This is a genomic window from Hydrosulfovibrio ferrireducens (assembly GCF_046883345.1).
Classification (GTDB): Bacteria; Desulfobacterota; Desulfobulbia; order Desulfobulbales; family Desulfurivibrionaceae; genus Thiovibrio; species Thiovibrio ferrireducens.
Genome location: NZ_JALKCW010000011.1, coordinates 1 through 57,671, shown reverse-complemented (window position 1 = coordinate 57,671; position 57,671 = coordinate 1). Strand labels below are relative to the sequence as shown.

The following is a 57,671-nucleotide window of genomic DNA, read 5'->3' as shown; positions in this document are numbered from 1 at the left end:
AGCGCAGATTAGGGGCAAAACCGCCCTCGTCGCCAACCGCGGTTTGAAGCCCGGCCTTTTTCAACACTGCTTTCAGACTGTGGAAGGTTTCCACCCCCATGCGCAGAGCCTCGGCAAAGCAGGAAGCCCCGGCGGGCATGACCATGAATTCCTGAATATCCACGTTGTTGTCGGCATGCGCCCCGCCGTTTAAAACATTCATCATCGGCACAGGCAGCACCTTGCCGTTCACCCCGCCCAAATAGGTATAGAGCGGCAGCCCGACCTCCTCGGCGGACGCCTTGGCCACCGCCATGGAAACTCCGAGGATGGCGTTGGCGCCGAGATTTTTCTTGTACTCGGTGCCGTCCAACAGCAGCATGGCCTGATCGACGATCACCTGCTGGGTGGAATCAAGGCCGATGATGCCCGGGCCGATTTTTTCGTTCACATTGGCCACTGCCGTGAGTACCCCTTTGCCGAGATACCGCTTCTTTTTGGTGTCGCGAAGCTCCAACGCCTCGCGGGTGCCGGTGGAGGCGCCGGATGGCACCAGGGCCCGACCGACCACCCCCGAATCGAGAAATACCTCAACCTCAACGGTGGGATTGCCCCGTGAATCCAGAACCTCTCTGCCCAACACACCGATAATCTCTCCCATCTCTTCCTCCAAATCGTATTAAAAAACCAATACAGGATACTCCCTGAAAATCAACCGCCCACAGCTCCAGCCATGCTGAAGATGGGCAGATACATGGCAACAACCAATCCGCCGATCATGCCGCCCAGAAAACACATCATCAACGGCTCGATCGCCGCAGTCAGGTTTTCCACGGCCTGATCAACCTCTTCGTCATAAAAATCCGCAATCTTGGTCAGCATGACATCAAGGGCGCCGGTGGCTTCACCGACATTGATCATCTGCACCACCATGCCCGGAAACACCCCTGTCTCCTCCAGGGGCTCGGCAATGGCCCGTCCTTCGCTGATGCTGTCCGTCACCCGGAATACCGCCATCTCAATAATCTTGTTCCCCGCGGTTCTGGCCACGACATTGAGGGATTCCAGGATCGGCACCCCGCTTTGCAGCATGGTGCCGAGGGTCCGGGTGAACTTGGCCACCGCCACCCTGCGCAGAAGAGTGCCTACAATGGGCATGTTCAGCAGCATCCGGTCCATCTCAATGCGCCCCTTCTCCGTCTTGTATATCTTTTTCACCAGAAAAACCGCGGCAAAGATGGCGCCGATGATGAAATGAAAATTCCCTTTGGCGAATTCACTCATATCGACAACAAACTGCGTCGGACCAGGCAGGGCGCCGCCAAAATCCGCGAACATCTTTTGAAAAACCGGCACCACGAAAACCAGCATCACCGCCATGACCACAAAGGAGATACAGATGCAGATAATGGGGTAGGTCATCGCGCCCTTGACTTTTTTCTTGAGCGCCATGTTTTTTTCCATGAAGGAGGCGAGCCGGTTCAAGATGGTATCCAGAATACCGCCGACCTCGCCGGCCTCAACCATGTTGCAATACAGCGTATCAAAACAGGTGGGGTGCTTCTTCATGGCATCGGCAAAGGTGGTGCCGGTCTCGACATCCGCCCTGATTGCCCGCAACACTTTCTTGAAGCTGGGATTTTCCATCTGCTCCCCCAAAATCTCCAGGCTTTGCACCAGAGGCAACCCTGCGTCGATCATGGTGGACAACTGACGGGTGAAGATGACGACATCCTTGCCGGTTATTTTCGGCTTTAAAAACTCAATATTTTCAAACATGTCCTTGGGGGCTTCTTTCAGCATGGACACCGTTATTCGCATCTTTTTCAGATGCGCTTGCGCCATGGCCTCGCTGGGCATTTCAAGCTTGCCCTTGCGTTTTTCCCCATAGGAGTTGACACCCTTCCAGATATAAAACGGCATATCCCATCCCCTCTGTTGCTGAAATTAAACCGGCATTTATATCTTATATCTTAAGATTTTCTCAAAAACAATAGATAGATAGCGTTATTTATGTCGGCAAAATTCTTGCGTCCCGTCATTTTTATCGGTAGGGGGTCTCTTTCTGCCGCATCGCCGTCCTCTTTTTTTATTGACACTCCACGCTGGATAATTTAAATAAGCTGATTCATTAACGTGATGTTGCGCCGGTTTGCGGCGGCTCTCTGAATACCCCAACAACCAGTACCCGACCAAGGGATGAACGTGAATCCCGATCTGGGTTTCATACGGAGGATGACAATGGCAAAAGCGGCTCCCAAGGACATGACCAGCAAATATACCACCGGCCAGTTTCAACAGATCATTGACAAATGTGAAGGTTGCGAACGTTTGGTTGAGGTCGAGGCAGCAAAGTATTGCTCCACCTACGCCATGCCGGAAGCCAAATGGCGCTTGGGTCTCTGTAATTTTGCAACCCATGTGAAACCAGAGATCAGCGTATCCACACTCAAGATCAATCCCTTGAAGGCTTCAAAACGCGCCGCAACGAAGGGCAAGAAGAAATAACCTTCCTGCTCTTTGCAGAATCTAAAAAAAAGCCCTTCCGGATTCGGAAGGGCTTTTTTTTAGATTACCCATGCGAGATTTACAGGATGGCCTTGGGATACAGAGCACTCAGCAATTTCTCGTCCTCCTTGATTTCCTTGAACCTCTCATAGGCCTCCTGAAAATGGGCAGGTTTGTCCGCATTCCCAGCCACCTTCGCCGCCGCCCGGGCCAAAAGCTCTTCCGAGCAGTCATACACCGCCTGAAAAACCTTATCAACGACCAATTCCGGACTTTTCTCGTAAGGAGGGGGCGATTTGGTGATGGCAATGACCGCCTGCGCCACCGTAGGCTCGGCGATGCACCGAAAAAGATCCGGCACATCATAGATATCGGCAGCTCCCAGCATTTTTTCGATGAGGCTGCCGTTCAATGAATAGAGCAACCCACGAACCCGGGCCAGATTTCCTTCCCCATCCGGAGCCATGAACAGCTTGAGATATGGGGTTACTTCATTCGGGCTCAGAACACCTTTTTTAAAAGCCGACTCAAGCCAGCGCAGTTGCATTTCCGGACTTCTGGCCACAAACGGCAGGTATTTCTCATACCATTTCCGCTTTTTCGCCGCCGCTCTCCCTGCTTCTGTGTTCATGCCTCTCCGTCCTCCCTCCCGAAGGGAACCCCTGGTTCTCATTCCTTTTCTTCAGAAAACTCGCAGGGTATTTCACACCCCTTACCCCCGCCAGCCGCCGCCGGCAAGTTTTTTCGTCCCAGCCCCACATTTTTTAAAATCGCAACAATTCACGATTCCAGCAGGGACCGAAAGCGGCCGGCCGCGGGTATTGCAGCGTATCTTTTTGATTTTATGCTGTAAAACTGCGCCATTCCCCATTTTTTTCACGAATCCTCCATATTTTCATTTGCCCCCAGCGCCAACCGTCCTTATTTTCTTCCCTCAAGGAGGGCGGAAACAGATGAAAAAAATCGCCACCGCAGCGCAGATCATTGCCGAAAAGCCATTCTATCTGGAACAGGCGGAAGAACTGCACATCGCCAAGACAGCATACCACAACGGTCTGCCAATCCTGTTAAAAGGCCCGACCGGTTGCGGCAAAACCCGGTTCATGCAACGGCTGGCCTGGGAACTCACCCGCCCGCTCATCACCGTCTCGTGCCATGACGATCTTTCCACCAGCGACCTCATCGGCCGATTTCTCATCAAGGGCGGAGAAGCGGTTTGGATGGACGGCCCCCTCACCAAGGCGGTCCGGACCGGAGCCATTTGCTATCTCGACGAAATCGTCGAAGCCAGAAAGGACACCACCGTGGTCATCCACCCCCTTGCCGACGACCGGCGGGAGCTGCCCATTGAAAAACTGGGAGAAACCCTGACCGCCCCGCCCGAATTCATGCTGGCCATCTCCTACAATCCCGGCTACCAGAGCGTGCTCAAGGATCTCAAGCAGTCGACCCGCCAGCGTTTCGTTTCCTTTGAATTCAACTATCCCCCTCCCGAACTGGAGGCCCGCATTGTCCGGGAAGAATCCGGCATCGAGCAACCGCTGGCGGAAAAACTTGTCCAGATGGCAACCATGACCCGGAGCCTGAAAGACTCCGGCCTGCAGGAGGGGGCAAGCACCCGGCTCCTGATCCATGCCGGCAAACTCATCAGAAGCGGCATCCAGCCGCGCACTGCCTGCAAGGCCACGATCACCGAAACCCTGACCGATGACCATGAAATGCTGGCAGCCCTTGAGGAGATAACCAGCTCCCTCTTTTAAGCGGAGGCACCCCCCTGGACCCACGCGAACTCAAAACCAGATTTGCCCAGGCAGTCCTGCCGGACATCCTCAACGACTGGGAGATCGAAGAGATAACCGAGCCGCTGCAGGGGTTGCCCGATGCGGCGCTGAACGAAATCTTTCGTCAGATTGCCGCAATCTGGCCGGTGAGTCATGCCCTCTGCAACAGCTTTCTCAAGGCGGTGAAAAAGGGACTTACCTGCCTGCACCACTCCCAGCTTGCCGACTGGGTCAAGACCATCCTTGCGGCCTATGAATCCGGGGGGCTGCATCAGACCCGGCAACTCCTCGAACGGGTGGAGGAAACCTTTCTCTGCACGATCCGGGGAGAAACCGGCATCAGCCTCGCCGAGGTCACCGGCCGGCTGCAGCCCTATGCCACCGGACTGGCCGGACATCCCCTGGAATTGATCCCCGGCCAGGAGGTCTACACGGACACTGCGGCGGTCTATCTCCCCCCCAGGATCGCCGTCTTTCCAAAACAGACCGACAATTTCCTGCTCTACAAACTCATCATCTCCTTTCAGTGGGCCTTTACCGCCATCGGCACCTTTTCACTCCATCTCCCAGAGGGCTCCCCGGCGATTACCGCCGCCACACGACGGCAGCGCACCGCCCCTCCCCCTGCATGCACCGGCCTCAACGATTACTTCAACCTGTTTGCAAAACCAGCCGTTGCGGCCCACCTTTTTCACCTTGGCGAAACCGCCAGGGCCACTACCTTTCTCCGGGAAAGGCTTCCCGGCCTCATGCGGGAAAGCGGCCCCATCTTCCAAGCCCTTGCCCGGACAATCCCCCGGAGCGCGGGGGGCTCCACCGGAGACCTGCAAAGAACCATCCTCCTCCGGGCCGCGCAGGATACCGGCGAAACCCCTTCCGCGCCCCATCCCGTAACCAGCCTTTTTGACGGGTTATTTCGAGAGGATGCAACCAGCCAGGACTCCGCCTGTTTTGCAACGAAGGCGTATGCCCGGTTTCTCGACCAAGCCGGGGAACCGGCTCCCCCCATAATCTTCCAGGGCGTGCTGCGCCCGGCCGAGGTTCTGGCGGTGCAGCGTAAAAAAAGAGCGGCGGCCAAGGAACAATTCATCGAGGCCCTCGCCGCCGTCATCAACGCGCAAACGCCCCAGGATGCCCCAGTCGAAAAAGAGAAAGGCGAAGCCCAGGGCACGGGAGTTCCTGAACTCGAAGGCCAGACCGCCGCGGTTATCCCGCCCGAAGGGGCGGGGAAAGATACTCCGGACACAAAACCGCAAGGAGAGAAAACCCTGGAGTTCATCACCATCGACGACAGCCACATCGATCTTCCGGACACACTCAAAAAACTGGCCAGGGAGATCGTCGAGGATCTCGGCCAGATCCCTTCCCAGTACATCTCAAGCGCCAAACAGGCTGCGGGAAAGGGGCTAGCCCAGGGAAACGCCCCTCCCCCCCAGGAGGGCGAACCCCTTGCCGGAGCCAATCTCTTCATCTTTGACGAGTGGGATTACCGGCGCGCGGGCTTTCGCAAAAACTGGTGCTCCCTTGCCGTCAAAAAAATCATTCCGGTCGCAGGCACTTTTGTCGGCAACACCCTGGAGAGATACCGCGGCCATCTGACCCGGCTCAAGCGGCAGTTCGAAATGATGCGCAACCAAGAACGCTTTGTCCGGCGGCAAAAAGACGGGGACGAAATCGATCTCGACGCCCTCATCGAAACGCTTGCCGACATTAAAGCCGGCCTTTCTCCTTCGGAGGAACTCTATATCCGGCTGGCCCGGGACAAACGCAACATCAGCGCCCTCTTCCTCGTTGACATGTCCTCCTCAACCGAGGGCTGGGTAAACACCGCCCTCAAGGAAGCCCTGATCCTCATGTGCGAAGCCCTTGAAGTTTTGGGCGACACCTACGGCATCTACGGATTTTCCGGCATGCGCCGCACGCGTTCCGAGCTGTTCCGGATCAAGGATCTGGCCGAACCCTACAACGATGAGGTGAAGGGGAGGATTGCCGCCATCGCCCCCCAGGAATACACGCGAATGGGACCGCCCATCCGGCATCTGACCAGGCTCCTTGCCGAAAGCGAGGCGAGAATCAAACTGCTCATCACCCTTTCCGACGGAAAGCCCGAGGATTATGACGATTACAAGGGCGAGTATGCCATTGAGGACACCCGCCATGCCTTGATCGAGGCCAAGGCGCAGGGGGTGCATCCATTCTGCATCACCATTGACAAACAGGCCCACGCCTATCTCCCCCATATGTACGGGGAGGTGAATTACATCTGCATCGACGAGGTCGGAAAACTCCCCAACCGGATTCCAGAAATCTACCGGGGCCTCACCTCCTGACCCTGCACAGAAGCCTGAGCCTTCCACGCGCCATTACCCGGCCCCCCCCTGTCAATGGACAAGCCTCCCCCTATCCTTTGCTCCCCGCACAAAAAAATCCGGCCCGGAATTATCCGGCCGGATTTCTCATCGTCCTGTTTCCAGGAAACTGTGCCTACGAAAACAACCGCAAAAAGCTCACACAGCCGCCGCCGGATTTCTTGGGGGCGTCCCCTGTCTGGCTCGCGCACCCAACAACTCCTGCCAACAGTGCCGCACACAGCAACACGGTGATGGTTTTTGTCCCACGCAACCATAGATTTTTCACATTTCGCATGAATCTTCTCCTCCGGATCACAAATACCTTCTTTATTGCCTTGAGCAAGCCGCCGCCACATGCGAACGGCCTCACAAGGTAACGCAGATCCCCGGAGATATTCAAATCGAAAAAAAAAGCGATTGCCGCCCCGGACAATCGCTTTTTCCTATGACTATGGAGCTACAGCCTAACGGCGATCCCCCAGAAACCGGAGCAGCATGAGGAACAGATTGACAAAGTCGAGATACAGAGCCAAAGCCCCCATGATCGCGCCCTTCCGGATCGCGGCCTGGCCGTTTTCCATGATCCCGCCCGAGCCGAGCCGGGTGATCTTCTGCACGTCATAGGCGGTCAGGCCGGTGAAAACAATCACGCCGATGGCGGAAACCACCCAGGAAACCATGGAGCTGGCCAGAAAGATATTCACCACCGAGGCGATCACTATGCCAATGAGCCCCATGAACAAAAAGGAACCCATGCTGGTGAGGTCTTTTTTGGTCACCGTGCCGTAGATCGCCATGGAAACGAACATGCCGCCCGCGACAAAGAAGGTGGTGGCAACGGAGGCGCCGGTATAGAGGAGAAGGATCGCGGAGATGGTCGCCCCGTTCAAGATGGAATAGGCCAGGAAAAGACCGGTCGCCATCCCGGCGGACATCTGCTCGATCCGGGCGGAGAGATAGATCACCATGCCAAGTTCGCCGAAAATCAGGCCATAGAACACGATCTTGTTGCCGAAGATCGCCTGCTGCAAGGCCGGCGTGCTGACGACCACCAGGGCGGTAATCCCGGTGAGGCCAAGGCCGATGGCCATCCAGTTGAAGACCTTGGCCAGGAAAAGGGTTGCCGCCTGGGAGCGGGACTGGTCGATAACCATTGTTCTGCCGTTGTCACTGCTGTACATAATTTCTCCTTGCGCTATACATTTGAAATTGCGAACCACAGGGTTTCATAATAATCATTCCGCCATAATGCGCCACTCTTCCGCGCAGACCCTCTTTGCCAGGGGCATGGCCTAATCACTCTTCCGTCGCGATAGCACGGGTTGCGATCACAGGACGACGGAAAACCCAACCGCTGAAAGTAAGACCGCGCCCCATGTTTTTTGGTTCCAGATAATTCACCACCACCGGATGAATGGCACATCACGCCCCTGGCCGCCAGGATACGGCGCCAGCCTGGCGGCAATCTCCCGAACCCCATGTTTCGCAAAAGCTGATCCTGCCCCATCCCGGAATCCCTGGTGCTGCCTATCGATCAGAGCTCCAGGCTCTCGCCCGGTTCCGGCAGAAAAACGCCCGGCAAGCCGGATTCGCCCAGAAGACGCCGAAGCGCTCCCGATTCCCGCTCCCGCTCATAATGCGCGATATGCACGATTGCCAACTTTTCGCATCCTGCCTGCCGCGCCACATCGAGGCACTCGGCAAGGCTGCCATGATTGGCGGTCTGTCCTGCAACCCGATACGCCTCATGCACCATAAGCGTGCATCCCTTTGCCAGATTGGCTGATCCTGCGGTGGACCGCCCATCACCACCGTAGAATATCGATTTTCCGTCACCATTCAACCGGAGGGCGAGACAGGGCTGCGAGTGCTCCGTGGCGGCCACCTGCCAGAGAAATCCGGCCCCTTGAAAAGAGTCGCCATCCTCAAGCTCGCGATACTCCAAAGCATACTGCAGTTTCCCTAAAAAAGAAGGGTAGGCCAGATCAAGGGCCATCTCAATCTTTTCCCGCAAGCCATTTGGCCCGGCTAGCAGCAGCGGCTTAACGCGCCCCATCTCCCAGAATCGCAGGAGCAGCAAGGGAACCCCGAAAAAATGATCCCCGTGAAAATGCGAGATCCACAGAGCCTCAAGCTGGTCCGGATCGAAACAATCAGCAAAATATCGATGGGGGGTGGTAAATCCGCAGTCAAGTAGGATATAATGATTTTTGCTCCCGCCCACAACCAGAATCGAGGTGTTGAAGCGTTCGGGGTCACAGGCCTCGCCAACCCCCAAGAAATGGACTTTCATGCACAGCGCCCTTTTTTTATCCTTTACCTACGTGACCGATAGCATACCATGAATAGCCTGATTGTTGCATGTCCAAGCTGTAAGACCAAGAACAAAGTGGTCGCCGTCAAACAGCACCGTAAGCCGCGCTGCGGCAAATGCCAGACCTCTCTGCCCATGGCCGATTACGCCGCGCCGGTCGAGCTTACCGACCAGGATGTTGCGCAGGTAATCCGCGAGGCCGACCTGCCTGTTATGCTCGATTTCTATTCGCCGACCTGCGGTCCCTGCCGAATGCTGGCCCCGGTGATAGAGCGATTGGCCCGCCGTTTTTTCGGGCGGGCGATCATCGCCAAGATCGACACCAGCACAAACCACATCAGCGCCGGTCAATACGGAATCCGGGGCGTCCCAACCCTTATTTTTTTCAAAAACGGCCAGGTTGCCGACCAGATTGTCGGCGCCTTGCCGGAAGACGCCCTTGTCGCCAAACTCGACAGTTTCATTCGGACTTAGGATCGCCCCCCTGCCAATGACCCCCCCGAAAAACAACCAAAGCCCGTGGGCCGCATACCAGTCCCTGGAGCCACAAACCCGCTTCGTTCTGCACGCTTGCGCCTTGACAGGAGAGCCGATCCGGGAGGCCGCCCTGATTTCCTGCCTGTTTCCCTCGGCGGCAGGGCAGAAATGGCCCACGCCCACGGAAGGGCATCTCCTGGCCGGACTGGCCGAGCTTGCGCAAAAAAATCTTCTCGAAAATGACTGCGCCTGCCGCAGGGAGATCCTTGAGCTCGTGGCCCATGACAGCCGGAAACAGCCGTACTTTCCGGCCCTGGCCTCCGCCATCCAGCACGCCTGGCCAACCCCGGCCCCGGAGAAAAGCCCCGACCCGAACTGTCTGTGGCGCCGTTCCCTGCGCGACCTTCGCCTTGCCCTCCTTGCCGCGGACGAAACAGCGTACACCCACAACCTCCTCGCCCTTCTGGCGCTTCAGGAGAAATTCCCGGAACGTTTTCCGGAAAACCCCCTGGTCACTCTCTGCGGCGCCCCCTTTGATCCGCCATGGTTCGCCAAGCTCCCCCTCCATGTCCAACTCTACGCCCTGCATCAGATCTTCCTGAACGGGCTGCTCCACCTTACGGAAATCGTCCTGCCCCAGGAATACCTGCAAGACAAACGCTTCCTCAAGGGTCTCTCCGCGAAAAACCGCGAGCCTTTTTCCTATCTGCTGACCTCCCATCTGCTCATCCAGGGGCAAACCCAGGCCGCCTCCGCCTGGCTGGACAACACCCTGCAACAAGGGGCGCCGCTGGGTGTGCGGGGTTGGCGGCAGTTTCTAGCCGGAGAAACAACCGCAGCCATTCACAGCTACGAAAAAGATCTCGCCAAGATCAGAAAGGCCAACCTGAACGACCAGGCGTATTTCACCGGGGTTGAAGGGCTGTTTTACCTGATGGCCCTGCTTCAGAATGGTGATTACACCGCACACCAGCAGCTCAGGGACATTATCAAGAACATTGAGGATATTCAGCCCCACAACCCCTTTCTGCCCTCCTATTTTCTCCTCCTCGCCCTGGTTGAAGCAAGGGAGAACCGGCTTGACCTGGCCCGCGACCGGTTGACGGCGGTCAGCATCCTTCCCCGGCCACACAGCATCACCACGCTATTCCTCTCCCTTGTCACCTACTGGATCGAAGGAAGGCCCAGCCCGGTCTGCCTGCCGCACCTGAAATCCTTCCGGAAAAAAGCCGCGGCCCACGGCTATCTGTGGCTTGCCCGCGAATACGGCTCCCTGCTGCATCTGGCAGGAGAACAATCAGCCCCTGCGGCCACCACGGACGAACTCGCCCAGGCCTGTTCCCTTGTAAGCGTGATCACCCCGGAAGAACAATGGCAACGCGCCCTGCGCGCCCTCAACTTTAGCTCGGCCCCAGCCCAGAATCTCGCCAAGCCGGAGACCGCATCACGACTGACCTGGATGATCGATTACCGCACCCAGGAGGGCCTCGTCTCCCTGGTGCCGAAGATTCAGAATCTTACCGCCCGCGGCCAATGGACCAAGGGCAGATCCGTGGCCTTACGGAAACTGTTTCGCAAAAACAAGCCCCCGTTCTTGAGCCCGCAGGATCTCCTGGTGTGTGAAACCATTGCCGAGCATAAAGACAGCCGAGGCGTTTTTTTCCGCTTTACCATGCCTGACGCCCTGGTCTCCCTCCTCGGGCACCCCCATGTTTTTCTCGCCGACTCACCGAAAACCCCGGTTGAAATCCTGCAAGGCGAACCGGAATTGCGGGTTGACCAGCAGGGGGAGTCGCTGCTGATTCAGTTCTCCCCGTGGCCCGACAGCACGGAGGCGATAGTCCTCCGGGAAACCCCGGCTCGCTTTCGGATTTATCCCATCACCAAGGACCATCGGCGGGTGGCTGAGATTATCGGCCCCAATGGCTTGAGTGTTCCCCGCGACGGCAAGGACGAACTTTTTGCCACCCTGGGCAACATCTCCTCCTTCATGACCGTCCATTCCACCATCGAAGGAAAATCCGTAGGCGTGGCCGAGGTGCAGCCGGACGCGCGGATCCACATGCAGCTCCTGCCCTACGGAGCCGGGTTCAGGCTGGCCATGCTCGTCAGGCCCCTCCAGCCCGACGGCCCATACCAGAGGCCGGGCGAAGGCCCCAAAACCATCATCGCCCACAGCGGCGGCAAACGCATCCAGACCCAGCGCAACCTGGAACTTGAAGAAGCAAACGCCCGCTTTGTCGAAGAATCATGTCCCATGCTGGCAAAGGGAACCGACCTGGAGCGGGAATGGCTGCTGCAGGATCCGGAGGAATGCTTGCAACTCCTTCTCGAACTGCAGAGCCTCCCGGATAGCGTCCTCATTGAATGGCCCGAGGGGGAACGCCTCACGGTAAGTCCGCCGGCCGAACTCAATCAGTTTCTGCTCACGGTGAAGGAACGCAACAACTGGTTTGAGATGAGCGGAACCCTGAAGCTCAACGAATCGCTGGTTCTCGACATGCGCACCCTGCTTGAGCTGGCCCAGACACACAGCAGCCGCTTCATCCCCTTGGGGCATGGCCATTTTCTCTCCCTCTCCCGGGAGCTGCGCAAACGTCTGGACGAGATCGCCGCCTTTGCCGAGCTCAAAAAAACCACGCTCCGCCTCCACCCTCTTGCCGCCCTGGCCCTGGAGGATTTCACCAACGGGGTGGGAGAGCTGCACACGGATGAACGCTGGCAGGAACAGCAAAACCGGCTCAAGGAAGCGCAGGAATACGAACCTCGGATACCATCCACCTTCAAGGCCGTGCTTCGGGATTATCAACTGGTCGGGTTCAACTGGCTGGCCCGCTTGGCCAACTGGGGAGTGGGGGCCTGCCTGGCGGACGACATGGGCCTCGGCAAAACCATCCAAGCCCTGGCTCTGGCCCTTGCCCGCGCCGAGCAGGGACCGACCCTGGTGGTGGCCCCGACTTCGGTTTGCCCGAACTGGGAGGAGGAGGCAAACCGCTTTGCCCCCACCTTCAGGGTCGTTCTCTTCGGCGGCCGCCAGAGGAAAAAAATGCTCGCCGAGCTCGGCCCCTTCGATCTGCTGATCTGCAGCTACGGCCTGCTCCAGCAGGAATCAGCGCTCCTTGCCACCCGCAACTGGGAGACCATCATTCTGGACGAGGCCCAGGCCATCAAGAACTTCATCACCAAACGCTCGCGGGCAGCCATGCTCTTGCAAGGGAAGTTCAAGATGGTCACCACCGGCACCCCCATTGAAAACCACCTCACCGAACTCTGGAACCTGTTTCAATTCATCAACCCAGGGCTTCTCGGCTCCCTGAACCAGTTCAACCAGCGGTTTGCCATCCCCATCGAGCGCGGCAACGACCCGGAGGCGCGGAAAAAACTCAAAAAACTGATCAACCCCTTTATCCTGCGCCGCCTCAAGTCACAGGTCCTGGAAGAGTTGCCCGAGCGCACCGAGATTCTTTTGCAGGTGGAGATGGAGGAAAAGGAGGCCGCCCTCTACGCGGCGCTGAGGCAGCGGGCCCTGGAAAATCTGCGTCAGACAGGCGGCCCGCCGGGAAAACGCTCGCTCCAGATCCTGGCCGAGATCATGAAACTGCGGAGGGCCTGCTGCAACCCGCGCCTGGTCCTGCCCGAAACCGACATCCCCAGCGCCAAACTCACCCTGTTTGCCAAGCTTGTCGACGAATTGCGGGAAAACGGGCACAAGGCCCTGGTGTTCAGCCAATTTGTCGATCACCTCAGCCTGGTTCGCGAACATCTTGACCAACAGGGCATTCCCTACCGATACCTCGACGGCAGCACCGCCCCCCGGGAACGCCAGCGCCAGGTCCAGGAATTCCAGGCGGGTCATGGCGACCTCTTTCTCATCAGCCTCAAGGCCGGGGGGGTTGGCCTCAACCTCACCGCCGCGGACTACGTTATCCATATGGACCCTTGGTGGAATCCCGCCGTGGAAGATCAGGCCTCGGACCGGGCCCATCGCATCGGCCAAAAACACCCGGTGACCATCTACCGTCTGGTGGCAAAAAATACCATCGAGGAAAAGATCGTCCACCTCCACCACGAAAAAAGAGCCCTGGCGGACAGCCTGCTGGAAGGCACCGATGTCGGACACGCCATGAATCCCGCCGATCTGTTGCGGCTGCTGAAGGAAGCCTGAGCAAGTCCGCCATGTCGTTACCCACCCTGCAGGATGGACTGCTCCACTGGTTTGCCCAAAATGGTCGCGATCTCCCTTGGCGGAAAACCTATCTCCCCTACCACATCTGGATTTCAGAGATCATGCTGCAGCAGACCCAGATGGATCGGGTGGTTGCCTACTTCACCCGCTGGCTCGAATATTTTCCCGACATTGCCGCCCTGGCTGAGGCGAAAGAGCAGGAGGTTCTGCGGCTGTGGGAAGGTTTGGGCTACTACTCCCGGGCCAAGAACCTCCTCAAAACCGCCGAGCTGCTCTGTCTGAGGCACGGCTCCGCCCTGCCGGAAGACCACGCGGCCCTGCTCCAGCTTCCCGGCATTGGCCGCTATACAGCCGGGGCCATCATGAGCCTCGCCTTCAACCGGAGCCACCCCATCGTGGACGCCAATGTGGAGCGCCTTTTTTCCCGGCTTTTCAACCTGACCGTCCCGGTCAAAGAAAAAGAGGCCCACAACTTCATCTGGCAGAAGGCCGCCGAGCTTATCCCCGAGGGCAAGGCGCGGTATTTCAATCAGGCGCTCATGGAACTGGGCGCCTTGGTCTGTCTGCCCCGCTCTCCCCGATGCGATGTCTGCCCGATCCACGCTCACTGCGAGGCCTTTGCTCAAGGAGTAACGAAGGAGAGACCGGTTGCGGGCAAGGCACGGGAGATCATCCCCATCACCATGGCAAGCGGGATACTCCAGCATCAGGGAAAGATTTACATCCAAAAACGCCTGCCCGATGATGTCTGGCCCAATCTTTGGGAATTCCCCGGCGGAGGCATACACGAGGACGAAACGCCGGAACAGGCGCTGGTGCGGGAATATCGGGAGGAAACAGGCTTTGCCATCCAAGGGCTTAAAAAAATCGCCACCATCACCCACAGCTTCACCAAATACCGGGTCACGCTGCACTGCTACCACTGCCGCCTGCGGGGCAATGGTAGCACGCCGGTCCTCCACGCCGCCCAGGAATTCCGCTGGGTAACCCCGGAGGAACTTGAGAATTTCGCCTTTCCCTCCCCCCACCGCCGCTTGATCAATCGCCTGGCGGGAGAACTATGAAAAAACGCCTTGCCTGTACTTTCCAGGCCTTCCTTGTTACTATACTATTACACAGAGGCAGGGGTTGAATCTTTCAGAAAGGGAGGAAACAATGCGCCAACGGATGATCCGCGTGCTGATTTATATGGCCATTCTGCTGCTCATGGCCAACATCAGTCCGGTCATCGATTCCTTCATGCATCCGGAAATCCCCTATTTTGATCCCGAGCATCTCCTGGTCGGGGGGATAACCGCGGGCATCACCGCTCTTTTGCTCAGCCTGCTGATCTCCCACGCCAATCGCATGGCATCCGTCGCCCATGAACTGAGCATCCTCAACAAGAAGCTCCGCGAGCAGTCCAGCCGGGACAGCCTGACCGGCCTGTACAACCACCGATACTTCCAGGAAATGCTTCGCCATGAGTTTCTCCTGGCCCAACGCCACCGGACGGAACTGTCCTGCATGATGCTCGACCTCGACCTTTTCAAGGAGGTCAACGACACCTGCGGCCATCCCTTTGGCGATCTGGTCCTGAAGGCAACGGCGGAACAGATTCTCCACGAAGCCCGCGCCACCGACACCGTGACGCGTTATGGGGGAGAGGAGTTCGCCGTCCTCCTGCCCAACACGGATCTGGAAGGCGCCATGCGCATTGCCGAACGTATCCGCGCCCGGGCTGAGGCCTATACCCATCAGGATAAGGACGTTGCCATGCGGGTCACCATCAGCATCGGCCTGGCTTCGAACCGGGCCCACTCCCCGAAAAAACCGGAAGAACTGCTGGCCTTTGCCGACCAGGCCCTTTACCGGGCCAAGAAGGCAGGCCGCAACAAGGTGGTTGCCTACTCCGAGCTAGCCGCGACAAAGCACTCTGACTCCTGCGGCCTCGCACGGGAGAATTTTACCGAAAAGCCGCAAGCCCCGTAACTTTTCGATATTTCGGTGAAAATCGCACCACTTTTTTGAATAAAGACAAAACATGACACTCCAAAATTCAGATTACAAATCCCCCTGGAAGCGATTTGCCGTCAATATCAGCATGGTGATCCTGCTGTTCATTTCCTCACTCTTCACGGGCATTTACCTCAACCACCAGAAGACCATCGAAAAAGAACTCACGAGCCGAGCCCAGGCGCTTTTCAACAGCCTGGTCATTGCCCGTAAATGGAATGCACTGCACGGCGGCGTTTATGTCGAAAAAGTGCCGGGCATGCAATCCAACCCCTACCTTGAAAACCCGGACATCACAGCCAGCAACGGCAAGACCTACACCAAAAAAAACCCAGCCCTGATGACCAGGGAAATCTCGGAAATCGCCGACCGTGAAGGCGCGTTCCAGTTCCACATCACCAGCCTCAAACCGCTCAATCCCAATAATATTCCAGACCCCTTTGAACTGCAGGCGCTGCTGAGTTTTTCCCAGGGGAAAACCGAGGCCATCGGCAAGGAAAAAATTGGTGAGGCCACCTATTACCGGTACATGGCCCCGCTTTTCGTTGAAAAACCCTGCCTCACCTGCCATGCCGGGCAAGGATATCAGCTTGGCGATGTGCGCGGCGGCATCAGCGTCCGCTTCAACATTAACGACATGATGCGCGCTCAGATGCTGCACAGGCTGCTCCTTGGCCTGCTGTTCACGGGAACACTGATCTCGTTTATGGGGATCGTCCATCGTCTGGTGGGCGCACTCAAAAGAAAGCTGGTGGCCGCGGAAAACCTCATCCGGGAGATGACGATCACCGATGACCTGACCAAACTCAAGAACCGCCGTTTCCTGCATGACCGTCTCAAGGAGGAACTCGAGCGTACCACCCGTTACCGCCATCCCCTTGCCTGTATCTTTTTTGATGCAGACCATTTCAAAATGGTTAATGACAGTTACGGTCATGAAGCTGGCGATGCGGTGCTGAAAACGATCAGCGCCACGGCCCAGGAGCAATGCCGCCAGACCGACACCCTCGGTCGTTACGGCGGAGAAGAATTCCTCATGCTTTTGCCGGAAACCAACTTGGAACAAGCCTGCGCCCTGGCGGAACGCTTACGGCAAGCCATCGAGGGCCAGGTCAGCATCGCTGACCAGCATCATATCCGGATCACCGCCACCTTCGGCGTGGCGTGCTATTCCCCGGAGACCACCGCAGATCAACCCAGCCTGTCCGACTTTATCAAGCAGGCAGACACCGCCATGCTCGAGGCCAAAAAAGCCGGGCGCAATCGCGTCGGCATCGCGTCCTGAATCAATTTGCCAGGAAAAATACAGAGTCCCCCGTATTGCCTGGCCGAACCGTTCGTCGTAAAATCCCTCGAAGATCAATTCGTTCAAGGGATGACACGTTCACCATGAAAAAAACACCCTCCGTTCCCGGCTGGCTGGACATCGGCGCGGGTTATGAATCATCCGCCGCAAGCGAGCGTATCGAGCGGACTCTCGCATGGCTGGTGACGGAACATCTCCCGATCTTTCTTGCCGGCACAGGATACCAGTCCGGGCCCGCCATCCTGATCGGCGCCAACGACCAGGAATTGCTCATCGATAAACCGCGGGATTGGTCCCCATGCCCGAAGATCCGCATTATTTTCAAGGACAAAGCCAGACTCACCAACCATTTTGACGTACGAATCCTGTCGGAATCCCTGGATACTCTGCGATCTTCCCGCCCGAAGGAGATGTTCCGCCTGCAGCGTCGGGCCCGTTACCGGGTCGATGTCCCGCACGGCTGCCATGTTTCCTTCCGCAGCGACAACACGCTGCACACCGGCCTCATCTTGAAAAATATCAGCGCCACGGGCATGCTCTTTTTTTCAAAAAAACCGATGAGTTTGTCGCGAAACACCATCCAGGACATAGCCCTATCGATTCCAGCCCGAGAAGAAGAGAATATCCTCACGGGTTGGCAGCAGAAAAAAATATCCCAGGGAGACGTTGTTCGAACCTACCATGACCGGCAGGGGGGTATTGTTTGTTACGGCGTTGCCTTCCGGAGCAAACGGAAGGAAGAAGATGAATTGACCCGATACATCCGGCAGCGCGAGCGGGAATTGATTCTCAAGGGGTTGCGGGTCTGAGGCAGGTCATTCCTTGCTGCGGCGGAAGCCGATGGTGGCGACGGTACCCTTGCCTTCCTTGCTGTCCAACTGAAATGAACAGCCGGGGTGATCCTCGATAATCCTTTTGGAAATGCAGAGGCCCAGGCCGGTCCCCTGCTCTTTTGTGGTGAAAAAAGGCAGGAATATCCTTTTTTTGAGCTCCTCGGGGATCCCCTCCCCGGTGTCCGTCACCTCAACCTCCACCAGATCCTCCTGCACCCTGGTGCTGACCACGATCTCCCCTCCGGGGGGGGTCGCTTCAATCGCATTCTTCACAAGGTTCACCAGCACCTGTTTCATCTTCTCCCTGTCCACCTCGACCACGACATCGCTGGAGGATGCCAGCCGGATATCAACCCCTTTGCCGCCGGAATAGGAATGCGCCAGGGTAACAACCTCGGTCAGGAGCTCGTTCAGGGAAACTCCGGCAAGATTGAGCTGCGGGGGCCGGTACAACTCTTTCAGCCCGGCAAGCAGGTGTTCCAGGCGGGTGACCTCATCCACGATGATGGTCAATTTGGCCCGGTCTTTCTCCTCGGTTGCTTTTTTCAAAAGCTGCCGGGCAAACCCGCCAATCATGATCAGGGGATTTTTTATTTCATGGTTGATCTCGGCCACGGTCTGCCCCAGCGCGGCCAGCCGCTCATTCTGGGCAAGACGATCCTCCAGAACCTTGGTGTCCGAGAGATCCCTGACCAGCCCGGTAAAATAGCGCTGCCCCTCAATGTTCGCCACGGAAAAAGAGATGGTGGCGGGAAAGGTTTCCCCGTTTTTACGGGCCACCACCAGTTCCGTCTCATGCCCGATCAAGGTTGCCTGCCCGGTGCCGACATACCGGGCCACGGCCAGCTCATGTCCGGCCCTGCACATGGTGGTGAGGATTTTGCCCAGATCGTGACCGACAATCTCCGTCCGGTCATACCCGAACATCCTCTCCGCCGCCCTGTTGAAAAAGATCACCGTGGAGCTTTCATCAATGGTGACGAAAGCCTCGTTGGTGTTTTCAACCGCGTTCTTGAGAATGATAAATTGCTTCTGCGTCTCCGCCGGTGTTTGCTCAGTCATACCCCCACCAGATCATGGCCCACGAAAAGCTTGCCCGATGCTGCCCCTGCCGCATATCAAAATTATGCCACCAGATCAAGGGTAACGCGGAATCCCTGACCTCGATCATGCTCAAAAATTATTCCTTTACCGCTATCCCTTTTTTCTTCAAATCGCTGACAATGGCCCGGATCTGGCTCTCGTTGCAATCATCAATCCGATACACGTTCTTCATCCCATCCAGAAAATAGAGGGTCAACTGATTCCCGCCGCTCAACTCGGCGCTGCGGATGTGATTCGTGTCGAGCCAAGGCTTCAGTTCTTCCATAAAATCATGCAGGCTGCACTGTTTCATCATGATCCTCCTCCCACCAATAGGTTTCAGAAATTACTGGCAATCAAGAGCCACCTTGATCCGGTTGCCCCCGTCCCCCTTGGCCAGATAGAGCGCTCCCTCCGCGGCAGCTATCAGCCCCTGCATATCCGAGCCTCGACACGGCTCGGCGGTTGCAAGGCCAACGCTCAGCGTCAGGGTCTCCCCGGCTGTTTGCGCGGCGCCGTCCCCGCCGTCCAAGGCGGCCATATACGCCATAAACTCATGGACCACGGTCATGGCTCCACCATTTGGGGTATTGGGGAGAATGGCGGCAAACTCCTCCTCGCCATAGCGGACCACGGTGTCCCCGGCCCGCTTGAGAACACAACTCAGGGCATCAGCCACCTTGCGCAGCCATTCATCGCCCTTGTCCCGGCCACGGGTTTCGCTAAATCGTTTAAAATCATCGAGGCCCACCATGAACAGCGAAAGGGGAACCAGCTCCCGCCGGGCGCGATTCCATTCCCTGCCCAGGATTTCATCAAAATAACGACGATTGCCCACCTCGGTGAGACTGTCTCGCGGCACCATGTGCATCAGGCGGCGGTTCAGCAGGTCGAGTTGCGTGGTGAGTTCGACCAGCTCCAGCTCCCGCGCCTTGCGCCGATCGGTTTCATGCTTCAGCTTCAGGGCGGCGCGAACCCGGGCCAGCAGCTCTATCTCCTTTACCGGCTTAATGATATAGTCGGTCGCTCCCATGGCGAAGGCCTGGGCGAGCGCCTCATCGTCATCGCGAACCGTGACCATGATCACCGGAATATCCCGCAGCCCATCCTGCGCCTTTATCCGTTGGCAGGTTTCTATACCATCCATGCCAGGCATCATGACGTCCATGAGGATGAGATCGACTCTTTTCTCCTCGACCGCACCCTTTTCCGTTGCCGCGAGCATTTCCAGGGCTTCCTGACCGCTTCTGACACAATAAATATCCGCATATCCCTCCTGCCGGAGCATCTCCTCGAGCAGCATCAGGTTTACCGGGATATCATCAACAATAAGGATTGCCATTTTCGCCTCTATACTTTAAGCCAAGAACCGCGGACAGCCATCACTGATCCGCGGTTCTTTCCCTGCCTGGAATCATGGTATAGAATCATAGCGGATTTTGAAAGAAACAAATATTTTCCTCAACCTTGCACCTCTCCCCGACCACAGGACGGACATGCCCTACACCCCCATCATCGGCACCCTTGGCTACATTCTTTCTCCGGACCGGACCCAAACCCTTCTTGTCCACCGCAATGCCCGCCCAACTGATGCCCATTTGGGCAAATACAACGGCCTGGGCGGCAAAATGCGGCCCGACGAGGATGTCCTCACCTGCATCACGAGAGAGATCAAGGAAGAAGCCGGGATCGACTGCGAGGAAATCCTGTTGCGCGGGACCATCAACTGGCCCGGCTTCGGACCGCACGGGGAAGATTGGCTGGGATTTATCTTCCGGATCGACCGCTTCCACGGCACCCCCTTCCCGGAAAATGAAGAAGGGGCGCTTGCCTGGCACCCCATCGATCATCTGCATCTCCTGCCGATGTGGGAAGGAGACCGGTATTTTCTACCCCTGGTGTTTGATTCCGACCCCCGCATCTTTCATGGCCACCTTCCATATAAAAACGGCCGGCCGCTGAGCTGGAACTTCACCAGGGTCTGACGGTATCGCTCCCGGACCGGGAGCAGTCTGAGCTTATCAGCCACAGCTTTTGTTGGAGCGGGGATCCCAAGTGTCATATGCCTTGCTGTACAGGTAATCGTTGATAGCCAACAACTCTTTCTGCGATAACTTGGCCCAAGAGCCATCCTTGGCGCATTGCACATTTTTCTTGTAAAAAACCGTATTCCATCCCCGCATGGTCCTGGAATCAGTATCCAGGAACCTGGCGCCCTTGTCATTGCCCCTAAAATGGCAACTCTTGCAGTTGCTTTGATAGAGCTTATACCCTTCCCAGGTGTTCTTGAACTCCATGGCCCGGCTGGACTGGGTCACAGGGTCAAAACGGTAGGTTGTTTCTCCGGCAAAAACCACTCCCTGCGACAACAACACCAGGCATACCGCCATCGTCGCCATGACCACGCTCTTTCGCTGCTGCATCCCACCACCTCCTGCGTTTGGCTTGAAACAACCCGGACAACACGCGATGCCATGTATTCATCGCCCTGCCCCTTGATCAACCATTATCTTGAATGGCCGACCACATACCATGCAAAAAATTATACCGCAATGTGGCACAATCCGCTAAAAAATATTTTTCCGCCCGCCACCTCTTTGCCACTGCCTTTCCCCTTTTACAGCTTCCGTGAGCTAAAAATCCCATTAACCCGCTGATAAAACACGACAAAGATATTGTTTTTGCCTTGTTTTTCATGTTTATAGTAAATGAATCATATCTGTCCTCTTCCAGACCACGAAACACAAGGCCGATATCCATGCCGCCACGCACAGGCTCGATGCATTGATGCTCACCCGACTCATGCTGGGGCTTTGCCTCCAGGGCTTCGCTTTTTTCTGCCTTTTGGCATCCCCGGCAACTGTTTGGGCCATGCCTGCTCCGGTGGTTATCACTCCGGAACACGGCTCGTACTTCCTGGCGAAACATCTCGAACTCCTGGAAGATCCCACCACACATCTCACCATCACCGACATTATCTCCCGGCAAAACGAACCCCGTTTCACCCCATCTTCCACCGAAACCCCCAGCTTCGGCTTTACCACTTCCGCGGTCTGGGCTCGTTTTACCGTAAAAAACAGCCTGCCCCGCACGGTGGAGTATTTTCTCGAAATAAAATACCCCCTGCTTGACCAGATAGATTTGTATATCCCCTCCGGACCGGAGACCTTCACCGTTTTTAAGGCAGGCGACAGCTTGCCCTTCAAAGACAGGGCCATCCAACACAAAAATACCATCTTCCCGGTCATGCTGGCTTCCGGCGAAGAGAAAACCCTGTACCTGCGCTGTGAAACGACAAGCTCCCTGAATTTGCCCATCGTACTGCATTCCCCAGCCTGCCTGGCCGAGGAAATCACCAGGGAACAGACGCTGCTGGGCATCTATTACGGCATCCTGCTGGTCATGATGATCTACAACTTTTTCATCTATCTCGGCCTCAAGGACAGCACCTATCTCTACTACGTTCTTTTTGTCTTCACCTACATGCTCTTCCAGTTGAGCGTCAACGGCATGGCTTTTCAGTATTTCTGGCCCAATCGGATCTGGTGGGCCAACAACTGCACACCCTTGTTTATTTTTCTCGCCTATATCTTCGCCACCCAGTTCACCAGAAACATTCTCGACACGGCAAAAAACGTCCCCCGGATTGACGCCATTCTCCGGGCAGGTCTCGTTCTTTCCGCGCTCGGCAGCGTTCTTACCCTTTTTGTCGGCTACAATCTGAGCATCCGTTTGGCGACGCTGATGAGCCTGACCGTGGTTGCCCTGATCGTTGCCGGATTTACCTGCATGATCAAAGGCTACCGTCCGGCCCGCTATTATTTTCTGGCCTGGTCCGTTTCCATGCTGGGGGTAACGGTGTATGCCCTGAAAACCTTCGGCATCCTGCCCCACATCTTCATTACCCACTGGGGAATCCAGCTCGGCTCGGCCTGGGAGGTCATCCTGTTGTCCATGGGGCTTGCCGACCGATTCCAGCTCATGAAACAGGAAAAGGAGCAGATGCAGACCGTTTACGCCCGGGAGCTTGAGGAAGCCCACGGCGAGCTGGAAAAATCCTTCCGGGATATGGAACAGTTCAAAAACTCCCTGGAGACTCTGCTTGAAGCGCGAACAGCAGACCTGAGCCGGGTCAACGAAAACCTCGCCAGAGAGGCCGAGGACCGGCAAAAAGCCGAAGCCCGGGCGGAAGCGGCCAGCAAGGCAAAGTCCCAGTTCCTTGCCTCCATGAGCCACGAAATCCGCACCCCGATGAACGCCATCCTCGGCATGGCAAACATGGCGTCAAAATTAGCCGAAACAGAAAAACTCCGGCAATACCTCGCCGTTATCCAGGACTCGGGAAAAACGCTGCTTGCCCTGATCAACGACATCCTTGATTTCTCGAAAATAGAAGCGGGGCGCCTTGACCTTGAGTGCGCCAATTTCGACCTGCGGGAAACCTTGGAGAGTCTTGCGGATCTATTCGGCAAGCAGGCCGCGGACAAAGGCCTTGAATTGCTCATCAACGTGCGCGGCAACACCCCCTGCGCCTTGAAGGGCGACGCCCTCCGCCTGCGGCAGATTCTGATCAACCTTGTCAACAACGCCATCAAGTTCACCCAAACAGGCGAGGTCGCCGTCACGGCCCACGGCGAAAGACTGACCGATAATGCGGCAATCCTCTCCTTTTCCGTCCGGGATACAGGCAGCGGCATCAACCATGCCCAAATCAGACAACTCTTCAGCGAATACACCCAGGCAGACAGCTCAACCTCCAGACTGTATGGAGGAACCGGGCTTGGCCTTGCCATCAGCAAACAACTGGTCACCCTCATGGGGGGCGAAATCAGCGCCGAAAGCGAGCCGGGCAGAGGAAGCACCTTCCGTTTTACCGTCAGCGTAGAGCTTCAACCCCAAGAGGCCCAGCACGCCCTTGTCCTTCCCACCTCGATTTCCGGAGCCAGGGTTCTGGTGGCGACACGCCACCCGGCCTTGCGGGAAACCTTGCTGGAGATGCTCGCGGGTTTTGCTTGCAGGCCGGAAATCCTCCAGCCCTTTGCCGCAGGCGCTATCACCCAAAACACCTCGGAACACGCACTCTTTGTTCTCGACAGCTCCCTGCCCGAACTCGATCTCCCGCATTTTCTGGCAAACCGGGCGGCCAGCCACCCGGACGAGTCCCTGACTCCGGCCATAATTCTCACCCAACCCGATTCCGGGCCACCCCTTGAAAACCTCCAGGGGTGCCCCCGGGTTGTCGTCCTGACCAAGCCGCTTAAGCAATCCTATCTGTTCGAAGCAATCGTCACCTGTCTCGAAACGGCAGATGCCACACCGGCCTGCACCTCTCTCCCGCCTCGGGAAAACGACAAAAAACAATTCACGACCCTGAAGGGAAAACAGGTGCTTGTGGTCGAGGACGACCCGGTAAACCAGATGGTGACAAGTCAACTCTTGACAAGAGCCGGCATTCTGGTTGATATAGCGGGCAACGGTCATGAGGCGCTGGCGGCCCTGCAAGAAAAAACCTATGATGCGGTGTTGATGGATGTCATCATGCCGAAAATGGACGGATTGACCACCACCAAGGCCATCCGCCAGAGCCTGGGGCTCGATCTGCCCATCATCGCCCTCACCGCCAACGCCATTAAGGGCGACCGGGAAAAATGCCTTGCAGCCGGCATGGACGCGTATCTGACCAAACCCGTGGAAATACAAAGCATGTACCAGATTCTGGAAAAATTTACCGCCGTGCGCCCATGATCGCCACCGCCATAACGACACTGAATCTGCTGCTGGAGGAAAGTTCCCTCTCCTTCAAAAACCTGCCCGCAACAGGCCTCGCCTTTCAGCCGCCCTTGCACTACGGGGAGTTCCGCCAAAAAGCCCTGGAAATCGCGGCCCTGCTCAAGGAACAAGGCATCAAAAAAGGCGACCGGGTGGCGATTCTCGCCGACAATTCCCCCCAGTGGGGCATGGCGTATTTCGGCATTGTCCGGCTTGGGGCGATCGCGGTTCCGATCCTTCCTGATTTTCCGGAGGCCGACGTCAAGCACATTTTGAAGGAAGCCGGAGCAAGCATTCTCTTCACCACCCAGCGCCAGCTTGAAAAGCTCTACGAGCTTCCGGGCAACACACTCAAGGTTGTGATCACCCTGGATGACGCCATCGACCCGAACAACCTCTTGACCACCCTGCCCTTCAGCCGTTTTCTCCTTACCGCCAGGGATCTTCCGGAAAAGAAAAAAGCCATCGCCGCGGATCTGGCCGGTCCGGACGACACCGCCTCGATCATCTATACCTCCGGCACCTCCGGCCATGCCAAGGCGGTGATGCTGAGCCATAAAAACTTCATCAGCAATGTTCGCTCCACCCTGTCCATCTTTCCCGATGAACCGGTGCAGGGCTGGACCTTTCTTTCGATTCTGCCCATGTCCCATGCCTATGAATTCACCATCAGCTTCCTGGTGCCGCTGGCCACGGGCTCCCGCATCGTCTATGCAGGCAAGACCCCGACGCCCACTGTTCTTGAACGGATCTGCAAACACGAACACCCCTCCATCATGTGCATGGTGCCCATGGTCATGGAGAAGATTTACAAAAAAAAGGTGCTGCCGGTCATCAGCGCCAATGTTTTCATGCGGGCAGCCATGAAGCTGCCCCTCGTCCGCCGCAAGATCCTGCAAAAAATCGGTCGGAAACTGCAACTATTTTTCGGAGGCACGCTGAAGTTTGTCGCCATCGGCGGCGCATCGCTCAACATCGAAGTGGAACAATTCCTGGCCGAAGCCGACTTTCCATATATTGTCGGCTACGGCTTGACCGAAGCCTCCCCCCTGGTCAGCGCCGGGCCATACGGCGATTCGAGCATCGCCCTGGGTTCGGCAGGAAAACCGGTGCAGAATGTGGAGGTCCGGATCAGCAAAGCAAACTCTGAAACGGGCCTGGGTGAAATCCTGGTCCGGGGCCCCAATGTGATGCAAGGGTATCGCGCCAATCTTGAGGCGACAAGGGAAGTCCTTGCTCCCGACGGCTGGCTTTCCACCGGCGATCTCGGCTATCTCGACCCGCAGGGCAATCTCTTTATCAAGGGCCGTTCCAAAAGCGTGATCGTCCTTTCCCACGGCGAGAACATCTATCCTGAAGCGATCGAGGAGAAGATCAACGCCTTCCAGCATGTGGTGGAATCGTTGGTGCGCGAACGCGACAACCGATTGGAAGCCCTGGTCTATCTCGATTACGAGCTGATCGATGCCGAAACCCGAGGCAAGGACCAGGCCCGACAGAGGGACCATATCGCCGGGATTCTGGCTGAAATCAAAAAACAGGTGAACCAGCAACTGCCCCCGTATGGGCAGCTTACCCAGGCAAGCGAACACCGCGAGCCGTTCACCAAAACCGCGACCCATAAAATAAAGCGCTATCTGTACACCAGTTCCGCCTGCTCTGATATGAACGGAAAAAAAGGAGAGAGGAGATGAAAAAAAGAATCGCTGTTGTCGCCCTGGCCGGAATACTGGCCGCCGGCCCCGCCTTTGCCTCGGGCTATCGCATCCCGGAGCAATCCACAAACTCAGTGGCGCTCAGTAACGCCTATGTGGCCAACACTCCGGGCGCAGACGCCAGTTATTACAACCCGGCCAACATGAGCTGGCTGGAGGAGGGCTGGCATTCCGAGTTCAGCCTCACCTACATTAATCTGGCGAGCATTGAGTATACCGACAACAACTCCTCCGCCAGAAGCGGCGGCTCCAGAACAGAAAATTTTGCCCTCCCCGAGTTTCACCTTGTCTCGCCCCAGTACAACAACTTTCGCTTCGGCCTTTCGCTGGTCTATCCCTACGGCCTGTCCAAACGATGGGAGGCCTCGTATCCTCGCATGACCTCGGAAGAATTCACTCTGAAAACCTATGAGCTCAACCCCAATCTTTCGTATCAGGTAACCGACACCTTTTCCGTTGCCGCAGGAGTGCGGGCAATTTACAGCGAAGGCAAGGTAAAAAGCACCGATACCCTCGGCACCCTCGGCCTGGCGCGACGGGATCTCGAAGGCTCCGCCACGGACTACGGGTACAACCTCGCCGCCACCTATAAGCCGGTCAGCAACCTCTCGCTTGCCGCAACCTACCGCTCCAAGGTCGACTTGGAGATTGAGGGAGACGCAACGCTTGGCATTGGCGGCGCCACTGTTTACAACAACCGGTACGCAGAGGTCATGGTGCCTGCCCCGGCGGTGCTCACCTTGGCCGCTGCCTACACCTTTGCTGCGACCACGGTGGAGTTCACCTATGACAAGACCTACTGGAGCGCCTACGACAAGCTGGATTTCAATTACGATGTTTCACTGCTGACCATCAACCCCACCCTCTACGCCCTTTTCGATGCCCCTGGCGCAAAAAACTGGAGCAACACCGATGCCTTCCGCATTGGCCTAACCCACAAGCTGAACACCCATTGGACCGTCATGGCCGGATTCGCCATCGATAAAAACCCGGTCCCGGACCAAACCCTGGGATTTGAGCTGCCGGATTCCGACGCCAAAATATATTCCATCGGCGCGCGATACCAGATCACCGACACACTTCAAGTTGGCGCGGCCTATCTCTACGACGACAAAGAAAGCAGAACCGTTGCCAGTTCCGCTCCTAAACCAAACGGCACCTTCGACAATTCCGCGGCCCATCTCCTCAACATCGGGCTGCAATACCGCTTTTAATATGACACACAAACATGATTGAAACCACGGCGGAGTCCGCCTCCAATTATCCCCCGGATGTCCATTGCCTGAAGCTGGGCAACCGGGAAATCTTCCTCATCGGCACGGCCCATATCTCCAAGGAGTCCGTGGATCTGGTGCGCCAGGTCATTGCCAAGGAAAGGCCGGACTGCGTCTGCGTGGAGCTTGACGAAAAACGCTACGAGGCCCTTGCCAAGCGCAAGACCTGGGAGCTTCTCGACCTGCGGGAAATCATCCGCAAGAAACAGCTCTCCACCCTGCTGATCAACATGGTTCTTGCCTCGTATCAAAAACGCCTCGGCGACCAGATGGGGGTCAAGCCGGGCACCGAACTGCTGGAAGCGGTACAGGAGGCGGAGAAATACGGAATTCCCGTGGCGCTCTGCGATCGGGATGTGCGGGTCACCCTGCGCCGGGCCTGGCAATCCACCTCGTTTTGGCGCAAAAATTATCTGCTGGCCAGCATTCTCACCAGCATGTTCGAGGAAACAGAGATCACCGAGGACAAGCTGCGGGAATTGAAGGAGAGCGATGTTCTCTCCGAGCTGCTCAGTGAACTGGGCCAGGCCATGCCCGAGCTCAAGCAGGTGCTCATCGACGAGCGGGACACCTTTCTGGCGGAAAAGATCAAGGGGGCCGAAGGCAAGAGGCTGGTGGCCGTGGTGGGGGCCGGGCATGTGGCCGGGATCAAAACGGCCCTTGGCGAAGACCGCAGCGGCCAGATGGAAGGGATCAACATAATTCCACCGGTTTCCCCGGTCTGGAAGGTTGTCGGTTGGGCTATCCCCGCCATCATCGTGCTGGCTCTGGTTGCGATCGCCGTCACCAAGGGCGCGGAGGTGGCCGGCGACAATGTGCTGTTCTGGATTCTGGCCACCGGCCTTCCCGCCGCTTTCGGGGCCATCCTGGCGCTAGCCCATCCCTTTACCATCCTCGGCGCCTTTGTCGGAGCGCCCATCACCACCCTGCTGCCCGTGCTCGGCGTCGGACATCTCACGGCATTCATTCAGGTCATGGCCCAACCGCCGCTGGTGATTGAGTTTGAAACCGTCCTTCAGGACATGGCAAGCGTCCGCGGCTGGTGGCGCAACCGGTTGTTGCGGCTTTTTCTGGCCTTTATGCTGCCGAGCATGGGGGCTGTGGCCGGCATGTGGGTCGGCGGCTCCAGAATCATCTCAAACCTCTTTTAGGCTCCGTTACGAAACGACCTCGCCACTCGTGAGCATTTCGTTGCGGCTTCGCATGCCGTCTCTGATATCCGGACGACGACAGCACCTTAAATACAACGGCTTTAGGCAAAAAACATGAACAAAAAATTGTATCTTGCGGGCAAAGAGGCCCGCCACCTGCGCGGTCTGGGACACCACCTTTCCCCTCTGGTCATGATCGGCAAGGATGGCGTTACCGACAATCTCACTGCCGCGCTGGAAGCAGTGCTTACCGCACACGAGCTGGTCAAGGTCAAGATCCAGGACGGTTGCCCTTTTGCCCGGGAAGAAGCCGCCGAGCTGCTGGCCCAAAAAACCAAAAGCCGGATCGCCCAGATCATCGGCAAAACCTTCCTGCTCTTCCGCGAAAACAAGGAGCAGAAAGAAGACAAGAAAATCAAGCTGCCGAAGGGCAAATAGCTGTCGCCTCAGACCCGGCCATGCGCGATTATCTTGACCTGCTGAAAACCGCCGACAAAGACGCCATCCGCGCCCGGCGGACAGAGACGGCCGCTCGGCTGGCCCAGCCCAAAAAAGGCTTTTTGCGCTTCCGCGAGCCCTATGAGGCCTTGCATCACCTGCAGGCACGATTCACCGATTTCAGCAAGGATGCGGTGACCATTGGCCGGGCCGATGAGTTGGGCGAAACGGACCTGTGCCTGGTGCGGGAGACCATGCGGGCCTTCATGCCTTGGCGCAAGGGACCATTCGATGTGTTCGGGGTTGAAATCGATGCCGAGTGGCAAAGCTGGCGCAAGTGGAATCGGCTGCTGCCCGCCCTGCCCGACCTCACCGGCAAGGTGGTGGCCGATATCGGCTGCAACAACGGCTACTACATGTTTCGCATGCTGGAGCATAAGCCGCGCTACGTTATCGGGCTGGAGCCCTTTCTCCAGCATTATTACTGCTTCAAGACCCTCCGCCGGATGGCCGGGGCCGACGAGCTGTTCATCGAGTTGATGGGAGTGGAGGACATCCCCCTCTTCCCCACCTGTTTTGATGTGGTGTTTCTGATGGGCATCATCTACCACCGCATCTCGCCGGTGGAGATGCTGCGGGAAATCCGGGCAGCCATGCGCCCCGGCGGGGTTTTAATTTTAGAGTCCCAGGCCATCCCCGGCGAGGAACCGGTGGCCCTTTTTCCCGAGGAGCGTTATGCTAAGGTGCCAGGCACCTATTTCGTGCCCACGGCCAGTTGCTTGCGCAACTGGCTCATCCGCACCGGCTATACCGAGGTGGAAATCTTTTGCAGCCACCCCATGAGCAGCGAAGAACAACGGAAAACAGCATGGATGACCTTTGAATCCTACGAGGATTTTCTTGACCCCGGCAACCCTACCCTGACCGTGGAAGGCTACCCGGCACCCTTGCGGGTGTATCTTCGGGCGAATAGCCCCTGAATGGTCTGCAGATCAACCCTTTACCCAAAAATGGTGGCGACTTGGCAAAGCCTAACTATCAGTACGAAAAACGGCAGCGAGAACTGGCAAAGAAAAAGAAAAAGGAAGAAAAAAAGCAGAGCCTGTTGGAAAAAAAGGAAATCCCCTCCGAGTCCGAGCCTGATCAACTTTCAGACACGAATACGGATTGAAGCGGTTCTTGGCAGGAGACTGGCCTTTCCGGAACATTGGCGACGCCAATACTGCGCATCTCCCCAAGTTCACGAATTAATTTACGGCCTCCTCCTTGACTTCCTCCAGCGTATCCGCATAATATACGATATACAAGGAGGTCTGCCATGGCCATTACGATCAACAGCAACAGCAGCGCACTGGCCGTTAGCCAACTGGAGCGCAGCCAGAAAAACCTTGCCCCTTCCCTGGAAAAAATCGCTTCCGAACGGCGCACCAGCAAAGGTTCGGATGATGCCGCAGGCATGGTCATCGCCGATAGCCTGACCACGCAGGCACGAGGAACGGGCCAGGCCCTGCGCAGCACCAACGATGCCGTTTCCATGGCTCAGGTGGCGGACAGCGCCTTGGGTCAGTCAACAACCTTGGTGCAGTCCATCCGCAAAAAAGCGATCCAGGCGGCAGCCAGCCAAAGCACGGAGACCCGCCAGGCTCTCCAGAAAGAGATCAACACTTCCTTGGCCCAACTCGACAAAATCGCCGAGGACACTACCTACAACGGGCAGCAGTTGCTTTCCGGCTCTTTTACCGGCAAAGAGATCCAAGTGGGAGCCAACAACGGCGAAACCATGAGGCTGTCCATCCCCTCGGCAAGAACAAACACACTCGGCAGCCCGACCGTGGGCACGCTCTCCGAGGTCACTGTTCTGAGCCAGGAAAGCGCCCAGGATGCCAGCAAGATTGCCGATGCGGCTCTGGCACAGATCAACGCCGCCCGGGCAGACATCGGTTCCACCCAAAAGCAGCTTTCTACGGCGATCAACAATCTGACCACCTCCGGCAGCAACCTGCTGGCCGCCGCCTCAAGCACCGCCGACGTTGATATGGCGGAAGAAACCATCAACTTCACCACCATGAAGGTTCTCACCGAGGCGAAATCCTTTGCCCTGGCCCAGACCAAAAACTTGAACAAACAAAACGTGTTGAGCCTGCTGCAAGGTTGAACCGCGGTCTCCTGCGGCCACATTCTAAACAAAAAAACCGAATCGCTTGATGGCGATTCGGTTTTTTTGTCAACAGCCGGTTTCTTTCTTCCTAGCGCTGATAATCAGTGCCGGGCCGAAAATTAGCCTGCCCCTTTTCAGCGGGAATCCGCCCCCTTTGCAAACGAAAGCGCCTTGGTAGGACAATTCACCACACAGTTCCCGCAGCGCATGCAATCGGCGCTTCTGACATTTCCGATGCTCCGCATGCTGCCGGGGTTGGTCTCAATGGGGCAGACCTTCTCGCACAGGCCGCACTCACGGCATCCGTCTCCAACCTGCAACCGATAGGCTCGCAACCCAAGAAATCCCTGAAAAAGACCCATGGGACAGATGCTGCACCATGATCTCGGTTTCCAGAGCAGACCAAGCCATATGCCCATGCCTGTGGAGATGGTCCACATCATCACGAAAGCAGCCCCGATTTTTTTGGGATCCCCATCGGCCAGGATCAGCCGGGATAAGAGCAAGCCCATCATCAGGACAAAAATAAGCCAGCGAAACCATGGCGCCTTGAAAACCGGCAGCATCTTCTTCTTGCGGCTGAACAATGCGAGCAGCCGCTCGTGAAAAGAACCCATGGCGCAAAACCAGCCGCAATAATAACGGCCGCGAAACAGCGAAAGGATGAGCATGAACAGCAGCATGGCGATGGCGATATAGCCGAGATAGGGCCAAAAATACCCGCCGATCACCACAAGGGGCACGAGGGGCGCAAGCCCGATCTGCCAATATTTACGATTCTTCTTTTCTTTCATCCCCCTCACCTTTCGGACCGCAAAACGCTTGTTTTCATCACGTTACCCACCGAAGGCTCCCCTACAATGCCACCAACACAAAAAGATTAAGAATATAATTAATAAATTTATTTACTAAATAAGAAAAACCTTAACCTTTGTCAAGCTGAAATATCCTCTCTCCATCGCCCGAAAACTCCCGGACACCAACAAGAGTGGAGGCGGTACGCTCTGTTGGCACGAAACACATCATGGCACCAGCGTACCAGAAAAACGCACACCGAAGAGAGGCAAGTTTTTTTGCTGTGCCCAACACAACCGGGAAGAAATTTGCAGAACAACAGAGAGGGGGGGGCATGACGCCAACGGATTCGGCTGATTGACTCACGCTCCGGGTTTCAACCCGGCCTCAAGCCGCAGAAGCATCTGAGCGAGTTTTTGGTTATCCGTGACCTGTTCGACCATATTCGCTTTGAAATTTTCCCTGGCAAAATGGGCAGCGGTCCTGCCGTCTTCCGAAACAAGTCGAGGATCAGCCCCCCGGTCAAGGAGCAGATGAACCACCTCGATTCGCCCATTTTTTGCCGCAGCCATGAGGGGAGTGAGCCTGCTTTTTCCCACCCGGCAGTTCGGATCCGCCTTGTAATCAAGAAGCAAGGCGGCGATCCGTGCATCCTCCTTGTGCGCAGCCAGCCAGAGGGGGGTTCTGCCGTCATGGTCGGCGACATTCGGTTGGGCGCCGAATGCCAACAGTTTGGAAACAATGGCCGGATTGCCGGGAGCAATGGCGCAGTGCAGGGCGGTGGTGCCGTCATCCGTGGCGGAATTGACCGCTTCGACGCTGGCTTTGACCAGAACATGATCGACCCCGTCCACAAACCCCTGGGCAACGGCCTGCATGAGAATGGTCTTGCCGGTTCCATCGACCACAAAAAAATCATCCCGGCGCCGGAACCTTGTAAAAATCCCGGGCTTGCCGTCATCCTCCTCCTCACGCAAAGCAAGGGATCGGCTCACCCGGATCAAAAAAAAGCTGATGATTACCACAAGGGCAAAAAGAGCGAAGATGGCGGTATATCCATCGGGCATGGCTTGCAACTCCCTCTTTCTCCATGATCGGGGCACGGAAAAAAACCTGTCACCGGCACGGGTGACGCACTGCTGTTTGCGTGCGCAGCTTCGACGTTTTCACAAAAAGCACGGTGAGCTTATCCTATATACCATAGCATCGAAAGCTACGAGGACAAAGGGCAAAGCCCGCCAGGCGGGAAAGGATATTTTTTTATTGCTCTTTTGGTGACAATGGCCGATAGTGCCGTTTGCTGAAAATAAAGGAATAAACGGTATGAATTCCCCCCCCGATGAAATCCCCGGCAAAAAATTAACCGCGCTGTCGCTTGCGGCCCTGGGCGTTGTTTTTGGCGACATCGGCACCAGCCCTCTGTACGCCATGCGGGAGTGTTTCCACGGCCAATACGCCATCACGGCTTCCGCCGGCAATATCCTCGGCGTATTGTCCCTCATCTTCTGGGCTCTGCTGCTCATTGTCAGCATCAAATATCTCGGTTTCATCCTCCGGGCCGATAACGAAGGCGAAGGCGGGGTTCTGGCCCTGACCGCCCTGATCAAACCGAAAAACATCAAGCCCCGCACCCCCCAATGGGCCCTGGTGGGGCTGGGCGTTTTTGCCGCCTGCCTGATGTACGGCGATGGCATGATCACCCCGGCCATCTCGGTGCTGAGCGCCGTAGAAGGGGTAAAGAACATCACCCCGCTGCTCGAAGCCTACATCATCCCGACCACCATCATCATCCTCGGCGGGCTGTTTCTGCTGCAAAAGCGGGGCACCGCCAGGGTGGGCCGCCTGTTCGGGCCGATCATGCTCCTCTGGTTCTGCACCCTTGCCGGCCTCGGCATTGCCCAGATCGTCAACTACCCCGAGGTTCTGGCCGCAGTGTTTCCCTGGCACGGGATCAGTTTTCTACTCGAAAACAGGCTGCACGGCTTCATCGTCTTGGGCGCGGTCTTCCTGGCGGTTACCGGGGCCGAGGCGATCTATGCCGACATGGGCCATTTCGGCAAACGGCCCATCCAACTGGTCTGGTTCCTGGTCGCCTTTCCGGCCCTGGTCCTGAACTATTTCGGTCAGGGCGCCCTCCTGCTTGTCCGGCCGGAAGAAGCGTACCATCCCTTCTACGCCCTGGTTCCGGACTGGGCCATGATCCCCATGGTGATCCTGGCCACGTGCGCCACGATCATCGCCTCCCAAGCCGTGATCACCGGCTCCTTTTCCCTCACCCGCCAGGCGATTCAACTGGGATACCTTCCCCGGCTGCGGGTCACCCACACCTCGTCCTCGCACATGGGGCAGATCTATGTGGGACCGGTGAACTGGGCCCTGATGCTCTGCACCATCGGCCTGGTCCTGGGCTTTCAATCCTCAAGCAAGCTGGCCGCCGCCTATGGCGTGGCAGTGAGCGCCACCATGCTGATCACCACCACCCTCTTTTTTGTGGTGGCCAGCAAGCGCTGGAGTTGGAGCCGGCTGACCGCCGGATTGCTCACCGCCCTTTTCTTTGCCGTGGACCTTCCCTTTTTCGCAGCGAACATGAGCAAACTCTTCCATGGCGCCTGGTTTGCCCTTGCCATTGGCGGATTCTTTTTCCTCATCATGCTGACCTGGGAGCAAGGCCGAGAGATCCTTGGCAACAAGATGCGGAGCCTGACCCCGAGACTGGAAACATTCAAGAAAATGCTGGCAGCCAACCCGCCGCAGCGAATCAGCGGCCAAGCCGTGTTCCTGACCCGGGGGCATGACATTGTGCCCGCCGCGCTGATGCACAACCTGAAACACAACAAGATCCTGCACTCGGAGGTTATTTTTCTCAACATCCGCACCGAGGAAATACCCAGGGTGCCGAACTTCGAAAAAATCGAGGCCGAAAAACTGGGCGCTGGCCTTTACCGCATCATTGCCCACTACGGTTTCATGGAAGAGCCGAACATTGACACCATTTTCGCCCTGTCCCGCAGCAAGGGGGTGAACCTGGAGATGAAAGAAGCCAGCTTTTTCCTGGGGAGGGAAAAACTCTCCATCAGCGAACACCCGGAAATGTGGCGCTGGCGCTCGCACCTTTTCCTCTTCCTGGCGCGCAACGCCATGGATGCCGCGGCATTTTTCGACATCCCCTCGGACCAGGTCATTGAGGTCGGCGTTCAGCTAGAGCTGTAACCTCACCGGCTTGCTGCGGCAACATTTCCTCCTCCGTTCAACCACCCAGTTGGTCAAGTCTGCGGTTCCGGAAGTACAGGAGAATATCTCCAAACACCATGATTCCGTTCAGGATATACAACCCTATCACCACATCGGGGCTGAAAAATATTTTATGCAGAATGCCGGAGACATATCCCAGAAAAACCACCCCCAGGAAAAAAAGGCTCTTGCCGGCATTGGTCCGGGAGCGGTACGAGCGGCAGAGGGAAAAAGGCCAGGCCGCCCCAAAGCACACCAACATGACAATCTCAAAAATACTCATAGTTCTTCCAATCGCCTGTCTGCATGATTGTTTTTTCCTTCACCGGGAACACTACAGGGACTCAAACGTGCCGCAGCACCCGTAGCGCACGCATCCATTTTTTTGTGCAAGACCATCCATCTTGCATCGGCTGAAAAAGCACGGTACTATTTCAGGACAAGAGGGCGGGCAATGACGCAAATCGCGCCACCGTGCGCCTAACCCGGCGTTAACGAGCCGTTTTCCCTCTCAACAGAGAACGTTCCCATGGCAAAAAAAACTTTTCACCTCGCACTGATCATCTGTACAGGCCTGCTTCTGATTTTTACTCCTGCTCACCAGGCCCTTGCCCTGACCAAAAAAGTCATATTCCGGGGAGGACCGGCTGGCGGAACCTTTCAACGGGTGGCAGACGCCATCGAATCCTACCCAGGGGTCAAAGGCATATCGACCGTGAGCGTCACGGCCCAGCCGTCCGCCGGCTCCATGGAAAACCTCGCGGAAGTCCATGCCGGCCAAGCCGATTTCGGCCTGGTCTACTCCGGCCATGCCTATCTCGGCCGCAACGGCCTGCTGCAAGACGACGGCAAGCGCTATGACAAGGTTCTGGCCGTGGCCTCCCTCTATGGCGCGCCGGCTCAGCTCGTGGTCCGCAAAGGTTCCGGCATACGCAGGGTCAAGGATCTCAAGGGTAAAAGGGTGGGGGTCGGCAGCCCCGGTTCAGGAGCCTTTGCCAATTGCGAGCTTTTCTTCAGACACCTGGGAATCTGGGACGCCATCATCCCCAGCCATATCGGCTACAATGAGGTTGCCATAGCCTTTGCCAATAAACAGCTCGATGCGTTCTGGCTGTTTACCGCTTTCCCGAGCAGCGCCGTCACCTTGGCCGCTCGCACCGGCAAGATCGACCTTCTCAATCTCGATGCCGAAGCCAGGGCCAGCGGCTTTTACAAAAAATACCCCTACTTCACCGCCCGCACCGTACCCAAGGGAACCTATAGAGGGGTAAGCCACAACACCCCGTCCTTCCAGGATTCCACCCTCTGGGTGGCCAATGCCGAGGTGCCGGACGAAGTGGTCTACCGCCTGCTCTCCAACATCTACAACAAAAAGGGGTTGCGCCACATGGGGAAATACAGCCCCGCCCTGAAAAGCATGACCCTGCGTTCCGGAGCCAAGGGGATCATCATCCCCATGCATCCAGGCGCCATCAAATTCTGGAAGGAAAAAGGGTACCTCTGAGCGTGCGCTCCCGAATCACCGGGGCACAAGGGGGAGATATCCGGGCTGCCAGCCCATCATCTCCACCAGACGCTGCAACCGTTCCCGCTTGTAATCATGCTGATAGGTGCTGTACACGCAGGGGCGGGCCACTCCCCGGTTGATGGCCGCCTCGCCCACGGCCAGGGCCACGGCGAGGCTCACTTCGCGCAGCATGGCCACCGAGGGGAGCAGGATGCCCTTTTTGAGATCCGCGGCCGACACCTGTCCGGCCACCGCCTGGGCCGCGGCGGTAAAAAACTGGGGCAGCACCTCCTGCGCTCCCGAGGCCAAGACTCCCAGACCCACCCCGGGAAAGATAAACACATTGTTGCACTGCCCCACCCTGACCGGCAACCCTCCGGCGACCACCGGCTCAAAGGGACTGCCCGTGGCGACCAAAGCACTGCCGGAGGTCCACTTATGGATGTCGGCGGGATGCGCCTCCGCCTGGGCTGTTGGATTGCTGAGCGGCAGAATGACGGGCCGCCGGGCATTGCCCTGCATGGCCTGAACAATATACCTGCTGAAGGCGCCAGGCTGGCCCGAGGTGCCGATCAGCACCGTAACCCGCGCCTTCTGGATCACGTTCAACAGATTGCCGTCCGTTTTGGCGAGGTACCAATCCAGCGCGGCCGGATCCTTGGCAAACTTCTGTTTGTATGGTTCAAGCTCCCGCTCCGTGGTGACCAGTCCCTTGCTGTCCACGGTGAAAATCCTGGCCCTCGCCTCTTCCCGGCCGAGCCCTGCCTCAACAAGCGCGGTCTCGATCTGTTCGGCAATACCGACCCCGCCCGCGCCCGCGCCATACACCAGATAGACCTGTTTGGTGAGCGGTTCCTTCTTGATGTGCATGGCGTTGAGCAAGGCCGCCAGGGTTACGGCCCCGGTGCCCTGGATATCGTCATTAAACGAGACCAGATCATGCAGATAGGTGTCGCGGATGGCAAAGGCCTTCTGCTTGGAAAAATCCTCCCACTGGCAGAGGGCATGGGGGAATACCGCCTTGAAGGCCTTGGCAAAGCTTCGGACAAAAGCGAGATACTCCTCCCCCACCAAACGGGGATGCCACCAGCCGAGATAGTTCGGATCGTTCAAGAGCGCGGCGTTGTCCGTGCCCACATCAAGGGAAATAGGCAGACAATGCCAGGGGGCAACTCCGGCTCCCTGGGTGTAGAGCATGAGCTTGCCGAGACAGATGGAGATCCCGCCCACCCCCTGATCGCCGATGCCGAGAATGCCCTGATTGTCGGTGACAACCGCCACCCGGATCTGCCGGGATTTGAAGCGGCGCAGGATTTCCTCGGCCCGGTCGATGTTGCCGGGGAAAAAATGCAGCCCGTTTGCCTTGCGAAACATGGAAGAATACTGCTTGCAGGCCTCGCCCACGGTGGGCGTGTAGATTATCGGCATGAACCGCTCGATATCGCTGGCGATAACGGCATGGGCCAGGGTCACATTCCGGTCGTAGAGGGAGCGCAGATAGACAAACTGCTCCAGATCACCGGTTTTCCGCGCAAGCGTTTCCAGACAATTGTCCACCTGCTGCTCCAGGGTGCGGACGCTGGGCGGCAGGGTCCCTTCCAACTGAAGCTGCTCCCGCTCATCCCGGGTAAAGGCGGTGCCCTTGTTGGTGAACTGGTTGTCATACACTCCGAGCCAGCGGCTGAAGACTTCGATCGCCTTGGTGTTGCCATAGGGATCGTACTGAAAACGGAAGCTGTTTTGCGGCATGGATGCGCTACCTGAGCTGAGATTGGAACACAGTACAGTCAAGAAACATGATCATCTTTTTCCGGCGCCAAAACTAACCCAATTTCATACCATTTTCGCCTCCACCCTGACCAGTACTTTTCTCTTTTTCGATTTTTTTTACCGCGGTCCTTCCGCACGCGGAGGCAATATAGCTTGAAACGCGTATCTCTTTGCGGTAAAGGGCCAGTATGGCTCCGCCCGATCTTGAGCAAACCGCTCTCACACCATAAATTCGTTTTTGGGTGAAAAACCGGCACAATGAGCCGGCGGGGCGGCAACGGCCGCAAAACAACGCACAACGCCGGGTGCTTCTTGGCAGCTCCCAGCCTTGCCATGCTGCCTCTCCCCTTTTCTCGACCGGATTGCGACAATGACACACTGGCAAAACCTGCTGGCCCGTAGCATAACCACCCCGGAGCAATTGGGCCGGCATTTCGACCTCGATTTTTCCGCCCTAAGGGGTGTGAGCGAACAGTTTCCCATGCGGATCAACCCCTACTACCTCGGGCTGATCAAAACCCCGGGTGATCCTCTGTGGCGGCAGGCCGTGCCCGACCCGCGGGAACTTGAGGACACCATCTGCCTTACCGATCCCCTGGATGAGGAAAACCGCTCGCCGGTGGAAAATCTGGTCCACACCTATCCGGATCGCGTCCTCTTTCTGGTGACAAACCAGTGCGCCATGTACTGCCGGTTCTGCACCAGAAAAAGAAAGGTGGGCACCAGCCGCATGCTCGTCAGCCGGCAGACAATGGAGTCCGCCTTTGCCTATCTGCGCAAAAACAAACAGATCCGCGATGTGCTCATTTCCGGCGGCGACCCGCTGCTCCTGAGCGACGAAACCCTGGCCTGGCTGCTGGACAACCTGCGGGCCATCCCCTCGATCCAGATCATCCGCATCGGCAGCCGGGTTCCCTGCACCCTGCCCATGCGGATCACCACCCGGTTGGCCGGTATCCTCAAGCGATATCACCCGCTCTATCTCAACACCCACTTTAACCACCCCGACGAAGTAACCCCCGAAGCGGCCAAGGCGTGCGCCCGCCTGGCCGGCGCCGGAATCCCCCTGGGCAGCCAGACCGTCCTGCTGAAAGGGGTCAACGACAATGCTGCCACCATCACCGAGCTCATGCACCGGCTGCTCATGATCCGGGTAAAGCCCTATTATCTTTTCCAGGCGGACATGACCCTGGGCGCCAACCATTTCAGAACCCGGGTGGAGACGGGGATTGGGATCATGCAATCCCTTATCGGTCACACCTCCGGCCTGGCCGTGCCCACCTTCGCCATTGACGCCCCGGGCGGCGGGGGCAAGATCCCCCTTACCCCCAACTACCTCACCAGCCTGGGCAAAACCGTCACCTTGAAAAATTATCTCGGCGCCCCGTGCGGCTATCACAACGATCTTGATTAAGAGCGTGTCCGTAAATAAATCTTTGGTGCTCGCATCCGGCTTTTGGCCGCCTTTGGCCGCTCCTCAATCGTAAAATCCTCGCCGTAGCGCTGCTACGTCTGTGGTTTTGCTCAATCGTCCCACCCAAATCCGTCTCAAAATCCGGCGCGATCCCTGAAAAGATTATTTACGGACAAGCTCTAAATCCCTGTTTATCTCCGGATAGATTGCCTCTGCCGGCCAGGTTTGGTACCATTTATTCAGGACCATGGCACAAGGAGGCCCCGCATGCAGAAAAAAATCCTCATCGCCGTTGACGGCTCACCTTACAGCACCAACGCCCTGCGCTACCTCGGCCAGCTTTTCCACCAGCTTCCCGACATCCATTTTCACCTTCTCTCCCTCATCCCGGCAAGCAGCACGGGCTCGGCGGCCAAAGACTGGCTGACCGAAGCGGAACTCCTCAGCACTGTAAGCCCCGCCGCCCAAAAACTGCTGGTCGCCCAAAAAAATTACATGCTTCAGGCCACGGACACCCTCAAGCGACTCGGCATTGCCGAAGAACAGATCCACACCTCCGTCCGGATCTCCCAGCGAGGCGTACCCCAAGACATCATCCATGAGGCCCGGCAAGGGACATACGACGCCCTGCTCATCGGCCGGAGGGGCATCGGCAAGCTGGAAGAGATGATCATGGGCAGTGTCTCCGCAACCATCCTGGAGAAATGCCATGATGTTCCCCTGTGGATCATCGATGGCCAGGTCAACTCCCATAAATTCCTGGTGCCGGTGGACGGCACCTTCCATTCCCTGAAGGCCATCGACCATCTGGCCTTTATCCTTGCCGGCAACCCCGAAGCCGAAGTGACCCTGTTTTATTCAAAAGCCCTGCTGGGCAGCCATCCCACAATCGAGCCCAAGGATTTCTATTCCCTCTGGGGCGAAGCGTGGTGCGAAGAACACCTGCGCCGGGAGGACAGCCTTTTCCATGCCCCTAAGCAACTCCTCATCGACAACGGCTTTCCGGCGGAGCGCATATTTTGGCTGGAAACCTTCATGGGCATCGACCCCAGCCGCCAGATTCTGCGCCAGGCCCTGATCGATGATTTCGGCACCATCGTCATGGGCCGCAGGGGAGAAGAGGCCAGCAAGGGCCTTTTCCGGGGGGTTTCGGACCGGGTGCTGCTCATGGCCGAAGAGGTGGCGATCTGGATCATCGGCTGAGCAGCAGTTGATATCTGTTGACAGACAAACCGGTTCCACTTACACAACAGAGAATTGAACCAGAAAAATTCAAGGCCGGTGGGGACCATGACCTTAAAAATTCTCGTGGTGGACAATCACCCGATGATCCTGAAGCTCCTGGCCAATTTCTTGGAAAAGGAAGGCCACGAGGTGATGACGGCAAGCGATGGCCTGGCAGCCCTCAGCGTGCTGGAGGTCTATGCGCCGGACATCATCTTTGTCGATCTGGTCATGCCCAACATCGGGGGCGACAAGCTCTGCCGGATTATCCGGGGCATCCCCAGGTTTGCCGACCTGTTCATCGTCATCCTTTCCGCCATTGCCGCCGAGGATGACATCGACTGCAAGGAATTCGGCGCCAACGCCTGCATCGCCAAGGGATCGATCAAGTCCATCCAGAAACATGTCCTGGAGGTCATCCGCCACCATACGGACAAATCCCCGGCCACCCTTGAGCCGGTGGCGAATCTTGAAGATATCCAATACCGAAGCATTACCAGGGAACTGCTTTCCTCGAAAAATCATTTTGAAGCCATCATCAACAACATGTCCGAGGCGGTTTTCGAGCTGACCGCGGACGGCGCCATCATCTTTGTCAATCTGGCCGCCCTTGACCTGTGCAACCTTGCCGAGGAAAAGCTGCTGGCCGTAAACATCGTGACGCTTTTCAGCGCGGAAGCACAGGAAAGAATTACCACCCTGCTGGCACACCCGGAACGCTTGCCCCAACTCATCGAAGATAATCCTCCCACCCTGCTGAACGGCAAACAGGTCACTCTCCATTTTTTGGAACTGTACCAGAAAGACCGGACCACCATAATCCTCATGGCCAAGGATGTCAGCGACCGGCGCGAGACGGAACAAGCCTTGCTTGCCAACGAAACACGCTTCCGTGAACTGTTCAACAACATGAGCTCAGGGGTTGCGGTCTATGAGGCAACCGACCTTGGAGCCAACGATTTTGTTTTTGTCGATTTTAACCGGGCCGCGGAGCGCATCAATAAGATACGCAAAGAGCAGGTGATCGGCAGGTCGCTCCTCGAAATTTTCCCCGGGGCAAAGGAGTTCGGCCTTCTTGCCGCGCTGCAGCGAGTCTGGCAGACAGGCAGGCCGGAGCATCACCCGATTTCCCTGTATACCGACAACCGGCTCACCGGCTGGCGGGAAAATTACCTGTACAAGCTGCCATCCGGCGAGGTGGTTGCCATCTTCGAGGATGTCACCGCCCGGAAACAGGCGGAACAGAAGCTGGCCGTGGAATCGGCCATGAACGCGGCCGTGGCCAGAATTTCCCGGATGATCATCTCCTCCGACTCCTTAAAGGACATTTCCTCCGCCCTGCTTAAAGAGATTCTGACGCTCACCGGGAGCAAATACGGAATCATCGATCTGGTGGACCCGCAAACCAACAACCTGCTGGCCATGGCCTTTTCCCCGGAGATCCGGGACATGTGCACCATGCACGAGGAAAACGGCGCCTGCGTGCATGCCCCCCAGGGCCTTGTCAGTTGGGTTCTGGAAAACAAAACAGCGATCCTCTCAAACGCGCCGCTCACCGATTACAGGGCAAAGAGCCTTCCTCCCGGCCCGGCCTCCCTCACCCGCCTTGTTGCGGTTCCAGCCATGTTCAACCACGATTTTCTCGGCATCATCTCCGTTGCCAACAGCCCCAAAGCCTATGAAAAACGGGATCTCGCCACCCTTGAACACTTCGCTTCCCTTTTTGCCCTGGCCGCACAAAAAAAACAGGCCCAGGACCACATTGCCCACCTGGCCCACCACGATCCCCTCACCGGGTTGATCAACAGACATATTTTTCCGGATCGGTTGGCCCAGGCCATGATTCTGAGCCAACGCCACCGCAAGAAAATCGCCCTCCTTTATGTGGATTTGGACAAATTCAAGCAGATCAACGACGCACACGGGCACCTGGCGGGAGACGCCGTCCTGATTGAGGTCGCCGCCAGATTGCGCACCCTGCTGCGCGACTCCGACACGGTCGCCCGCATGGGCGGGGATGAATTCGTGGTGATTCTCCACGATATCTCCAGCAAAACAGCGGTACAGCATGTAGCGACAAAAATCATCGCTTCCCTGGCGGATCCCATTCTCTTCCATGATCTCCGGCTCACCATCACGGCCAGCGTCGGCATCAGCATCTATCCCGATGACGACAAACAGATTGACGCCCTGCTCCATAAGGCGGACAAGGCCATGTACCTGGCCAAAAAATCCAGCACCACCAGCTACATCTTCTACGAAGGGTAAGCGGTTCCCAGCCGGGCTGAAACATACCCTTGGAAAAGCCTGACCAATTGTGTATTCTTGCTTGTAGGTTTTTTCAATCCACCAGCCGGAAGACTACGGCCCGGGCAGAACTGCCCTGCACCCAGAACAGACTGCCCGGAGCCAGCCATGCTTGCCAAGGTTATCAGCGGAACAGTGTTGGGCGTTGACGGACATCTCGTTGACGTAGAGGTTGATATCGCCATGGGATTGCCGACCTTCACCATTGTCGGCCTTGCCGAAGGCGCGGTACGGGAAAGCAAGGATCGGGTCAAGGCGGCCATCAAAAACAGCGGTTATGATTTTCCCAACCGGCGCATCACCGTAAACCTGGCCCCGGCCGATCTCAAGAAATCAGGCACCGGTTTTGACCTGCCCATCGCCCTGGGAATCCTCGCCTCCGCCGGACTGATCAACACGGAAATACTCGCCCGAACCTGCGTCACCGGGGAGCTTTCCCTGGATGGCGGATTGCGCCCCACTCCGGGCATCCTGCCCATTGCCCTGGCGGCTCGAAACGCGGGTTTGGCCCACTATCTGGTGCCCGAGGCCAACGGCGCGGAAGGGGGAGTGGTGGATGGAATCTCCACGGTGGGCGCGGCCGCCCTGCATGAAGCGGTGGAACTCCTGGCCGGAAAGAAAGAACTCTCCCCGATAACCATATGCCACGCCGATCTGTTCCGCCAAGCAGGCACTCCGGAAAATGACTTTTCCGAGGTCAAGGGACACGCCCATGTGAAACGGGCGCTGGAGGTTGCCGCGGCGGGAAGGCACAACATTCTGCTCTCCGGCCCGCCCGGGTCCGGGAAGACCATGCTGGCCCGCAGGCTTCCCTCCATCCTGCCCGATCTCTCCTTTGCCGAGGCCCTGGAAACCACGAAAATCTATTCCACCATGGGGCTCATCCCCAAGGAGAAAAGCCTGATTACCACCAGGCCCTTCCGCGCCCCGCACCATACCATTTCCGATGCCGGGCTCATCGGAGGCGGGCAAATCCCCAGGCCCGGCGAGGTCTCCCTTGCCCACAACGGCGTGCTTTTCCTTGATGAATTGCCGGAATTCAAGCGCAATGTCCTGGAGGTTTTGCGGCAGCCCCTGGAAGACGGCCAGGTCACCATTGCCCGGGCCTCGCAGTCGCTCCGCTTTCCCGCGGACTTCATGCTGGTTTCGGCGATGAACCCCTGCCCCTGCAGCTTCCTGGGCTCGGACAAGGAGTGCCTCTGCACGCCCCCGCAAATCCAGCGCTACCGGGGAAAACTCTCCGGCCCTCTGCTGGACCGGATAGATATCCACTTGGAGGTGCCTGCCGTCAAGGTACATGAACTCACGGCTTTGCAAGCAGGTGAGACCTCGGCGGCGATCAAGGCCAGGGTAAGCAAGGCCCATGGCATCCAGCAGTCACGGTTTGCCGAGAGGACCGCGGTGTATTTCAACAGTCAGATGGGCCCGGTTGATCTCAAGCGGTATTGTTCCCTCGATCACAACGGCCAAAAGCTGCTGGTGCAGGCCACAACCCGGCTCGGCCTTTCCGCCAGGGCGTATCACCGCATCCTGAAGATCGCCAGAACCATTGCCGACCTGGAGGAAAGCCCACACATCCAGGCAAGCCATCTTGCCGAAGCCATCCAATACCGCCGCCTGCCAAATCAATAACAGCAAAACTCCACCCCCTGCCGGGACAACCTAACCGGAACGGGGAAACCCTCAAGAGACTTGCGAAAGGGAAGAAAACATTTTAGGGTGAGCACAGTAATATTTGGGGTGAAATAGTTCACGTTCTTCAAGCCAGCGCCGAATGCACATGACAGAAACACCGGAAAATCAGACCCGTCAAAAATTGCTGGAAATCTTTTCCTTGGCCAACATGGACTCCTTGCCGGCCATGTCCGACCATGTGACGGAACTCATCTCGTTGCTGGGCAGCAGCCGGGCCACGGCTCAGGATGTGGCCGACACCATCCTCAAGGATTATTCCCTCACCACCAGGATTCTCCAGGTGGTGAACTCCGCCTACTATTCCCGCGGCACCCCGGTCAGCACCATATCGCGGGCCATAACCGTGGTCGGCTTTGACACCCTGCGTCAGATAGCCGCCGCCATGGCATTGTTTGAGGAATTCATCCGCACCGGCACGGAGAAAGATGAAATCGCCGGGATTTTCACCATGTCCCTTATCAGCGCCACCCAGAGCAGAATCTACTGTGAACTTAAAAAAAACCGTATCTCTCCGGAAGAGGCCTACGTTTGCAGCCTGTTGCACAAGCTGGGGAAGCTTGTTGTCCTGGTGTACCTGCCTGCTCAATACCAGGCCATTGAGCAAGAGATGCAAAAGGGCTACTCGGAGGAGCACTCCAACCGTCTTGTGCTCAAAGGCCTGACCTACAGCCAGATTGGCCGGGAAATCTCGACGTTTTGGAATTTTTCCAAACGCATTGTCGATTGCATGGACACAAGCCCGCCCAACCCCGAAAAAAGCAAAGACTCTTTCCTTTTTCTCCAAAACCTTGTTGTGTTCAGCAACACGCTGACCTCGGCTTTTTTCAACGGCACCAAACTCGAGCTTGCCGACCTCATTTACAAATTCGGTGGCATGTTCGAAATCGGTCAGGAGGAGGCCCTCACGCTTGTGGACAGAAGCCTCGCTGTCTGTGAAAACTACTCACGAGCCATGCGCGACGGCCTGGATAAGATCCAGAAAGGCCGTTCCAGCCAGGTTACCGTCTCCAAAGACTCTTCCGGGCGCTGGATCCGCGTGAATTAAAGGCAACCCCCAGGACCGGAAACCCTTTCGCGGAACCGGCATTGCCCCCGGGCGCACCAGCAATACTCCGTGTATTCTTCCCTTGACAACCAACTGCCACCATGTGGTACTTATAGCATACGAGCGCAACGCAGCCGTATTGATTTTTTCTGCCAGGAGCAGCCGATGGACAAACAGAGTTTTTTGTTGGCGCGCAAGAAACTGGGCAAGACCCAAAAACAGCTTGCCGAACTCCTTGGCTCGTCCATAAAGGCGATCCAAGGCTACGAACAGGGCTGGCGCTCCGTTCCCCCCCACGTCGAACGGCAGGTTTATTTCCTGCTCTCCCGCCAGCAACAAAAAGACAAAAGCGGCCCTTCTCCTTGCTGGGAGGTGAAAAACTGCCCAGCGGAGAGGCGTAAGCAATGTCCGGCCTGGGAATTTCAAGCCGGAGAATTATGCTGGTTCATCAACGGCACCATTTGCGAGTGCAAGGCCCAAAAAAACTGGAAAGGAAAAATGAATATCTGCCGGGATTGCCAAGTGCTCACCCCTTTTCTCTAAGCCCCCCGGCCAGAAGGGATACACAACCCTTCCCGACTCTGCCGGCAACGCAACAGGACAAACCCCTTTCCCCCATTCATCTCAGGAGGCGCTCCCAATGCCGCGAATTTCCCCTGACATCACCGCCATCATCGGCAACACCCCCATGCTCACCTTGTCTCGCCTCGGCGCGGGGATAGAGGCTCGGTTGCTTGCCAAGCTGGAATTCCAAAACCCGCTGGGGAGCGTCAAGGACCGCATCGGCCTGGCCATGATCAAGGCCGCCGAAGAACAGGGTCTGTTGAAGCCGACAACCACCATTATAGAGCCAACCAGCGGCAATACCGGCATCGCCCTGGCTTTTGTCTGCGCCGCCAGAAAATACCGGCTTGTCCTGACCATGCCGGAAACCATGAGCCTGGAACGGCGAACACTGCTCAAGCACCTGGGCGCCGAACTGGTGCTTACCCCGGGCAGCGAAGGCATGAGGGGAGCAATAGCCAGGGCGGAAGAACTCCTCGCCAAAACTCCGGACAGCTTCATGCCCAATCAATTTACCAATCCGGCCAACCCGGAGATCCATCGCCAAACCACGGCCAAGGAGATATGGGAAGACACCGATGGCCGCATCGATATTTTTGTGGCCGGGGTGGGCACCGGCGGCACCATCACCGGAGTGGGCGAGGTGCTCAAGACGAAGAATCCCTCCCTGCATGTGGTGGCGGTGGAGCCTTCCGCATCCCCGGTTTTATCCGGCGGCAAACCTGGTCCCCACAAGATTCAAGGCATCGGCGCGGGCTTTGTCCCCAAGATCCTCAACCGGGAGATCATCGACGAAATCATCACGGTGACCAACGACCAGGCCATGGAAACCGCCCGCAGAATCGCCAAGGAAGAGGGCATCCTCTGCGGGATTTCCTCGGGCGCCAACGCCTGGGCCGCCATACAGATCGCTTCCCGCCCGGAAAACCGAGGCAAGCAGATCGTGTTCCCGCTCTGCGACACCGGAGAGAGGTACTTGAGCACCGAACTGGTCACAACTCTTTGACCTCAGCCCCCGTCGACATGTGCCAACATTTGTTTGACAAACCGCGGAGGATCATATAGTAATTGCGATTATTTGTAACACCGTCCCCGCTGCCCCATAATGCCCGGAAGATGGCCAGCAATCCACGATCTTCTCTGAAAATACGAGCAGGAACCCCGTCTTCCCCGTGAAAAGATCTCCATGAACACCCAAAATCTCTTACCCGCCCGGAATGTCCTCGTCACCGGAGGAGCCGGCTATATCGGTTCCCATACGAGTCGGCAGCTTGTCAATGCCGGCTGCAACGTGGTGGTGGTTGACAATTTCTACTCCGGAAACCGTTGGGCTGTTCCAGCGCAGGCACATTTGGTCGAAGGCGATGCCGGAGATTTTGCGCTGATGTGCCAGGTAATTCGCCAGCACCGGATTGAGGCCGTGATCCATTTTGCCGGACATATCGTTGTTTCGGAATCAGTCACCGACCCCTTGAAATATTACGGCAACAACACCAGCGGCTCCAGGAACCTTATTGCCGCCTGCCTGCAAACAGGGGTACAGCACTTCATCTTTTCCTCATCCGCTGCAGTATATGGCGTTCCCGAAGATGGCCCGATCCGGGAAACAACGCGTGTCTCTCCCATAAATCCTTACGGGCGTTCAAAACTGATGACGGAATGGATGCTGGAAGATGCGGCGAACAGCTCTGCTGCGGCCTCTCCGAAAGACGCCTTCCGTTACGTCGCGTTGCGGTACTTCAACGTCGCCGGGGCAAGTTTGGATGGGGTGCTGGGCGAAGCCACCCCCGAGGCAACGCACCTCATCCATATTGCCTGTCAGGCTGCCTGCGGAAAAAGAGAAAAAGTCGCTATTTACGGAACCGATTACCCGACCCCGGACGGCACCTGCGTTCGCGATTATATCCACGTCGAGGATTTGGCCGCAGCCCACCTTCTCGCTTTGGCGCATCTCCTTGAAGGGGGCTCCTCGGAAACCCTGAATTGCGGGTATGGATATGGTTTCAGCGTCAAGGAGGTTCTTGAAACCGTGCGCCGGGTAAGCAAGGTTGATTTCGAGATTGTTTCCGCTGGTCGGCGGGATGGTGACCCTCCCGCACTGGTGGCGAATACCGACAAAATCAGAACTCTTTTTCCTTGGAAGCCGAGCCACCAAGACCTGGAGACCATTTGCGCCACCGCTTTTCACTGGGAAAAGAATTCCCCCTGCGGAAACTGAACAACCCAAGGACACAACCACACAAACATGCCTGACAAGACGATTATCTTCCGCATCCTTCAGACCATCAAACCCTATCGGAACCGGCTTATCCTGGCCATGATCAGCATGATCATCGTTGCCGGCCTGAGCGCCCTGCAAGCCTATATGGTCAAACCGCTTCTCGACGAAATCTTCTTCAAGAAAGACCGGTTGATGCTCAACCTGCTGCCCCTCGCCCTTATGCTGCTTTTTCTGGTCAAAGGGGTATTTTATTATGGCTATTCATATTTCATGGAAAGAGTTGGCCAGGGGATCATTCTTGATCTTCGCAAAAAGCTCTATGACCACATTCAGAATCTTCCCCTCTCCTTTTTTACCAAAACCCCAACCGGAGAGCTTATCTCAAGGATTATTTCGGATGTCACGCTCATGCAGGGCGCCGTATCTTCCGCCCTTGTCGGAACCCTGAAGGACCTCTTCCAGGCTCTCGGCCTGCTGACCGTCATTTTTTACCAAGACTGGAAACTTGCCCTGATGTCTCTTATTTTCCTCCCCCTTGCCAGCGTGCCTATTTATCGATTTGGCAAAAAATTCCGAGAACTGAGTTTCAGCGGCCAACGCACCACCGCCTCCATCGCCAACATCCTCCAGGAAACCATCCAGGGCAACCGGATCGTCAAGGCTTTCGGCATGGAGGAATATGAGTCCAAACGTTTTTCGGAAAGAGCGGGAAAGCTCTTCCGCATCACCATGAAAGATGTGCAGTTGAAAAGCCTGAATCACCCGCTGATGGAGCTGTTGGGTGGAGTCGGCATCGCCCTGATCATGTGGTATGGCGGCAATCAGGTTCTTAACGGCCACTCAACGCCCGGCACTTTTTTTTCGTTTCTCACGGCGCTGATCATGATCTATGAACCGATCAAAAACATAAGCAAGGTCAACAACCCCATCCAGCATGGCCTTGCCGCCGCCACCCGCGTGTTCAGCGTGCTCGACATCAAACCGGAAATCGCCGACAAGCCAGGAGCCGTTGAACTCCCGCCGGTGCAAAAAGAGATTGTTTTCAAGGATGTCCATTTCAGCTACGATGGCGTTACTGAAATCCTCAAAGGGATCAACCTTACTGTAACCCCTGGCGAGGTTATTGCCCTGGTCGGCACCAGCGGCGGAGGCAAGACCACCCTTGCCAATCTCATCCCCCGCTTCCTTGATGTTACCAGGGGCAACATCTCCATTGACGGCCGGGACATTCGCGAGGTAACCTTGAAATCCCTGCGTAGCCAAGTCGCCATGGTAACCCAGCAGACCATTCTTTTTAATGACACGGTCCGGAACAATATCGCCTACGGCGATCTGGAAAAATCCGAAGAAGAGTTGGCCGCCGTTGCCCGGGCTGCGCACGCCCTGGATTTTATCAACGAATTGCCCGAGGGATTTGAAACAATAATCGGCGAGTCCGGGGCAAGACTTTCCGGGGGACAGCAGCAACGCATCTCCATCGCCAGGGCTCTGGCAAAGGACGCGCCTATCCTCATTCTGGACGAAGCGACCTCAGCCCTTGATGCCGAATCTGAACGCGAGGTGCAAAAAGCCTTGGAAAACCTGATGAAAGGCAGAACCACCTTCATCATAGCGCATCGGCTTTCCACCATCAAAAAAGCAGACCGGATCATCGTCATCAAGGATGGGTTGATTGCGGAAGAGGGCACCCACGATACACTCCTTGCCAAAAACGGCGTATACCATATGCTCTACACCATGCAATTCGTTGAACAATGACCGTCGACATTATCATCCCCACCTACAACCGGGCTGCCCTCTTGCCAGAAACACTGAAAAGCGTTCAGAGCCAGACGTATACGGACTGGCTCTGCTGGATTGCGGAAGATGGGGAAAGCCAGGAGACCAGGGAGGCGGTCAAGCCCTTTCTGGCAGACAACCGTTTTATTCATTTACCGGGCCGGCATGCCGGCTATCCGTCCGCCCCAAGAAATCGCGCCATTGGTCAAGGCACTGCCCGGTTTGTCGCCTTTCTCGATGACGATGATCTTTGGCTTCCTGAAAAGCTGGCACGGCAGGTGGAATTTCTTGAGCGCAACACGGCGTGCGTTCTCCTCGGCACCAACGCCTTCCGCTGGGAGGGAATCGGCTCCAAAGAAGACGCTCCCGTTTACCACCAGAAAATCTCCTTTGGCCTGATTCCCTACGAGAAGCTGGTGCAGGAAAACATATTCATTATCTCCTCGGTCATGACCAGACGAAGAAGCCTCCTCCAGGCAGGGACATTCAATGAAGGCCTTGCTCCCCCGGTCGGGGAGGATTATGAATTATGGCTTCGCCTCGGCGCCCTGGGCGAGGCTTGGATGTTGGCAGACCCTCTACTGATCTATCGCGAAACCGCTTCCACGTACTATGTAAAAAAAATGGACCGCGCCGCAAAGTACCAGCTCAGAGCAGGCATCTATTCCGCAGCCCTGCAAGGCACGCCCGGCACCCCAAGCCCTCTTGCCGATCCGGCCAAAAAAGACTATGCGGATCTCTGCCGGGCCGAAAGGGATTTCTACCGTGCCGGCCCTCATCTTTTGGACAGATTCCGCAAAACAGTATCCGAAAAACTCAAATCGATTGTTGCTCCAGCACAATGATTATCGTCAGAATAATGGGCGGGCTCGGGAACCAGATGTTCCAATATGCGGCAGGCAGGCGACTTGCCGCAATCCACAACACCGTGTTGAAACTGGATATATCAGATTTTAAAAATTATACTCTGCACGACTACGGCTTGTCCGCGTTCAACATACAAGAAGCCATCGCAACCCAAGAAGAGATCCAACTTTTCAAAGAACCCGACACACGCTCTTTGCAAAAGAAAATCAAGAAACTTTTGGGATTTCCAAACAAATTAGGAATAACCCATATCCGGGAAAGCCAGTATCATTTCGACCCGGCAATACTCACCATGCACGATTCCGTATACCTGGACGGCTACTGGCAAAGCGAAAAATATTTTTCAGACATCTCGGGGATTATCAGAAATGAATTTACGGTAACATTGCCACAAACAGGCAAAAATTTGGCACTGGCACAACAAATGGCTTCCTGTGAATCAATAAGCCTGCATGTCCGCCGCGGGGATTATGTGACCGACGAAAAAACCAATACAATTCACGGCACATGCGATCTTGACTATTATGCGCGCTGTATCGAACATCTCTCCCACACAATCCATCACCCTTATTTTTTCATCTTCAGCGATGACCCTGACTGGGCGGAGAAAAATTTAAGAATCACACACCCAGTCACATTCATCAACCATAACGGCCCAAAAAAAAATTACGAAGATTTGCGCCTGATGAGTCAGTGCAAACATCATATCATTGCCAATAGCAGCTTTTCTTGGTGGGGAGCGTGGTTGAACCGATATCCGGACAAATTGGTTTTGTCCCCCGAAAGATGGTTTAAAGAAAAAGACTTTAATACTAAAGATTTAATCCCTGCAACTTGGCAGAGGCTATAAAGGTAATCCATGAGCTTCCGAACAACTTTTAATAAAATTATTGAACCATTTGGGTATACCATCCAGGAAAAATCAAAAGAAATTTATGATCAAGACGGTTTAAGAAGTATTCATAATCATGATTTTATGACCGACCCGTCTTTTGTAAAAGCATACCAACGAGGGATAGTCGCGGCCGGGAACGATTACCTCTGGCACTGGCGCGTTCATATCGGATTGTGGGCCGCTTACTCGGCAAGCAAACTTGCCGGAGATTTCGTTGAGTGCGGAGTAAATCGTGGCTTCCTAAGCTCTGCAATCATGGAATATCTTGACTGGGACGCAATGGGCAAAACATTCTATCTGCTTGATACATTTTGCGGGTTGGATGATCGTTATCTCTCTGAACTTGATATCCAGACAGGGGCATTGGAAAAAAACAAAAGAGCTCTGGAAAACGGTTTTTATGCAGATCAAGCCGAATCTGTTCAAGCCAATTTTTCTCAATGGAAACATGTTCAGATCATTCAAGGATCAATCCCAGAGACACTCACCTCCGTAAAAACAGATAGGATCGCCTATTTGCATTTGGATATGAACTGTTCACCGCCTGAAGTAGCGTCCTTAAATTTTTTCTGGGAGAAGTTGTCTCCCGGGGCTTTTGTCTTACTCGATGATTACGCTTACGCTGGGCATGGGTCACAAAAAACAGCCTTAGACGATGCCGTTGAAACAAAAAATTCACGGATCGTCTCTCTGCCTTCAGGGCAGGGACTATTGATTAAACCGCTATAAGTACTGCGGATTAAAAATCTCTGGAATGTATTGAAAACATTGGACACCACCGACGTGAATTCACCTATGAACATCTGCGGAATCTGCCAAAACACCTCGGGCAACAAAAATTACGTTTTCAGAGAAATGATGCTCGGCACCAGAGATGAATTCGAGTATTTCGCATGTGCCAATTGCGGTTGCCTGCAGATTACAAACATCCCTGAGGATATGGCTCGGTACTATCCGGACACTTACTACTCGCTGCAATCGCAGAAGAATAAAAAAACTTCTCCCCTGAAAAAGTTTCTAAAAAAACAACGGCTACAATACTGTCTTGGGAAAAGCAATTTTATAAACAAAATATTAACGAAGATTTACAAACCTCCTCAATATTTCGAGTGGCTCAAGGGGTTAAACCTAACCACAACTTCGAAAATTCTTGATGTGGGGTGTGGTTCAGGGGATCTTCTTCTCAGCATGCATAAAGAGGGCTTTACAAATCTTACCGGAGTGGACCCCTTCATCGCCCAAAATATCCACCACGGAAACAATGTAACAATTCACAAATGCGATATTGCCGGATTACAGTCACAATTTGACTGTATTATGATGCACCATTCTTTCGAACATGCAGCAAATCCGCTTGCCTTATTGGCGCAGATTAAAGAAGCCCTTGCGGACAACGGGCGCATCCTGCTGCGAATCCCGCTGTGTGATAGTTATGCTTGGAGAACATACGGCGAGCACTGGGTGCAGTTGGATGCGCCGAGGCATTTTTTCTTGCATACCCAAAAAAGCATGTCTTTATTGGCGGACAAAGCAGGATTGCGGATTACCAAAATTGTGTACGATTCCAACGAATTTCAATTTTTAGGAAGCGAGCAATACAAACAGGATATACCCCTGAATGCGAGTCGATCCTTTACCAATTCCCCAGAGAAAAATATCTTCACCAAAGAAAAAATTATAGAATACAGGGAATTAGCCAAAAAGTTGAACAACGAGCACAATGGAGACCAAGCTTGTTTTTATTTAAGCAAATAACGCTCCCGGAACACCCAGCACCAAAAACACATAACGCGCAATACCGGATTCACAACTTTAACGTCTGCAATCCGTCTAAAAACACCAAGACAAGACAAGATATGCTCCACATATCCCGGCACCTGAAAATTGACGCCGCAGGCGAAGATCTCCTGAGACGAATAAATTTTATATTTTTTCAACAAGTTCCAAAAAAAATTAAAATAACAAAAACAAGAAGAATCGATATTGCGTAATTTTTTATAGAAATAGAACCATTCATAAATCTCTACACATTTATTATTTTCACAGGCAGATGTCACCCGGTCATCTCCACCAATACAGACCGACACCAGAGGCTTTTCCGTATAACAAAAATGGCTGTTCAATCTTACTATTGAATAATAAAAATCCAGATCAACGACCCATTTCAAATTTTCGTCAAACCGAACTCCTAAATCCTTCCTGTAAATCGTTGCGCTTGGCGCCCCGATAAAATTCCCGAAGAACAACACATTTTGATTGCGGCGCAGCGTTTCCACCTGTTTTTTTTTGGCAGAATGCACAAAACGAAGCTGCCCGTTCTGGTCAACATTGTTCGAACCGCTAAAGGCAAAACCTGCCCCAGGATGGTCATCAAGCAAAGCGACAAAGGCTCCCAAACTGGCGTTATCCGAAAAATAATCATCATGATGCATGATCTTGATATATTTTCCCGATGCCGCATCAACGGCCTTATTCCAGTTTCCTGGAGAACCAAGACTCTTGTCATTTTTCAGATATTGTATCGGGAAACATGTGCGAAATCTCTCACACGCTCTGTATACGGATTCATCTGGGGTGTCATCGCTCACCACAACCTCAAAATCCAAAAAATCCTGCCTCTTTATCGATTCCAATGTTCTCAAAATGGAATCAGGCTGCTTGTAAGCAGGAATACAGATTGACACCTTGGGATTCACGGCTCAATTACTCCCGTGCTTGAACATCTTTTTAAAGAACAAAAAAGCCTTGCTCTTTTCCGGATAAAAAACCATCTGTTCTTTGTGTTGTTTTCCCTTGCAAATCCCACCCATAATAAAATTATGCAGCATGGGGACAAGGCTGACATTATTCAGATATCTTGTTTTTGAATCAATTAAAGCAGGCAAATTATTTTCATAATGAAATTTATCCGCAACAACTTCTTCAATCTTTCTAGACGACAATTCAAAATTATCTATATCAATATTTACGAAACTTTCTTCCCTATAATATTTCGATATATTTGGCGCTCCGTAATAGAAAGGAAAAGTATGCGCCAAAAAACAATCTCCGATTTTTTCCGTTACCCAATCCGGCTCAATGTAGTTTTCTATGGCGACAGAATATTTATAGGGAGCCAGGACATCCCATTTATCTTCAAACTCACTTATCCCCCGGCCATACAAATCCGCTGAATCGCCGAAATACTCCTTGAGCTTCAGACAAAACTCATATCTTTTTTTGTGCCCTTCACTCCCCTGCTTATTACTGGTTACGATTGACAACAATTTATTTTTTTGCACGGATGCCGTCCGCATCAACTCATCATAGTTTTTCTTGGTAAACCAGGTGTGGCCTGGCTGGTTATAATATTTATTGCCATGTTTCATTCCGCGTTGGCAGATAATTATTGTTGCGAATTGCGCAAGAAATGACTCACCATAGCGCTTCAGTGAGGATGGTTCAGCCGCCACAAAAACCGTGTTTTGAGGAGGACATAGTATTTTTTCTTTTTTTTCCAAACCCTCAAATACGATATAAAAATCGCATGACTCGATATCGGTATTTGCATAAAATTGAATCCCCTCCCACCTTCCGAGGCACGAGGGAGTCTGCTTTAAAATATTAGCCAACACCTCTTGCGGCACCTCAAACAGAGGGGTTGATAATTTCACAATAATCATACGGATCGTATATAATTCCCTATTAAGTTATTCTCGAATATTCTCAGAATATTTACATTCTGGACGCGAACCACAAAAATCATGCTAAAAATAAAGCTCACATATCCGAATTGGCCAATAGCAAGACAGACTCCTCACCAGGGGGGCATTTGGGGCAATTACCAGTTTATTCTGGATCACACAGAAAAAAACGTGTGATTACTGGGTGGTATTTGAAGGGATGTACAGAGATAGTATTCACCTGACACTGCCACCCTTGGCGGGGTGATGTATTACGCCGCTTTTTTTGTATTTGCCTTTACGTCGTTCTTTGGCAACTCGTCAGTAAAAGCCCGGTATGGAGTCCGACCGTTCATATTGCGCCCCTGGTGGGTACGTTCCGTGTTGTAGGATTTGAGGTAAGCATCAAGGTCTACTTGCATTTGCTCCACGGTTTCATACCACTTCTTGCGGCCTTGTAAGCGGAAATGCTCATCAAGCAGGGTGCGGTGCAACCGTTCGACAAAGCCGTTGCTTTGCGGCCGCCGTACTCTGGTGGTGCGATGTTCGATCCCCTCAAGCTGCAAGAACAGCTCGTACGGATGACGATCCGGTCGGCCGCAAAATTCCCGCCCGTTGTCGGAGAGAATAGTGGTGATCCGGGCTTCGTGTTGCTCGAAAAACGGCAGCACCGCTTCGTTGAGCACATGCACTGCCGTCACCGGCAGCTTGGAGGTGTAAAGACGGCCCCAGGCATACCGGGAATGGCAATCGATGACAGACTGGAGATATACCCGGCCAACACCCTTGAGAACACCGACGAAAAAGGTGTCCACCGCTACGAGATCGCCGGTGTGCCTGGTTTCGATGTGCCTCTCCCGAAATTCCGGGCTGAACCGTTCCAGCAGGCGAACTTGGGTGTCGCTGAGATCCAGTTTCTGCTCACGAACTGTTTTTTCGAGGCGCAAAAGCCGGTCGTGTCGACTCTGAAGATTGTGGCGACTCCACACACCCCGGACTCCACCGGCACTGACCTGGAAGTTTTGCAGGACAAGTTGTTGAGCGACCCGCACCGGGCCGTGGGTTGGCTGATGCAGGCTGTATTCCAGGATGACCTTTTCGATCTCCTCGCTGACTCGATTGGGGTGCGGTCCCTTGGGGCCGGGGAGTCGATCCAACAGGCCTTGGGCTCCATAGGTCTGGAAGTTGCGGCGAATCTCGTAAAACTGCTGCCGAGAATAGCCCATAACCTGGCAGGCCTTGCTGACGTTGTTTAATTCCGAAGCGAGTTCTAGCAAACTGAGCTTCCTTCGTGCTACTTTGTGTTTGGTGGTCATGATGCTCTCCTGTCTTGAGGTTGATGAAGCTTCGCAACTCCATCTTTACCCCAACCAAGGG

49 protein-coding genes (1 of these 49 running past the window's edge) are annotated in these 57,671 nt (G+C 55.6%); 32 read left to right on the top strand and 17 right to left on the bottom strand.

Annotated features, from left to right (window positions below; translation table 11 throughout):
- Positions 1-640, bottom strand: the start of a protein-coding gene (eno, locus tag MWR57_RS04860; protein WP_423123670.1) for a phosphopyruvate hydratase. Its footprint begins 653 nt before the window's first position; only the first 640 of its 1,293 coding nucleotides appear in the window; the start codon lies at positions 638-640; its stop codon lies off the left edge, out of view.
- A gap of 50 nt (positions 641-690) precedes the next feature.
- Positions 691-1,902, bottom strand: coding sequence for a type II secretion system F family protein (locus MWR57_RS04855; protein WP_423123669.1), 1,212 nt, complete (start codon positions 1,900-1,902; stop codon positions 691-693).
- A 318-nt stretch (positions 1,903-2,220) separates the two neighbouring features.
- On the opposite strand from MWR57_RS04855, the gene MWR57_RS04850 reads away from it, so the two are divergent.
- Entirely contained in the window at positions 2,221-2,487 is a 267-nt protein-coding gene (locus MWR57_RS04850) for a PxxKW family cysteine-rich protein (protein WP_423123668.1), read from the top strand.
- Between the two features lie 79 nt (positions 2,488-2,566).
- On the opposite strand, the gene MWR57_RS04845 is transcribed toward MWR57_RS04850, so the two are convergent.
- Positions 2,567-3,118: a hypothetical protein gene (locus MWR57_RS04845; RefSeq protein WP_423123667.1), complete on the bottom strand. Its 552-nt coding sequence runs from the start codon at positions 3,116-3,118 to the stop codon at positions 2,567-2,569.
- A 322-nt stretch (positions 3,119-3,440) separates the two neighbouring features.
- On the opposite strand from MWR57_RS04845, the gene MWR57_RS04840 reads away from it, so the two are divergent.
- Positions 3,441-4,247, top strand: coding sequence for a CbbQ/NirQ/NorQ/GpvN family protein (locus tag MWR57_RS04840; RefSeq protein WP_423123666.1), 807 nt, complete (start codon positions 3,441-3,443; stop codon positions 4,245-4,247).
- Between the two features lie 113 nt (positions 4,248-4,360).
- Positions 4,361-6,598, top strand: a complete 2,238-nt coding sequence (locus MWR57_RS04835; protein WP_423123665.1) for a nitric oxide reductase activation protein NorD — start codon at positions 4,361-4,363, stop codon at positions 6,596-6,598.
- A gap of 485 nt (positions 6,599-7,083) precedes the next feature.
- Here MWR57_RS04835 and MWR57_RS04830 read toward each other — a convergent pair whose 3' ends face one another.
- Together MWR57_RS04830 and MWR57_RS04825 are read right to left on the bottom strand one after the other, a co-directional pair.
- Positions 7,084-7,800, bottom strand: a complete 717-nt coding sequence (locus MWR57_RS04830) for a Bax inhibitor-1/YccA family protein (RefSeq protein WP_423123664.1) — start codon at positions 7,798-7,800, stop codon at positions 7,084-7,086.
- Between the two features lie 353 nt (positions 7,801-8,153).
- Positions 8,154-8,912, bottom strand: coding sequence for an MBL fold metallo-hydrolase (locus MWR57_RS04825; protein ID WP_423123663.1), 759 nt, complete (start codon positions 8,910-8,912; stop codon positions 8,154-8,156).
- A 48-nt stretch (positions 8,913-8,960) separates the two neighbouring features.
- Here MWR57_RS04825 and MWR57_RS04820 point away from each other — a divergent pair, with 48 nt between their 5' ends.
- From MWR57_RS04820 to MWR57_RS04795, 6 genes are all read left to right on the top strand, one after another.
- On the top strand, positions 8,961-9,407 hold the full coding sequence (locus tag MWR57_RS04820; protein ID WP_423123662.1) for a thioredoxin family protein: 447 nt from the start codon (positions 8,961-8,963) through the stop codon (positions 9,405-9,407).
- Positions 9,408-9,423: 16 nt separating this feature from the next.
- Positions 9,424-13,575: a DEAD/DEAH box helicase gene (locus MWR57_RS04815; RefSeq protein ID WP_423123661.1), complete on the top strand. Its 4,152-nt coding sequence runs from the start codon at positions 9,424-9,426 to the stop codon at positions 13,573-13,575.
- Between the two features lie 11 nt (positions 13,576-13,586).
- The gene (mutY, locus tag MWR57_RS04810) at positions 13,587-14,660 is read left to right on the top strand and encodes an A/G-specific adenine glycosylase (RefSeq protein WP_423123660.1); all 1,074 of its coding nucleotides are present in this window, start codon (positions 13,587-13,589) and stop codon (positions 14,658-14,660) included.
- Positions 14,661-14,751: 91 nt separating this feature from the next.
- Positions 14,752-15,567, top strand: a complete 816-nt coding sequence (locus MWR57_RS04805; protein ID WP_423123659.1) for a GGDEF domain-containing protein — start codon at positions 14,752-14,754, stop codon at positions 15,565-15,567.
- A gap of 52 nt (positions 15,568-15,619) precedes the next feature.
- A complete protein-coding gene (locus MWR57_RS04800) occupies positions 15,620-16,876 on the top strand; it encodes a diguanylate cyclase (protein WP_423123658.1) in 1,257 nt (418 codons plus the stop codon).
- Positions 16,877-16,980: 104 nt separating this feature from the next.
- Complete coding sequence (locus MWR57_RS04795; protein WP_423123657.1) at positions 16,981-17,706, top strand: flagellar brake protein; 726 nt, start codon at positions 16,981-16,983, stop codon at positions 17,704-17,706.
- 6 nt (positions 17,707-17,712) lie between these two features.
- Here the strand turns inward: MWR57_RS04795 and MWR57_RS04790 are convergent, their stop codons facing one another.
- The 3 genes from MWR57_RS04790 to MWR57_RS04780 all read right to left on the bottom strand — a co-directional run bounded on the left by MWR57_RS04790 (position 17,713) and on the right by MWR57_RS04780 (position 20,155).
- A complete protein-coding gene (locus tag MWR57_RS04790; RefSeq protein ID WP_423123656.1) occupies positions 17,713-18,792 on the bottom strand; it encodes a two-component system sensor histidine kinase NtrB in 1,080 nt (359 codons plus the stop codon).
- 118 nt (positions 18,793-18,910) lie between these two features.
- On the bottom strand, positions 18,911-19,129 hold the full coding sequence (locus MWR57_RS04785) for a hypothetical protein (protein WP_423123655.1): 219 nt from the start codon (positions 19,127-19,129) through the stop codon (positions 18,911-18,913).
- A gap of 30 nt (positions 19,130-19,159) precedes the next feature.
- On the bottom strand, positions 19,160-20,155 hold the full coding sequence (locus MWR57_RS04780) for a diguanylate cyclase domain-containing protein (protein ID WP_423123654.1): 996 nt from the start codon (positions 20,153-20,155) through the stop codon (positions 19,160-19,162).
- A 154-nt stretch (positions 20,156-20,309) separates the two neighbouring features.
- Here MWR57_RS04780 and MWR57_RS04775 point away from each other — a divergent pair, with 154 nt between their 5' ends.
- Complete coding sequence (locus MWR57_RS04775) at positions 20,310-20,798, top strand: NUDIX hydrolase (protein WP_423123653.1); 489 nt, start codon at positions 20,310-20,312, stop codon at positions 20,796-20,798.
- 36 nt (positions 20,799-20,834) lie between these two features.
- Here the strand turns inward: MWR57_RS04775 and MWR57_RS04770 are convergent, their stop codons facing one another.
- Together MWR57_RS04770 and MWR57_RS04765 are read right to left on the bottom strand one after the other, a co-directional pair.
- Positions 20,835-21,236 (bottom strand): hypothetical protein, encoded by a 402-nt coding sequence (locus MWR57_RS04770; RefSeq protein WP_423123652.1) that lies wholly within the window; start codon positions 21,234-21,236, stop codon positions 20,835-20,837.
- Positions 21,237-21,312: 76 nt separating this feature from the next.
- Positions 21,313-21,573, bottom strand: coding sequence for a hypothetical protein (locus MWR57_RS04765; RefSeq protein WP_423123651.1), 261 nt, complete (start codon positions 21,571-21,573; stop codon positions 21,313-21,315).
- A gap of 27 nt (positions 21,574-21,600) precedes the next feature.
- Between MWR57_RS04765 and MWR57_RS04760 the strand changes: the two genes are divergently transcribed.
- From MWR57_RS04760 to MWR57_RS04730, 7 genes are all read left to right on the top strand, one after another.
- Positions 21,601-24,558, top strand: coding sequence for a 7TM diverse intracellular signaling domain-containing protein (locus MWR57_RS04760; protein ID WP_423123650.1), 2,958 nt, complete (start codon positions 21,601-21,603; stop codon positions 24,556-24,558).
- Positions 24,555-26,276, top strand: coding sequence for an AMP-binding protein (locus MWR57_RS04755; RefSeq protein ID WP_423123649.1), 1,722 nt, complete (start codon positions 24,555-24,557; stop codon positions 26,274-26,276). Before MWR57_RS04760 ends, MWR57_RS04755 begins: the two co-directional genes overlap by 4 nt.
- Positions 26,273-27,511 carry an OmpP1/FadL family transporter gene (locus tag MWR57_RS04750; protein WP_423123648.1) on the top strand — a complete coding sequence of 413 codons (1,239 nt, stop codon included), beginning with the start codon at positions 26,273-26,275 and terminating at the stop codon, positions 27,509-27,511. Before MWR57_RS04755 ends, MWR57_RS04750 begins: the two co-directional genes overlap by 4 nt.
- Positions 27,512-27,525: 14 nt before the next feature.
- The gene (locus MWR57_RS04745) at positions 27,526-28,722 is read left to right on the top strand and encodes a TraB/GumN family protein (protein WP_423123647.1); all 1,197 of its coding nucleotides are present in this window, start codon (positions 27,526-27,528) and stop codon (positions 28,720-28,722) included.
- Positions 28,723-28,836: 114 nt separating this feature from the next.
- On the top strand, positions 28,837-29,160 hold the full coding sequence (gene yhbY / locus MWR57_RS04740; RefSeq protein WP_423123646.1) for a ribosome assembly RNA-binding protein YhbY: 324 nt from the start codon (positions 28,837-28,839) through the stop codon (positions 29,158-29,160).
- Between the two features lie 20 nt (positions 29,161-29,180).
- Entirely contained in the window at positions 29,181-30,140 is a 960-nt protein-coding gene (cmoB, locus tag MWR57_RS04735; RefSeq protein WP_423123645.1) for a tRNA 5-methoxyuridine(34)/uridine 5-oxyacetic acid(34) synthase CmoB, read from the top strand.
- Positions 30,141-30,478: 338 nt separating this feature from the next.
- Entirely contained in the window at positions 30,479-31,315 is an 837-nt protein-coding gene (locus tag MWR57_RS04730; RefSeq protein WP_423123644.1) for a flagellin N-terminal helical domain-containing protein, read from the top strand.
- A gap of 137 nt (positions 31,316-31,452) precedes the next feature.
- Here the strand turns inward: MWR57_RS04730 and MWR57_RS04725 are convergent, their stop codons facing one another.
- Both MWR57_RS04725 and MWR57_RS04720 read right to left on the bottom strand, forming a co-directional pair.
- Entirely contained in the window at positions 31,453-32,112 is a 660-nt protein-coding gene (locus tag MWR57_RS04725) for a 4Fe-4S binding protein (protein WP_423123643.1), read from the bottom strand.
- A gap of 363 nt (positions 32,113-32,475) precedes the next feature.
- Complete coding sequence (locus MWR57_RS04720) at positions 32,476-33,180, bottom strand: ankyrin repeat domain-containing protein (protein ID WP_423123642.1); 705 nt, start codon at positions 33,178-33,180, stop codon at positions 32,476-32,478.
- Between the two features lie 256 nt (positions 33,181-33,436).
- Here MWR57_RS04720 and MWR57_RS04715 point away from each other — a divergent pair, with 256 nt between their 5' ends.
- Positions 33,437-35,323, top strand: a complete 1,887-nt coding sequence (locus MWR57_RS04715) for a potassium transporter Kup (protein ID WP_423123641.1) — start codon at positions 33,437-33,439, stop codon at positions 35,321-35,323.
- Positions 35,324-35,360: 37 nt separating this feature from the next.
- Here MWR57_RS04715 and MWR57_RS04710 read toward each other — a convergent pair whose 3' ends face one another.
- Positions 35,361-35,627 (bottom strand): hypothetical protein, encoded by a 267-nt coding sequence (locus MWR57_RS04710; RefSeq protein ID WP_423123640.1) that lies wholly within the window; start codon positions 35,625-35,627, stop codon positions 35,361-35,363.
- 246 nt (positions 35,628-35,873) lie between these two features.
- Between MWR57_RS04710 and MWR57_RS04705 the strand changes: the two genes are divergently transcribed.
- A complete protein-coding gene (locus MWR57_RS04705) occupies positions 35,874-36,848 on the top strand; it encodes a TAXI family TRAP transporter solute-binding subunit (RefSeq protein WP_423123639.1) in 975 nt (324 codons plus the stop codon).
- 15 nt (positions 36,849-36,863) lie between these two features.
- Here MWR57_RS04705 and MWR57_RS04700 read toward each other — a convergent pair whose 3' ends face one another.
- On the bottom strand, positions 36,864-38,600 hold the full coding sequence (locus MWR57_RS04700) for an NAD-dependent malic enzyme (RefSeq protein WP_423123638.1): 1,737 nt from the start codon (positions 38,598-38,600) through the stop codon (positions 36,864-36,866).
- A gap of 391 nt (positions 38,601-38,991) precedes the next feature.
- On the opposite strand from MWR57_RS04700, the gene MWR57_RS04695 reads away from it, so the two are divergent.
- From MWR57_RS04695 to MWR57_RS04635, 13 genes are all read left to right on the top strand, one after another.
- Positions 38,992-40,035 (top strand): KamA family radical SAM protein, encoded by a 1,044-nt coding sequence (locus MWR57_RS04695; protein ID WP_423123637.1) that lies wholly within the window; start codon positions 38,992-38,994, stop codon positions 40,033-40,035.
- Positions 40,036-40,302: 267 nt separating this feature from the next.
- On the top strand, positions 40,303-41,238 hold the full coding sequence (locus tag MWR57_RS04690) for a universal stress protein (protein ID WP_423123636.1): 936 nt from the start codon (positions 40,303-40,305) through the stop codon (positions 41,236-41,238).
- An 87-nt stretch (positions 41,239-41,325) separates the two neighbouring features.
- Positions 41,326-43,527 carry a diguanylate cyclase domain-containing protein gene (locus MWR57_RS04685; protein WP_423123635.1) on the top strand — a complete coding sequence of 734 codons (2,202 nt, stop codon included), beginning with the start codon at positions 41,326-41,328 and terminating at the stop codon, positions 43,525-43,527.
- Between the two features lie 147 nt (positions 43,528-43,674).
- Entirely contained in the window at positions 43,675-45,198 is a 1,524-nt protein-coding gene (locus MWR57_RS04680) for a YifB family Mg chelatase-like AAA ATPase (protein ID WP_423123634.1), read from the top strand.
- A 148-nt stretch (positions 45,199-45,346) separates the two neighbouring features.
- Positions 45,347-46,306 (top strand): HDOD domain-containing protein, encoded by a 960-nt coding sequence (locus MWR57_RS04675; RefSeq protein ID WP_423123633.1) that lies wholly within the window; start codon positions 45,347-45,349, stop codon positions 46,304-46,306.
- Between the two features lie 165 nt (positions 46,307-46,471).
- The gene (locus MWR57_RS04670) at positions 46,472-46,849 is read left to right on the top strand and encodes a helix-turn-helix domain-containing protein (protein WP_423123632.1); all 378 of its coding nucleotides are present in this window, start codon (positions 46,472-46,474) and stop codon (positions 46,847-46,849) included.
- Positions 46,850-46,946: 97 nt separating this feature from the next.
- Entirely contained in the window at positions 46,947-47,876 is a 930-nt protein-coding gene (cysK, locus tag MWR57_RS04665; RefSeq protein WP_423123631.1) for a cysteine synthase A, read from the top strand.
- 180 nt (positions 47,877-48,056) lie between these two features.
- Positions 48,057-49,088: a UDP-glucose 4-epimerase GalE gene (gene galE / locus MWR57_RS04660; RefSeq protein WP_423123630.1), complete on the top strand. Its 1,032-nt coding sequence runs from the start codon at positions 48,057-48,059 to the stop codon at positions 49,086-49,088.
- A 27-nt stretch (positions 49,089-49,115) separates the two neighbouring features.
- The gene (msbA, locus tag MWR57_RS04655) at positions 49,116-50,849 is read left to right on the top strand and encodes a lipid A export permease/ATP-binding protein MsbA (RefSeq protein WP_423123629.1); all 1,734 of its coding nucleotides are present in this window, start codon (positions 49,116-49,118) and stop codon (positions 50,847-50,849) included.
- Positions 50,846-51,715 carry a glycosyltransferase family 2 protein gene (locus tag MWR57_RS04650; RefSeq protein WP_423123628.1) on the top strand — a complete coding sequence of 290 codons (870 nt, stop codon included), beginning with the start codon at positions 50,846-50,848 and terminating at the stop codon, positions 51,713-51,715. Before msbA ends, MWR57_RS04650 begins: the two co-directional genes overlap by 4 nt.
- 35 nt (positions 51,716-51,750) lie before the next feature.
- Complete coding sequence (locus MWR57_RS04645) at positions 51,751-52,587, top strand: alpha-1,2-fucosyltransferase (protein ID WP_423123627.1); 837 nt, start codon at positions 51,751-51,753, stop codon at positions 52,585-52,587.
- A gap of 9 nt (positions 52,588-52,596) precedes the next feature.
- Positions 52,597-53,361 carry a TylF/MycF/NovP-related O-methyltransferase gene (locus MWR57_RS04640; protein ID WP_423123626.1) on the top strand — a complete coding sequence of 255 codons (765 nt, stop codon included), beginning with the start codon at positions 52,597-52,599 and terminating at the stop codon, positions 53,359-53,361.
- A 30-nt stretch (positions 53,362-53,391) separates the two neighbouring features.
- Complete coding sequence (locus MWR57_RS04635; protein ID WP_423123625.1) at positions 53,392-54,387, top strand: class I SAM-dependent methyltransferase; 996 nt, start codon at positions 53,392-53,394, stop codon at positions 54,385-54,387.
- On the opposite strand, the gene MWR57_RS04630 is transcribed toward MWR57_RS04635, so the two are convergent.
- The 3 genes from MWR57_RS04630 to MWR57_RS04620 all read right to left on the bottom strand — a co-directional run bounded on the left by MWR57_RS04630 (position 54,372) and on the right by MWR57_RS04620 (position 57,610).
- On the bottom strand, positions 54,372-55,328 hold the full coding sequence (locus MWR57_RS04630) for a glycosyltransferase family 2 protein (RefSeq protein WP_423123624.1): 957 nt from the start codon (positions 55,326-55,328) through the stop codon (positions 54,372-54,374). The genes MWR57_RS04635 and MWR57_RS04630 overlap by 16 nt on opposite strands.
- A gap of 3 nt (positions 55,329-55,331) precedes the next feature.
- The gene (locus MWR57_RS04625; RefSeq protein WP_423123623.1) at positions 55,332-56,294 is read right to left on the bottom strand and encodes a glycosyltransferase family 10 domain-containing protein; all 963 of its coding nucleotides are present in this window, start codon (positions 56,292-56,294) and stop codon (positions 55,332-55,334) included.
- A gap of 272 nt (positions 56,295-56,566) precedes the next feature.
- A complete protein-coding gene (locus MWR57_RS04620) occupies positions 56,567-57,610 on the bottom strand; it encodes an IS481 family transposase (protein WP_423123622.1) in 1,044 nt (347 codons plus the stop codon).
- Between the last annotated feature and the right edge of the window lie 61 nt (positions 57,611-57,671).

Excerpts from the sequence above, each read along its gene's own strand:
- MWR57_RS04855 (WP_423123669.1), bottom strand. The coding sequence starts at position 1,902 with ATGCCGTTTTATATCTGGAAGGGTGTCAACTCCTATGGGGAAAAACGC.
- MWR57_RS04850 (WP_423123668.1), top strand. The coding sequence starts at position 2,221 with ATGGCAAAAGCGGCTCCCAAGGACATGACCAGCAAATATACCACCGGC.
- MWR57_RS04845 (WP_423123667.1), bottom strand. The coding sequence starts at position 3,118 with ATGAACACAGAAGCAGGGAGAGCGGCGGCGAAAAAGCGGAAATGGTAT.
- MWR57_RS04840 (WP_423123666.1), top strand. The coding sequence starts at position 3,441 with ATGAAAAAAATCGCCACCGCAGCGCAGATCATTGCCGAAAAGCCATTC.
- MWR57_RS04830 (WP_423123664.1), bottom strand. The coding sequence starts at position 7,800 with ATGTACAGCAGTGACAACGGCAGAACAATGGTTATCGACCAGTCCCGC.
- MWR57_RS04825 (WP_423123663.1), bottom strand. The coding sequence starts at position 8,912 with ATGAAAGTCCATTTCTTGGGGGTTGGCGAGGCCTGTGACCCCGAACGC.
- MWR57_RS04820 (WP_423123662.1), top strand. The coding sequence starts at position 8,961 with ATGAATAGCCTGATTGTTGCATGTCCAAGCTGTAAGACCAAGAACAAA.
- MWR57_RS04815 (WP_423123661.1), top strand. The coding sequence starts at position 9,424 with ATGACCCCCCCGAAAAACAACCAAAGCCCGTGGGCCGCATACCAGTCC.
- mutY (WP_423123660.1), top strand. The coding sequence starts at position 13,587 with ATGTCGTTACCCACCCTGCAGGATGGACTGCTCCACTGGTTTGCCCAA.
- MWR57_RS04805 (WP_423123659.1), top strand. The coding sequence starts at position 14,752 with ATGCGCCAACGGATGATCCGCGTGCTGATTTATATGGCCATTCTGCTG.
- MWR57_RS04800 (WP_423123658.1), top strand. The coding sequence starts at position 15,620 with ATGACACTCCAAAATTCAGATTACAAATCCCCCTGGAAGCGATTTGCC.
- MWR57_RS04795 (WP_423123657.1), top strand. The coding sequence starts at position 16,981 with ATGAAAAAAACACCCTCCGTTCCCGGCTGGCTGGACATCGGCGCGGGT.
- MWR57_RS04790 (WP_423123656.1), bottom strand. The coding sequence starts at position 18,792 with ATGACTGAGCAAACACCGGCGGAGACGCAGAAGCAATTTATCATTCTC.
- MWR57_RS04785 (WP_423123655.1), bottom strand. The coding sequence starts at position 19,129 with ATGATGAAACAGTGCAGCCTGCATGATTTTATGGAAGAACTGAAGCCT.
- MWR57_RS04780 (WP_423123654.1), bottom strand. The coding sequence starts at position 20,155 with ATGGCAATCCTTATTGTTGATGATATCCCGGTAAACCTGATGCTGCTC.
- MWR57_RS04775 (WP_423123653.1), top strand. The coding sequence starts at position 20,310 with ATGCCCTACACCCCCATCATCGGCACCCTTGGCTACATTCTTTCTCCG.
- MWR57_RS04770 (WP_423123652.1), bottom strand. The coding sequence starts at position 21,236 with ATGCAGCAGCGAAAGAGCGTGGTCATGGCGACGATGGCGGTATGCCTG.
- MWR57_RS04765 (WP_423123651.1), bottom strand. The coding sequence starts at position 21,573 with ATGGATATCGGCCTTGTGTTTCGTGGTCTGGAAGAGGACAGATATGAT.
- MWR57_RS04760 (WP_423123650.1), top strand. The coding sequence starts at position 21,601 with ATGCTCACCCGACTCATGCTGGGGCTTTGCCTCCAGGGCTTCGCTTTT.
- MWR57_RS04755 (WP_423123649.1), top strand. The coding sequence starts at position 24,555 with ATGATCGCCACCGCCATAACGACACTGAATCTGCTGCTGGAGGAAAGT.
- MWR57_RS04750 (WP_423123648.1), top strand. The coding sequence starts at position 26,273 with ATGAAAAAAAGAATCGCTGTTGTCGCCCTGGCCGGAATACTGGCCGCC.
- MWR57_RS04745 (WP_423123647.1), top strand. The coding sequence starts at position 27,526 with ATGATTGAAACCACGGCGGAGTCCGCCTCCAATTATCCCCCGGATGTC.
- yhbY (WP_423123646.1), top strand. The coding sequence starts at position 28,837 with ATGAACAAAAAATTGTATCTTGCGGGCAAAGAGGCCCGCCACCTGCGC.
- cmoB (WP_423123645.1), top strand. The coding sequence starts at position 29,181 with ATGCGCGATTATCTTGACCTGCTGAAAACCGCCGACAAAGACGCCATC.
- MWR57_RS04730 (WP_423123644.1), top strand. The coding sequence starts at position 30,479 with ATGGCCATTACGATCAACAGCAACAGCAGCGCACTGGCCGTTAGCCAA.
- MWR57_RS04725 (WP_423123643.1), bottom strand. The coding sequence starts at position 32,112 with ATGAAAGAAAAGAAGAATCGTAAATATTGGCAGATCGGGCTTGCGCCC.
- MWR57_RS04720 (WP_423123642.1), bottom strand. The coding sequence starts at position 33,180 with ATGCCCGATGGATATACCGCCATCTTCGCTCTTTTTGCCCTTGTGGTA.
- MWR57_RS04715 (WP_423123641.1), top strand. The coding sequence starts at position 33,437 with ATGAATTCCCCCCCCGATGAAATCCCCGGCAAAAAATTAACCGCGCTG.
- MWR57_RS04710 (WP_423123640.1), bottom strand. The coding sequence starts at position 35,627 with ATGAGTATTTTTGAGATTGTCATGTTGGTGTGCTTTGGGGCGGCCTGG.
- MWR57_RS04705 (WP_423123639.1), top strand. The coding sequence starts at position 35,874 with ATGGCAAAAAAAACTTTTCACCTCGCACTGATCATCTGTACAGGCCTG.
- MWR57_RS04700 (WP_423123638.1), bottom strand. The coding sequence starts at position 38,600 with ATGCCGCAAAACAGCTTCCGTTTTCAGTACGATCCCTATGGCAACACC.
- MWR57_RS04695 (WP_423123637.1), top strand. The coding sequence starts at position 38,992 with ATGACACACTGGCAAAACCTGCTGGCCCGTAGCATAACCACCCCGGAG.
- MWR57_RS04690 (WP_423123636.1), top strand. The coding sequence starts at position 40,303 with ATGCAGAAAAAAATCCTCATCGCCGTTGACGGCTCACCTTACAGCACC.
- MWR57_RS04685 (WP_423123635.1), top strand. The coding sequence starts at position 41,326 with ATGACCTTAAAAATTCTCGTGGTGGACAATCACCCGATGATCCTGAAG.
- MWR57_RS04680 (WP_423123634.1), top strand. The coding sequence starts at position 43,675 with ATGCTTGCCAAGGTTATCAGCGGAACAGTGTTGGGCGTTGACGGACAT.
- MWR57_RS04675 (WP_423123633.1), top strand. The coding sequence starts at position 45,347 with ATGACAGAAACACCGGAAAATCAGACCCGTCAAAAATTGCTGGAAATC.
- MWR57_RS04670 (WP_423123632.1), top strand. The coding sequence starts at position 46,472 with ATGGACAAACAGAGTTTTTTGTTGGCGCGCAAGAAACTGGGCAAGACC.
- cysK (WP_423123631.1), top strand. The coding sequence starts at position 46,947 with ATGCCGCGAATTTCCCCTGACATCACCGCCATCATCGGCAACACCCCC.
- galE (WP_423123630.1), top strand. The coding sequence starts at position 48,057 with ATGAACACCCAAAATCTCTTACCCGCCCGGAATGTCCTCGTCACCGGA.
- msbA (WP_423123629.1), top strand. The coding sequence starts at position 49,116 with ATGCCTGACAAGACGATTATCTTCCGCATCCTTCAGACCATCAAACCC.
- MWR57_RS04650 (WP_423123628.1), top strand. The coding sequence starts at position 50,846 with ATGACCGTCGACATTATCATCCCCACCTACAACCGGGCTGCCCTCTTG.
- MWR57_RS04645 (WP_423123627.1), top strand. The coding sequence starts at position 51,751 with ATGTTCCAATATGCGGCAGGCAGGCGACTTGCCGCAATCCACAACACC.
- MWR57_RS04640 (WP_423123626.1), top strand. The coding sequence starts at position 52,597 with ATGAGCTTCCGAACAACTTTTAATAAAATTATTGAACCATTTGGGTAT.
- MWR57_RS04625 (WP_423123623.1), bottom strand. The coding sequence starts at position 56,294 with ATGATTATTGTGAAATTATCAACCCCTCTGTTTGAGGTGCCGCAAGAG.
- MWR57_RS04620 (WP_423123622.1), bottom strand. The coding sequence starts at position 57,610 with ATGACCACCAAACACAAAGTAGCACGAAGGAAGCTCAGTTTGCTAGAA.